At 51.2% G+C, this 57,671-nt stretch carries 51 protein-coding genes (1 of these 51 running past the window's edge); 9 read left to right on the top strand and 42 right to left on the bottom strand.

Annotation, left to right across the window (positions count from 1 at the left end; genetic code table 11):
- From A8990_RS14040 to A8990_RS14015, 6 genes are all read right to left on the bottom strand, one after another.
- Window positions 1–98, bottom strand: partial view of a L,D-transpeptidase gene (locus A8990_RS14040; RefSeq protein WP_116189666.1) — the 5' portion only. It extends 1,387 nt beyond the left edge of the window; 98 of the gene's 1,485 nt are visible here — the first part of the coding sequence; the start codon lies at window positions 96–98; the stop codon falls past the left edge of the window.
- Between the two features lie 96 nt (window positions 99–194).
- Window positions 195–1,796 carry an NHL domain-containing protein gene (locus tag A8990_RS14035; protein WP_116189665.1) on the bottom strand — a complete coding sequence of 534 codons (1,602 nt, stop codon included), beginning with the start codon at window positions 1,794–1,796 and terminating at the stop codon, window positions 195–197.
- Between the two features lie 17 nt (window positions 1,797–1,813).
- The gene (locus tag A8990_RS14030; RefSeq protein ID WP_181909578.1) at window positions 1,814–3,616 is read right to left on the bottom strand and encodes a FecR family protein; all 1,803 of its coding nucleotides are present in this window, start codon (window positions 3,614–3,616) and stop codon (window positions 1,814–1,816) included.
- A 35-nt stretch (window positions 3,617–3,651) separates the two neighbouring features.
- Entirely contained in the window at window positions 3,652–5,565 is a 1,914-nt protein-coding gene (locus A8990_RS14025; RefSeq protein WP_116189663.1) for an adenylate/guanylate cyclase domain-containing protein, read from the bottom strand.
- A 169-nt stretch (window positions 5,566–5,734) separates the two neighbouring features.
- A complete protein-coding gene (locus A8990_RS14020; protein ID WP_116189662.1) occupies window positions 5,735–5,971 on the bottom strand; it encodes a ferredoxin in 237 nt (78 codons plus the stop codon).
- Window positions 5,972–6,037: 66 nt separating this feature from the next.
- Entirely contained in the window at window positions 6,038–7,327 is a 1,290-nt protein-coding gene (locus A8990_RS14015) for a DNA polymerase IV (RefSeq protein ID WP_281272505.1), read from the bottom strand.
- A gap of 196 nt (window positions 7,328–7,523) precedes the next feature.
- Here A8990_RS14015 and cimA point away from each other — a divergent pair, with 196 nt between their 5' ends.
- Complete coding sequence (cimA, locus tag A8990_RS14010; RefSeq protein WP_116189661.1) at window positions 7,524–9,137, top strand: citramalate synthase; 1,614 nt, start codon at window positions 7,524–7,526, stop codon at window positions 9,135–9,137.
- 80 nt (window positions 9,138–9,217) lie between these two features.
- Here the strand turns inward: cimA and A8990_RS14005 are convergent, their stop codons facing one another.
- Window positions 9,218–9,784, bottom strand: a complete 567-nt coding sequence (locus tag A8990_RS14005) for a TlpA family protein disulfide reductase (protein WP_116189660.1) — start codon at window positions 9,782–9,784, stop codon at window positions 9,218–9,220.
- Window positions 9,785–9,922: 138 nt separating this feature from the next.
- Between A8990_RS14005 and A8990_RS14000 the strand changes: the two genes are divergently transcribed.
- Together A8990_RS14000 and A8990_RS13995 are read left to right on the top strand one after the other, a co-directional pair.
- Window positions 9,923–11,245 carry an MFS transporter gene (locus tag A8990_RS14000; RefSeq protein ID WP_116189659.1) on the top strand — a complete coding sequence of 441 codons (1,323 nt, stop codon included), beginning with the start codon at window positions 9,923–9,925 and terminating at the stop codon, window positions 11,243–11,245.
- 12 nt (window positions 11,246–11,257) lie between these two features.
- Entirely contained in the window at window positions 11,258–11,929 is a 672-nt protein-coding gene (locus tag A8990_RS13995) for a M67 family metallopeptidase (protein WP_116189658.1), read from the top strand.
- Here the strand turns inward: A8990_RS13995 and A8990_RS13990 are convergent.
- From A8990_RS13990 to A8990_RS13980, 3 genes are read right to left on the bottom strand one after another with little or no spacing between them, the layout of a single operon-like run.
- On the bottom strand, window positions 11,903–12,637 hold the full coding sequence (locus tag A8990_RS13990; RefSeq protein ID WP_116189657.1) for a 3'-5' exonuclease: 735 nt from the start codon (window positions 12,635–12,637) through the stop codon (window positions 11,903–11,905). The two genes, A8990_RS13995 and A8990_RS13990, sit on opposite strands and share 27 nt — an antisense overlap.
- Before the next feature lie 47 nt (window positions 12,638–12,684).
- Window positions 12,685–13,755 (bottom strand): DUF294 nucleotidyltransferase-like domain-containing protein, encoded by a 1,071-nt coding sequence (locus A8990_RS13985; RefSeq protein WP_116189656.1) that lies wholly within the window; start codon window positions 13,753–13,755, stop codon window positions 12,685–12,687.
- Between the two features lie 47 nt (window positions 13,756–13,802).
- Complete coding sequence (locus A8990_RS13980; protein WP_116189655.1) at window positions 13,803–15,173, bottom strand: ammonium transporter; 1,371 nt, start codon at window positions 15,171–15,173, stop codon at window positions 13,803–13,805.
- A gap of 382 nt (window positions 15,174–15,555) precedes the next feature.
- On the opposite strand from A8990_RS13980, the gene A8990_RS13975 reads away from it, so the two are divergent.
- Both A8990_RS13975 and A8990_RS13970 read left to right on the top strand, forming a co-directional pair.
- Window positions 15,556–16,002: a MerR family transcriptional regulator gene (locus tag A8990_RS13975; RefSeq protein ID WP_245996014.1), complete on the top strand. Its 447-nt coding sequence runs from the start codon at window positions 15,556–15,558 to the stop codon at window positions 16,000–16,002.
- A gap of 26 nt (window positions 16,003–16,028) precedes the next feature.
- Window positions 16,029–16,715, top strand: a complete 687-nt coding sequence (locus tag A8990_RS13970) for a zinc metallopeptidase (protein WP_116189654.1) — start codon at window positions 16,029–16,031, stop codon at window positions 16,713–16,715.
- 121 nt (window positions 16,716–16,836) lie between these two features.
- Here A8990_RS13970 and A8990_RS13965 read toward each other — a convergent pair whose 3' ends face one another.
- The 14 genes from A8990_RS13965 to cymR form a co-directional block, all read right to left on the bottom strand.
- Window positions 16,837–19,014, bottom strand: a complete 2,178-nt coding sequence (locus A8990_RS13965; RefSeq protein ID WP_245996013.1) for a methyl-accepting chemotaxis protein — start codon at window positions 19,012–19,014, stop codon at window positions 16,837–16,839.
- A 186-nt stretch (window positions 19,015–19,200) separates the two neighbouring features.
- On the bottom strand, window positions 19,201–20,457 hold the full coding sequence (locus tag A8990_RS13960; protein ID WP_116189653.1) for a peptidase U32 family protein: 1,257 nt from the start codon (window positions 20,455–20,457) through the stop codon (window positions 19,201–19,203).
- 39 nt (window positions 20,458–20,496) lie between these two features.
- Window positions 20,497–21,444: a peptidase U32 family protein gene (locus tag A8990_RS13955; RefSeq protein WP_116189652.1), complete on the bottom strand. Its 948-nt coding sequence runs from the start codon at window positions 21,442–21,444 to the stop codon at window positions 20,497–20,499.
- Window positions 21,445–21,455: 11 nt separating this feature from the next.
- Window positions 21,456–22,559, bottom strand: coding sequence for an endolytic transglycosylase MltG (mltG, locus tag A8990_RS13950; protein ID WP_281272504.1), 1,104 nt, complete (start codon window positions 22,557–22,559; stop codon window positions 21,456–21,458).
- Between the two features lie 133 nt (window positions 22,560–22,692).
- Window positions 22,693–22,992 carry a DUF1292 domain-containing protein gene (locus A8990_RS13945; protein WP_245996012.1) on the bottom strand — a complete coding sequence of 100 codons (300 nt, stop codon included), beginning with the start codon at window positions 22,990–22,992 and terminating at the stop codon, window positions 22,693–22,695.
- A 34-nt stretch (window positions 22,993–23,026) separates the two neighbouring features.
- The gene (locus A8990_RS13940) at window positions 23,027–23,338 is read right to left on the bottom strand and encodes a DUF1292 domain-containing protein (RefSeq protein ID WP_116189651.1); all 312 of its coding nucleotides are present in this window, start codon (window positions 23,336–23,338) and stop codon (window positions 23,027–23,029) included.
- 8 nt (window positions 23,339–23,346) lie between these two features.
- On the bottom strand, window positions 23,347–23,763 hold the full coding sequence (gene ruvX / locus A8990_RS13935) for a Holliday junction resolvase RuvX (RefSeq protein WP_116189650.1): 417 nt from the start codon (window positions 23,761–23,763) through the stop codon (window positions 23,347–23,349).
- 31 nt (window positions 23,764–23,794) lie between these two features.
- On the bottom strand, window positions 23,795–24,058 hold the full coding sequence (locus A8990_RS13930) for an IreB family regulatory phosphoprotein (RefSeq protein ID WP_116189743.1): 264 nt from the start codon (window positions 24,056–24,058) through the stop codon (window positions 23,795–23,797).
- Between the two features lie 49 nt (window positions 24,059–24,107).
- Entirely contained in the window at window positions 24,108–26,744 is a 2,637-nt protein-coding gene (gene alaS / locus A8990_RS13925; protein WP_116189649.1) for an alanine--tRNA ligase, read from the bottom strand.
- Between the two features lie 357 nt (window positions 26,745–27,101).
- Complete coding sequence (locus tag A8990_RS13920; protein WP_116189648.1) at window positions 27,102–28,172, bottom strand: AI-2E family transporter; 1,071 nt, start codon at window positions 28,170–28,172, stop codon at window positions 27,102–27,104.
- 130 nt (window positions 28,173–28,302) lie between these two features.
- The gene (locus tag A8990_RS13915) at window positions 28,303–28,497 is read right to left on the bottom strand and encodes a hypothetical protein (RefSeq protein WP_090572911.1); all 195 of its coding nucleotides are present in this window, start codon (window positions 28,495–28,497) and stop codon (window positions 28,303–28,305) included.
- Window positions 28,494–29,045, bottom strand: coding sequence for a PRC-barrel domain-containing protein (locus A8990_RS13910; RefSeq protein WP_116189647.1), 552 nt, complete (start codon window positions 29,043–29,045; stop codon window positions 28,494–28,496). The genes A8990_RS13915 and A8990_RS13910 overlap by 4 nt, the downstream gene beginning before the upstream one ends.
- Window positions 29,046–29,061: 16 nt before the next feature.
- Window positions 29,062–30,219, bottom strand: coding sequence for a cysteine desulfurase family protein (locus A8990_RS13905; protein WP_116189646.1), 1,158 nt, complete (start codon window positions 30,217–30,219; stop codon window positions 29,062–29,064).
- A 13-nt stretch (window positions 30,220–30,232) separates the two neighbouring features.
- Complete coding sequence (gene cymR, locus A8990_RS13900; protein ID WP_116189645.1) at window positions 30,233–30,652, bottom strand: cysteine metabolism transcriptional regulator CymR; 420 nt, start codon at window positions 30,650–30,652, stop codon at window positions 30,233–30,235.
- Window positions 30,653–30,893: 241 nt separating this feature from the next.
- Between cymR and mnmA the strand changes: the two genes are divergently transcribed.
- A complete protein-coding gene (mnmA, locus tag A8990_RS13895) occupies window positions 30,894–31,991 on the top strand; it encodes a tRNA 2-thiouridine(34) synthase MnmA (protein ID WP_116189644.1) in 1,098 nt (365 codons plus the stop codon).
- Window positions 31,992–32,085: 94 nt separating this feature from the next.
- Here the strand turns inward: mnmA and A8990_RS13890 are convergent, their stop codons facing one another.
- The 16 genes from A8990_RS13890 to A8990_RS13820 form a co-directional block, all read right to left on the bottom strand.
- Window positions 32,086–33,435 (bottom strand): hemolysin family protein, encoded by a 1,350-nt coding sequence (locus tag A8990_RS13890; RefSeq protein ID WP_116189643.1) that lies wholly within the window; start codon window positions 33,433–33,435, stop codon window positions 32,086–32,088.
- A 255-nt stretch (window positions 33,436–33,690) separates the two neighbouring features.
- Window positions 33,691–34,995 (bottom strand): replication-associated recombination protein A, encoded by a 1,305-nt coding sequence (locus tag A8990_RS13885; RefSeq protein WP_116189742.1) that lies wholly within the window; start codon window positions 34,993–34,995, stop codon window positions 33,691–33,693.
- A 148-nt stretch (window positions 34,996–35,143) separates the two neighbouring features.
- Window positions 35,144–36,493, bottom strand: a complete 1,350-nt coding sequence (locus A8990_RS13880) for an Nramp family divalent metal transporter (RefSeq protein ID WP_116189642.1) — start codon at window positions 36,491–36,493, stop codon at window positions 35,144–35,146.
- Window positions 36,494–36,760: 267 nt separating this feature from the next.
- Window positions 36,761–37,426 carry a YdeI/OmpD-associated family protein gene (locus A8990_RS13875; RefSeq protein WP_116189641.1) on the bottom strand — a complete coding sequence of 222 codons (666 nt, stop codon included), beginning with the start codon at window positions 37,424–37,426 and terminating at the stop codon, window positions 36,761–36,763.
- On the bottom strand, window positions 37,423–38,178 hold the full coding sequence (locus tag A8990_RS13870; protein WP_116189640.1) for a tRNA threonylcarbamoyladenosine dehydratase: 756 nt from the start codon (window positions 38,176–38,178) through the stop codon (window positions 37,423–37,425). Before A8990_RS13870 ends, A8990_RS13875 begins: the two co-directional genes overlap by 4 nt.
- Before the next feature lie 88 nt (window positions 38,179–38,266).
- On the bottom strand, window positions 38,267–40,087 hold the full coding sequence (gene aspS / locus A8990_RS13865; RefSeq protein WP_116189639.1) for an aspartate--tRNA ligase: 1,821 nt from the start codon (window positions 40,085–40,087) through the stop codon (window positions 38,267–38,269).
- Window positions 40,088–40,146: 59 nt separating this feature from the next.
- Window positions 40,147–41,394: a histidine--tRNA ligase gene (gene hisS / locus A8990_RS13860; protein WP_116189638.1), complete on the bottom strand. Its 1,248-nt coding sequence runs from the start codon at window positions 41,392–41,394 to the stop codon at window positions 40,147–40,149.
- Window positions 41,395–42,621: 1,227 nt separating this feature from the next.
- Complete coding sequence (locus A8990_RS31545; RefSeq protein WP_181909577.1) at window positions 42,622–42,786, bottom strand: hypothetical protein; 165 nt, start codon at window positions 42,784–42,786, stop codon at window positions 42,622–42,624.
- 91 nt (window positions 42,787–42,877) lie between these two features.
- Window positions 42,878–43,321 carry a D-aminoacyl-tRNA deacylase gene (gene dtd / locus A8990_RS13855; RefSeq protein ID WP_116189637.1) on the bottom strand — a complete coding sequence of 148 codons (444 nt, stop codon included), beginning with the start codon at window positions 43,319–43,321 and terminating at the stop codon, window positions 42,878–42,880.
- Between the two features lie 63 nt (window positions 43,322–43,384).
- Window positions 43,385–45,571 carry a RelA/SpoT family protein gene (locus A8990_RS13850; RefSeq protein ID WP_116189636.1) on the bottom strand — a complete coding sequence of 729 codons (2,187 nt, stop codon included), beginning with the start codon at window positions 45,569–45,571 and terminating at the stop codon, window positions 43,385–43,387.
- Between the two features lie 315 nt (window positions 45,572–45,886).
- The gene (locus tag A8990_RS13845) at window positions 45,887–46,399 is read right to left on the bottom strand and encodes an adenine phosphoribosyltransferase (RefSeq protein WP_116189635.1); all 513 of its coding nucleotides are present in this window, start codon (window positions 46,397–46,399) and stop codon (window positions 45,887–45,889) included.
- On the bottom strand, window positions 46,396–48,831 hold the full coding sequence (gene recJ, locus A8990_RS13840; protein ID WP_116189634.1) for a single-stranded-DNA-specific exonuclease RecJ: 2,436 nt from the start codon (window positions 48,829–48,831) through the stop codon (window positions 46,396–46,398). Before recJ ends, A8990_RS13845 begins: the two co-directional genes overlap by 4 nt.
- Window positions 48,832–48,877: 46 nt before the next feature.
- Window positions 48,878–49,789: a cation diffusion facilitator family transporter gene (locus A8990_RS13835; protein ID WP_116189633.1), complete on the bottom strand. Its 912-nt coding sequence runs from the start codon at window positions 49,787–49,789 to the stop codon at window positions 48,878–48,880.
- A gap of 69 nt (window positions 49,790–49,858) precedes the next feature.
- Window positions 49,859–50,788 carry a protein translocase subunit SecF gene (gene secF / locus A8990_RS13830; protein ID WP_116189632.1) on the bottom strand — a complete coding sequence of 310 codons (930 nt, stop codon included), beginning with the start codon at window positions 50,786–50,788 and terminating at the stop codon, window positions 49,859–49,861.
- Window positions 50,778–52,040 (bottom strand): protein translocase subunit SecD, encoded by a 1,263-nt coding sequence (secD, locus tag A8990_RS13825; RefSeq protein WP_116189631.1) that lies wholly within the window; start codon window positions 52,038–52,040, stop codon window positions 50,778–50,780. The genes secF and secD overlap by 11 nt, the downstream gene beginning before the upstream one ends.
- 90 nt (window positions 52,041–52,130) lie before the next feature.
- Window positions 52,131–52,391, bottom strand: a complete 261-nt coding sequence (locus A8990_RS13820) for a post-transcriptional regulator (protein WP_116189630.1) — start codon at window positions 52,389–52,391, stop codon at window positions 52,131–52,133.
- Window positions 52,392–52,590: 199 nt separating this feature from the next.
- Here A8990_RS13820 and spoVB point away from each other — a divergent pair, with 199 nt between their 5' ends.
- The gene (spoVB, locus tag A8990_RS13815; protein ID WP_245996011.1) at window positions 52,591–54,204 is read left to right on the top strand and encodes a stage V sporulation protein B; all 1,614 of its coding nucleotides are present in this window, start codon (window positions 52,591–52,593) and stop codon (window positions 54,202–54,204) included.
- Between the two features lie 45 nt (window positions 54,205–54,249).
- Here the strand turns inward: spoVB and A8990_RS13810 are convergent, their stop codons facing one another.
- A complete protein-coding gene (locus tag A8990_RS13810; RefSeq protein WP_116189629.1) occupies window positions 54,250–55,002 on the bottom strand; it encodes a YetF domain-containing protein in 753 nt (250 codons plus the stop codon).
- A 163-nt stretch (window positions 55,003–55,165) separates the two neighbouring features.
- Here A8990_RS13810 and A8990_RS13805 point away from each other — a divergent pair, with 163 nt between their 5' ends.
- Complete coding sequence (locus A8990_RS13805; RefSeq protein ID WP_245996010.1) at window positions 55,166–55,567, top strand: TIGR04086 family membrane protein; 402 nt, start codon at window positions 55,166–55,168, stop codon at window positions 55,565–55,567.
- A 110-nt stretch (window positions 55,568–55,677) separates the two neighbouring features.
- A complete protein-coding gene (locus tag A8990_RS13800; RefSeq protein ID WP_116189628.1) occupies window positions 55,678–56,550 on the top strand; it encodes a phosphatase PAP2 family protein in 873 nt (290 codons plus the stop codon).
- 97 nt (window positions 56,551–56,647) lie between these two features.
- On the opposite strand, the gene A8990_RS13795 is transcribed toward A8990_RS13800, so the two are convergent.
- Window positions 56,648–57,508 (bottom strand): DUF421 domain-containing protein, encoded by an 861-nt coding sequence (locus tag A8990_RS13795; RefSeq protein WP_116189627.1) that lies wholly within the window; start codon window positions 57,506–57,508, stop codon window positions 56,648–56,650.
- Window positions 57,509–57,671: the final 163 nt, after the last annotated feature.

Raw genomic sequence — 57,671 nt, 5'->3', positions numbered from 1 at the left:
AAATATTGCTTGCCGAGCAAGTACCACGCCATTCGGTTCTTCGGGTGGTTCTGCACGTAGCGCTTTAAATAGCTCATATGATCTTCTTCCAGCTGCACGAGTAGGACCTCCTTGGTCTCAGGCTAAACTCTGTACGTACTATATCGGCAAAAAAGCCGTCAGGTTTGCACCGGACGGCTTATATTTTCATTTTATTACGAGAATTGCTTATCACGGATGAGAACTGCGTGCACATCATTGAGCCATTGCACGTCCAGTCCCATCTCTTCTGCGAAGAAACGGACAGGCAGGAACTGCCGGTTCTTGGAGACGAATGGCGCTTTCGGCAGCGCCACTGTCGTGCTCGCTCCGCCGTCGATTTGCTTCGTCACCTGCGCAGAGCCATTCTTCACCGTATAGCTTGTCTTACCAAGCTTAAGCACGGTTTGGCCGGTCGCATATTGCACTTTAAAGCCGAGCTTCTCTGTGAGCACACGGACAGGTACGAACGTGACACCGTTTTGAATGACTGGAGCAGCATCGCTCACCAGCTCCGTATGATTATACAGCAAGTGGGTGCTGCCATTATCCTTCAAGCCTGCCGGAGCTTCGTATGGCGCAACGATTCGTACCGTATTGCTGCCCGAATCCGCAACCGCGAATGCGCCATTGCCGACCCATTCCACATCTGTTGGACGGTTAAAAGCTGCATTGCGAGCAATACCGCCGGCAATCCCTTCTTCCTCCGGCATACCGGCAACCGTAATCACTTTGCCATTCGTCAGGTAGCGGATAGCATGATTCAAGGAATCCGCGATGAGCAGTCCGCCATCCGGCGTTACGGCAAGTCCGCGCGGGGAATGCAGCTTCGCTGCAGTTGCTGCTCCGTCTGCGAAGCCTCCCTCTGCATAAGGCGAGCCATCTGCATAAGCAAGCTTCTCGTCCGACACGCCGCCTGCTACCGTTGTGACGTTACCTGTCTTGAAATCAATATACCGAATCCGATTATTGCCGGTATCGCTAACGTACAGATTACCTTTCGCGTCGAGCGCCAAGCCGCTTGGTTCATTGAATTTCGACTGGCTGAGCGGACCATCCGCATAATCGCCAACCGATTCAATCGCCCCTGGATAATATTCAATAATACGCGTGGACGGCGCATTCAATGTTGTCACTTGGCCGTCTTTAATTTGACGGATGACATTGTTGAGCGTATCTGCAACATAGATCACGCCTTCTTTGCTCACCGCAATATCAAGCGGATGATAGAAGCTCGAGCCTGCTGCCGCTCCGTCTGTACTCCCCATGACACCGGTGCCTGCAAGCGTCGTAACGACGCCATTCGTTGAGAGCTTGCGAATACTGTTGTTGCCCGCATCAGCGATGTAAATCGCACCACTCGAATCAGCTGCGAGGCCAGACGGCGCGTTGAACGATGCCTTTGCCGAGTCGCCGTCAAGCAAGCTGCCGAGCGGCGCGTTGTATTCATCGGCTCCGATAAACATCCCTGCCGCAGTTGTTGTGGTTGCAGCCGTAACGCCGCGAAGCATCTGATTGCGTGCATCTGCAACAACGTAGCTCCCCGTCTTCGCGGAGTAAAGCAGTGATGTCGGCTCACGGAAAGCAGCCGAAACCGAGCTGCCGTCAACCCGGTCAAATACGCCAGAGCCTGCTAACGTATGTACTTCATATAATGCCAAGTTACCTATTGAAGGCTGTACGACATTGCCTGCTGCTGCGGAGCTGCTTCCGCTAAACGTGCCAACCGTCACTGCTGCAGCCAGCAGCAGTGCGGCACTTTTTGAACGATTCATCATGAAGGCCCTGTCCTTCCTTATACGATTCTCGGTATCACTTGGAGCGTTATATCCGAGCCTTTGACCACTTCGACCGGATTGCCATTCTCATCGACTGCGGTAATAGATTTAATCTTGAATGTGATTGATCCAGCAATGTATGACTGTGCTGAGACAAGGAAAGGAAGCCGAACAAGCGTCGTTTCGCCATTGATCTCTACCGAGCTGCCGTTAAACTTGACAACGCTATAGAACAACGTCGAAGTGTTCCCCGTTCCTTGAACTACACGGTAATCATCTACGCTGTTCGCACCCGGCACGGTTCCGGCCGATTCCGGTTCAACGATAAAGCCCGCTGCGCCTGCACGGTAATAGAGCGGGTCCATGTCGAAGTCTGAATTTCCAAACTGAGCTTTCGTGTTGTCGTATTCTACTTCAAGCTGATAACCCATAATTTTGTTCGAGCCTGTGAAGCCTTTAAATGCAAGGCCTAAATCGATATAGCCTTCTAGCACTCCATTCGCGGAGCGTCCATTATTCAGCAAGCTTACTGTCGGCTTCGACACTACGCTGCCAGATCCGCTGCTCGTATTGTCTTTGGTTGGAATGCTAGGCAAGCCGGCAGAAACGCGATTCTCATCGATACGCTTCTTCTCTTCTGCGGTTAGCTGATTATAATAGGTTTGGTTAGCCTGATCCTGCTGTTTCTTCAGTGCTTCCTTGTTTGCTTGTTCCTGCTGATCGCGCAGCTCCTGCGCTTTCTTAATGGCATCCTGTATTGCTTGCTGCAATTGCTGCTGCTCTTGCGCCTTCTTGTCGGCCGCTTTCTTCTGCGCCTCTTCGAACTTCGCTGCAAGTTCCTGCTGCTTCTTCTCTTTCTCGCTCAGGATGAGCTCGCTCTTCGTCGATGAGTCAATCAGTTTCTTGCCAGACTCTTTATTAATTTGGTCGATCACGTCTTGTGCGACTTTCTTCTGATCGATCGCTTCTTTTGCAATAATCGATACCAAGTTATTTAAGTTATTGACCATGCGCTCAAGATCTTCAGGCGATTGGATTTGACCGCCAAAGTTATCCTTGTTCGGCTCCGAACCGATGCTCTCTTTGGCCTTATCCAGCATTTGCTTCTGTTCAGCTGCGATGGATGCAGCATCTTTCAGAATGGCTTTCACCAAATCCGGTGAAGCTTGGCTTACGAATGTGCTGAGATCCACCACGGAAACGGATGTTTCAAGCCCTTCGTCTCCATCCGCTTCCCCCAGCTGCTGCGACGGATAGATCGTGACCGAGTTCGGCATGTCCGAATTATCGCCTGTCGCATGACGATCTTTTGTCGTAGTCGATTCAACGACGCCTGCTGCCAGGAACACTTCCGTCTTACCTGTGATTGGATTCACCTTCACGAAGAAATGAGTCCCCCGCACACCCATGATCGAAGTTGGCGTTTCCACTTCGAACTGGTCGCTTGCGTTGGAGACGGATTTGACCTTCACCCATAGCGAGCCTGCCCAGACACTCATCTTCGTCTTCGCGCCGCCGCTGTCCTTCATCTTCGAGAACGTGACCTGCGAGCCCGTGCTTATGCTGATCTCGTCTTGATCCGCTGCGCTGCTTGACAATGAAAGCGTAACTTCGCCGTCTTTGCCTGTAGCAATTTGGTCGCCCTCGTTCAAGCTCATATTGCGAAATGCTTTAAACGACTTTGCTCCGCCTGACTTGAGCACGTTCACCGTACCGCTGATCTCCTTAACGACCGCAACGCGCATAACTTGAGCGGAAGCGTGACCCTCGCCGGCTAGCAACGAACATGGCCCAATAATGAGCAGCAGGCAGAGCAACATTAGGAGCGAACGACTCTTTCTATATATGCGAAACCTCATGCCCCTTCTCTCCCAACATGTAATTGATTTTCACCTAATTGAACGTCTTCTTGCCCTTCTTCGGCTTCACCCAGCACTTCCGTGACAAGAACCGGCTTCTCCTTGCCCTTTACTTTGATCTCGCCGATCGTCTCTGTGATGAACTTTCCTTTCACGCGGGCAAGCGTTTCTTCGCTGATTAGAATTTGACCCGGCTTCGCATTCGACTCGAGCCGTGCCGATAAGTTCACCGTATCGCCGATTGCTGTATAGTCGAGGCGCAGCATCTGCGAGCCGATGTTGCCGACGACCGCCGGTCCGCTGTTAATCCCGACACCGAATCTTACCGGTACGCCGATTTCACGCAGGCAGCGCTCTTCAAGTTCAGCCGATTGGCGTTTCATCTCAAGTGCCGCCCGCACAGCCAGCTCCGGATGGTTTGGCTGCGAAATCGGAGCGCCGAAGATCGCCATAACACCGTCGCCGATGAACTTATCGAGTGTGCCGTTCCATTTGAAGACTGCTTTCGTACAGATATCGAGGTATTCATTCAACACTTGAATGACCTGCTCTGGCTGAAGCTTCTCGGACATCGGCGTAAAGCCCCGGATATCGACGAAGATTACGCTAATATCGCGTCGTTGTCCCCCTACCGTCACTTCTTCGCCGGATGCGAGCATCTCATCCACGACTGTACGAGGTACGAAACGACCAAATATATTCGTAACGCGGCTTCTTTCCCGTCGCTCGGTCACGTAATGACTGACGACCGACCAGATGAACGCCGAGGTCATCGCCAGGAACGGATATGTAAACGTAATAAATAGAGATTTAAATTGATAGATTACGATCCACGCCAAAATGTAGCCAGCAGCCAGCCCGCCGTACACAAGGAATGCTTTGGCTCCAGTCACACGCTCCAATATGAGAATGGTGAGCAAGGTAAGCAGTACGATCAATACGTAATTTACAGCTGGGTCTGCCTTGGTAGAGAACTTACCGGCTACAAGCGACTGCACCATGTTCGCGTGAATTTCGACTCCGTACATCTTAAGCGTCGAGCTGAGCGGCGTTAAGTATTCGTCCTGAAGACCAGGTGCGTATGGTCCGATCAACACAACATCACCTTGATAATAATCCGCAGGCACATTGCCAGATAGGACATCAAAGAACGATTGCGAATCATAGCCGGTCTCCGCGCTCATCTCTTCTCTAGGCTTCGTATAGAACTCCGTTGCGATTTGGTTGCGATTGTTGACCGGAATGCGTTCATTGCCGCGATACCAGCCCGATTTCGATTCATTCCAATTAATCTGATGATCCTGATCGAGCAGATAGTTTGCCAGCTTAACGCTGAAAGCCGGAATCATCTGCTGTTCATTATCTTTAAGACCAACCGTCAACATACGGACCGTGCTGTCCTGGTCCTGCATGACATTGATATGGCCGAGCTGGCTCTGGCTCGCTCCAATCGTGTCTGCCGGGTAGGAGATCGACTCTGTCTCCAGCTCCCCGGCGTCATCCTGTCTTGCTTTGAAGTTGAAGACAACCGGCAGGATCACATTCGAGTATTTCTTCATCGTTTCCGCCATAATCGCGTCGCTCTCCGGATCTTTCCCCGGTTCCGCCAGCACGACATCGAGTGCAATCGCTTTCGCCCCTGCATCTGCGAGCATCGATATCAGCTGCGCATAGAGACTTCGGTCCCACGGAAATTGACCTAAATTATCGAGCGACGGCTGGTCGATCTTGATCAGTTTAATGTTGACGTTAGGCGCCCTCTCCGCGTCAGACTGCTGCGTCACTTTGTCCTGCAAGTAGGACTCCGTCCGGGTCAACGTACCGCCTGTCCCTAGACTGCTAAGGAAGGACCAGAACAAGCAAATGACCAATGCCGCCGCGGTTGTCAACAACCATTTACGCTTACGCATAATTACCTCCTATTCTAGTAGGGAAAGGATAAAATTGCCTCGTATTCTTTTCTTCTATTCTATTGTAGGGCTGCAGTCATTGGCAATAATAATTGTCGAAAAAACAAGAAAAGTCCCATCCCTTGTCGTAACAAGGAATGGGACTTTAGTGGGATCCTATGAAGCGCGCTTAGTTATTGAAAGCAGCGTCTGCAATTTTAATGGAATCTGTCGGGCAGCCGTCTGCTGCATCTTGCAAGTCGTCATATAGATCAGATGGAATTTCAGTGTTTCCGTGGTTGCCGTCGCCGCCAAAGATAACCTCTGCTAGACCTTCATCGTCGTAGTCATAAATATCCGGTGCCGTTGCGCCGCATGCACCGCAAGCAATGCAAGTATCTTTCTCAACCCATGTAAACTTCGACATCGTTTTCCCTCCTATTAGTTGTAAGCATAAATCGCTTACATGTAATAACCATTTAGCGAACAACCTTCACTCATCACTATATAACATATGCTCGTCTGTTTGCAAGGATGTCCCTCTAATTCGTTTGTTGCGAATGAGCGCAGAAGGGTCGTCGCCAAGCATCCCCGCTGTGAGCACCGCGTCTTCCCCGAACTTGTCTCTAAGCATATCCATCGTCTTGGTCAAGGCATCCTTGCGAGGCTGCTCTTTATAGTCGAAGAGATCCAGCTGTACCGCTGCCTCTGATTGAAGCGATAGATTCTGAAGCGTGATGCCAAGCAGCCGTATAGGCTCCCCTTCCTTCCAATGCTTATCGAATAGCTTGCAAGCTTCTCTGTGAATATCATATGCCGAATCCGTGGGCGATGTTAGCGTTACGGAGCGATTAAACGTTGACATATCCGGCCGCCGCATGACGAGCTGGATCGTAGAAGCCATCATCTTCTGCCTTCGCATTCTACGGCCTGTCTGATCCGCTAGATTAAGCAGCACCCGGTGCGCATCCTCGCGCTCTTTCAAGTCCTTCGGAAGCGTCGTCGTGTGCCCGATAGACTTGTTTCGCTCCCTGTCCGCACTGACTGGTGCGTGATCATGTCCATGCGCCGCCGCTTTCATCCAAGAGCCAATGACGCCAAAATGCTTGTTCAGCATCGCTTCGTCTGCCGCCGCTAGCTGCCCGATCGTCCGGATGTTCAGCCGAATCAGTTTCTCTGCTGTCTTGCGACCGATACCGAATAGCGAGTCACATGGCTTGTCCCATAAAACCCTGGGAACATCGCGAATACGCAATACGGTGAAGCCGTTCGGCTTCTGCATATCCGAGGCCATCTTCGCGAGCAGCTTATTCGGCGCGATTCCGATCGAACAAGGCAGGTTCCACTCGGATTGGATTCGATCCTGGATCTGATGCGCAATCTCCAGCGGCTCCCCAAAAGAAGACGAACCCGTAATGTCCAAGTAGCACTCGTCAATCGACGTCGCTTCTACTAGCGGCGTATACTGTCTCGCAATCGTCATAAACCCTTGCGAGTATTTGCGGTACAGCTGAAAATCCGGCTTGATCAGGATCATATCCGGACAACGCTTCAGTCCCTCACGAACGGTCATCCCTGTCTTCACCCCGAGCTTGCGGGCGGCATAAGAAGATGTCACGATAATGCCTCTGCGCTGCTCGACACTGCCAGCGACAGCATTTGGTTTTCCTTTATAGAGATGAGGCTCCTCCGCTTCGTGTACCGAGCAATAGAAGGCGTTCATATCGATATGAAGAATAATCCGGTTCTTGCTTGTTTTCTCTGACGTCGTATCCTTCTCCACCGCTGCACGCACCTCCTCATCTCATTTCATCCTTCAACTAACTCCAGCATACCGAAGGCAAAAATCACCGTCAACTTGCCTCCCAACAGACAGCCCGCACACTCACAATGTCGCATTTACGCACTGGTTAAGTAATGATATAATAATACAATTATCACAATGCATCGTTTCACATAGGAAGGGGCTTTAAGCATTCATGGCAAACACAATCTCCATTTTTGACACGACGCTGCGGGACGGTACGCAAGGTGAAGGAATCAGCCTCTCCGCAGATGACAAAATAAAGATCGCCCAGAAGCTTGATCTGCTCGGCGTCCATTATATTGAAGGCGGAAATCCAGGCAGCAACAGCAAGGACATCGAGTTTTTCCAGCGCGCCAAAAGTCTTAAGCTGAATGCGAAGGTGACGGCCTTCGGCAGCACAAGACGGAAGAACAGCCTTGCAGAGCAAGACAGCAGCCTGCTGCGCATCGTCGAGTCCGGCGTTCCGGCGGCTACGCTCGTTGGCAAGTCTTGGGATTTCCATGTACATACCGCTCTTCAGACGACACTTGAAGAGAATCTTTCCATGATCTATGATTCGTTTGCATTTCTGAAAAGGAACGATGTTGAAGCGATCTTCGATGCGGAGCATTTCTTCGACGGCTACAAGCACAACCCTGAGTATGCACTATCCGTGCTGCGCAAAGCGCAAGACGCGGGCGCAGACTGGATCGTACTTTGTGACACTAACGGCGGTACGCTGCCAACTGAAGTATATGAGATCGTCTCTCGCATTCGTGCGGAGCTGAGTGCGCCGCTTGGTATTCATACGCATAATGATTGCGAGCTTGCGGTTGCGAACACACTTGCAGCCGTTCAAGCCGGCGCACGTCAAGTGCAAGGCACGATTAACGGCTATGGCGAGCGCTGCGGCAATGCGAATCTATGCTCGATTATCCCGAACCTGCAAATCAAAATGAACTATCGCTGCGTAAGCGACGATCAGCTGCAATCACTTACGAAGACAGCGCGCTACATTAGCGAGATCGCTAACGTACACATGCCTGTTGCGCAGCCGTATGTCGGCAACGCTGCATTCGCACACAAAGGCGGTATCCACGTCTCCGCAATCATGAAAGACTCGAAGACGTACGAGCATATCCAGCCCGAGCTGGTTGGCAACAAGCAGCGCGTACTCGTCTCTGAGCTTGCTGGTCAGTCCAATATCATCTCCAAAGCGCAAGAGCTTGGCCTCGACGTCAACTCAGGCAACGATAAGACGAAACAAATTATGGAGCGCATCAAAGATCTGGAGCATCAAGGCTACCAGTTCGAAGGTGCGGATGCATCGCTTGAGCTGCTGCTTCGCGACGCATTCGGCGAGATGAAAGAGATTTTCAAGCTGGAATCGCTCAAGATGCTCGTGGAGAAAACGAACGGCTGCATGAACGCGGAAGCGATCGTTAAAGTGAACGTGGACGGCCAGACCATTTACACGGCAGCTGAAGGCAACGGTCCTGTTAACGCGCTCAACAACGCGCTGCGCAAGGCGCTGGAGCCTTACTATCCGAGCATCAACGATTTCCACCTATCCGACTACAAGGTTCGTGTCATCGACGAGAAAGGCGCGACAGCAGGCAAAGTTCGCGTTCTCATCGAATCGACCGACTTCAAGACGACTTGGAACACGGTCGGCGTCTCGAACAACGTTATCGAAGCGAGCTGGGAAGCGCTCGTTGACAGTATCCGCTACGCGCTGCTTAGCATGAACAAGATTAACAGTGCCCATGAAGAGCCGCGTGAGCAGCTTGGTTTAATCAATCACTAAGCACTCTATACGACGCAAATACGAAACGCCAGATCAGCTGATGAAGCTGACCTGGCGTTTTTTTGTTGTTGTATCTATTGTTATGCGCTCGGCTTCTGCTCGGCATCCTCTTGCACTGCGACCCATTTATCGATGAGCGCTTCCCATTTGCTCTTCGAGATGACTCCGGTCACCCGCTCCCGAACAATTCCATTGCTGTCGATAAGCAAGCTAGTTGGGAATTGATTCACCTTATACAGATCTGTCGCTTTGCCATCCCGGTCCATTAGAATCGGGAATGTGAACTTCTGTTGATCGACAAACTCCCTCGCCTGCCGCTCCTTATCCATGCTCGTCGCATTGACGCCGTAAAGCTCCAGCTTATCATTGTATTTCTCCGAAAGTGCCTGTAAGTCAGGCGCTTCCAATTCACAAGGACCGCACCAGGACGCCCAGAAATTGAGCAGCAGCAGCTTGTCCCGCTTGCCGCCAATATTCTGCGGCTTCTCGTCTAAATTCGGGAGCTGCAGCGTCGGGGCTGTGTAGCCCGGCTTAGGCAGCATATCGCTAGAAGCAGCAAGCGCTTCATTGTGCTTTCCTTTATTTTGATAGATCGCTGCACCTGCAAGTGCGAGCACGATGACGATTAAGACGATCGAACGTTTCATATTGCGCCTTCTTTCTACATTTTACGTTAGCGTGGTTTTGCCTCCCTACATGTTACCATGTCTGAGAATGGTTGCTCAAGCTCATGGGCACATTACGGGTGGAAAGCAAACAATGAATCATGGGGGCATCCGTGCAAAATGAGTCAAACGACCAAATCGAACTGGGCATCAGATAAGCCCGGTAAGCTGCGTACAACCGACCACAGCAATAGCAGCGGCGAAGGCAAGACGGATTCACAGAAGCAGAAGCAAGGCGGACATGGAAAATGGCTGGAGTATGTCGCGCTTGCAACAGTGCCGCTCGTCCTCGTTCTTGGCAACTCCATGCTCGTCCCGATTTTGCCGGATATGGAGAAGAAGCTGCATATCTCCAGTTTTCAATCGAGCCTTGTCATTACATTATTTTCCGTCGCAGCAGGTCTTATTATTCCGATCTCCGGTTATTTATCCGACCGTTATACGCGTAAAGCCGTTATATTACCATCTCTGGCCTTGTACGGCATTGCCGGCATTGTCGCTGGCGTTGGTGCTGTAATCCACTCCTACTGGCTACTCATCGCTGCTCGCGCACTGCAAGGAATTGGAGCTGCCGGCACCTCCCCGATCGCGATGGCGCTGGTCGGCGATATGTACAAGGACGGCAACGAAAGCGAGGCACTAGGGCTTATCGAAGCGTCTAACGGCGCTGGCAAGGTCGTCAGTCCGATCATCGGCTCACTATTGGCGTTAATCGCTTGGTATGTACCGCTATTCGCTTTTCCGCTATTCTGCGCAGGCTCCTTCTTCGCCATGATGTTTCTAATTAAGGAACCTGCCAAAGAAAACAAGGAAGTCGTACCCGTCAAGCAGTATGTCGGCGACATCAAGAAGGTGTTCCGCGAAAAAGGGCGTTGGCTCGTATCGTGTTTCATATCCGGTTCGCTCGGCCTATTCATTCTATTCGGCGTCCTCTTCCGACTGTCAGACTTACTCGAGAAGAAGCCATACAATATCGATGGCGTTGCCAAAGGCGGCGTGCTCGCCATTCCGCTCCTCTTCCTGGTCGTCACCGCCTTTATCACGGGGCATCACATTAAGAACAACGGCGTTCTTATGCGCCGCCTTATGATTACCGGGATCGCCGTCATGTGCTGCTCGCTCACTGCAGCTGCGTTCATGCACAAAAACATTTACGCGCTAATTGGCTTCGTGTCTCTTAGCAGCCTCGGGACAGGATTACTCCTGCCCTGCCTGAACACGCTCATTACCGGCGCCGTAGATCGGCCGCACCGCGGCATGGTGACCTCGCTCTACAGCAGCCTCCGCTTCCTCGGAGTCGCCTTCGGTCCGCCGCTATTCGGCTGGATGGCATCCCGCTCGGATAAGCTACTTTACGGCGTCGTAGCCGGCCTGTCCGTATGTGCGCTGCTCATCATCATCTTCCTCGTTCATCCGCCTAAGAAAGCGGGAGACACGGGTTGACGAGCGGACTATATGGACTCGTATAATGGAGCTATTCGTTTCGTTTCGATTCACTTCACTTGCTTCGAACCGAACCGATCCAATCCGATCGGTTCGGTTCGATTCGATTCGACGATCGTGAACGATTCGAACGAACTCCTTGCAGGAATGAGGCACACCAAGCTTATGATGGTCAATGAACATGGTCACTCACCAACGCTTCCAACCGCCGCTGCACTCGCTCCGCAGGCGCAGGAGCAGCTGCTCAGCATCTGCGCAGCTGCGCTGCCAAGCGAAGCATGCGGCGTCCTAGCCGGTACGATAGAGCGCCAGAGCAGCGGCGGTCCGCTTCTGCTTATCACTCACGTATATCCGGTCCAGAATGCAGCAGCCACAACTGCTACCAGCAGCGCCAACGACCGATTCGAGTTCGATCCCGCTTCATGGATTCAAACTCTTTATGACATGCAAAAAAACCGACAATCACTTGTCGGTTATTTTCATTCCCATCCACAGACGCCGCCCATTCCAAGCGCCGCTGATCTGTTCGGCATTCACTCGGCTGCTGCGTGCGACACGTCTTACTGGATTATCTCACTAGCCGATTCTATCCTTCAGCCGATAATCCAGCCCTACTGGATCCACGCCGACCGTAGCGGTCTACTGAACTGCAGTCCTCTAATGCTTACTGAGGTAAGCATATAAGTCCCCGAGCGTGATGACATTCCGGCTGAGAATCTGCCGTAAGTAATGCTGCCACAGCTGTGCGGTCATCATGGAATCCTCCAGCGCGTGATGCCGCTGGGTGATTTCAATGCCGCTATAATCAAGCAGATCATCTAAGCCGTAGCTCTCGCGGTTCGGCTCCAGCCATTTGGCGACAAGCATCGTATCGAGCACCCGATGCGTCAAATTCACCTTCGACGTGCGCCACAGCGCTGCGTTCAGAAACTGCTTATCATGACCGCTCGCATGCGCGATCAGCATCCTTTTGCCGACGAATTCCATGAAATCATGCAGCACCTGCATCAGATCAGGAGCATCCTCGGTCATCGCATTCGTAATGCCGGTCAGCTCCGTAATATGCTTCGGCACCCTCCGTTTCGGGTTGACCAAGCTGTAGAAGCTCCCCTCGGGCAGGAGCTGCTCACCCTTCAGCTTGACGGCGCCGAACGAAATAATCTCATCGCCGTTCGTCGGATAGAAGCCCGTCGTCTCCAGGTCGAAGACAACCACCTCCATGTCGCCCAGCGGCTGATCCATAATCGAGTCTTTGCGCTGCTCCTTCGACATTGAGCGAATGAAGGCCATCTGCTGCGCATTTTGAGCGCCGACCGCGCCGGCAATCGCTGACGTGAGTCCGCCCATTTTGTACAAATGCCACATTCTGCCCATGCTGCTCTGTTCCTTCATGCTTCTCCCCTCCGTCAAGCTTAAGCCTTACAATTCGTACATTCGGATTAGTTCCTATCCTTCGATTGCTTCTGCACCCGCCTTTGCAGCTTCTTCACGACACGAAGCGCAGCCTTCAGCTCATCGACTAATTCTCTGGTCAGCTTTGCGTGAGGCAGCTTGCCGCTGTTGGTGTACACGCCATCCTCGGTGCGCGTCATCGTCATCAGACGAAGCCGCATAAACAGCTTGAACGCGGCGGTGAACGCAAGGCCATCCTGCTCAGAGAAGAAACCACGCTCACTAAGCTTGGCTATCCGCGATAAAGTCGAAGTCTCGCGAACCCCTGCTTTGATACTCGTTAGCCGAATCGCATTGACCATCGGGATGTAGGCTCCATATTTTAAATCCAGGCTTCCTGCCTCTTCACCATATTGCTCCTTGAGCAATTGGCCAAACACGCCGATGAGCACCTTGTGGCGCATCGTATTGTTAATCATGTGCTGGACAATCGTCTGATTGTTCAACGTATCGGTATAATAATGGCTCTTTAACGCATGGAGCAGCATATCTTGACCATATACGCACCGGCAGTCCGCGACGATGAGAAGATACCTGACACATTCCCAGTCCGGCTCCTGAAACCAGCCATCGAGCTTCGCTCGCCAGCCCGACAACGATTGGCACCATAGCGGATTGGAACTGATCACATTCCCTTCACACGGCGGGTATCCAATGGCTTGCAATGTCCCGACAATCGTCACGCTTAGCAGGCGAAAATATTCCTCTATCTCTTCCCGCTCCGCCTCTTCGGCCGCATCCTCATAGATCAAGCCGCTGTCCTGGTCACTGGATAATGTTTGTTCTTGTCTGCCCCCGCTGCCGAACAATAAATACGCGTAAGGCACGGGCGGGGAACCATACCCGAGCCGTGCCAGCTTCGCTTCTGAGAGTGAGATCGCCCGGCGAATTAACGCGTCATGCACCTCATTCAGATCCGTATAAAATTGTTCGATCGGCTGCTCAGCCTGCAGAGTCACCATCTGTTCATGGAATTGATCCCGCAAGCCTCGCAGCGCAATCACATCATCTGTATTCCCGATGCGCGTGAACAGCTTTGCACGAACCGAATCGCTCATGCTGTGCTCACCCCTGCCCTCATAGTAGAAGCGACGAATAGTATGACTTACAGGCTGCTTTGTGCTTTCTTCATTTGCTCCGGATAACCGAATGCACCGTGCTCAGACAAATCAAGACCGATAATCTCTTGCTCTTCTGTTACACGAAGACCCATGACAAGCTTCATAGCGCCAAGAATGATGAACGATACGACAAGGACGTAACCGCCGCACACGAGTACGGATTCAAGTTGTACCCACATTTGGTGCCAGTTGCCTGTATCGATGATACCGCCTTGACCAACGTTCAACTTCTTCGCAAGTTCATCTGTCGCAAAGATACCATTCGCGAGCGTACCCCAAATACCTGCTGCACCGTGAACAGAAAGTGCATAGATGGGATCATCGACTTTAATTTTCTCGAAGAACTTCGCGCTGAAGAATACGAGCACGCCTGCAATCAAACCGATAACAACTGCTGCCCAAGGATCGACGAAAGCGCAAGTCGCTGTGATGGCAACGAGACCAGCCAGACCACCGTTCAACGTCGTCGTAATGTCAGCTTTGCCGTTTACGAGCCAGGAGATGAGCAGAGCTGCAACTGCGCCGCCTGCTGCGCCGAGCTGCGTATTGAAAGCAACATAACCGAAGAAACCATCGCCTACGCCGAGTGCGCTACCAGCGTTAAATCCGAACCAGCCAACCCACAGAAGAAGTACGGACAAAGCGCCGAATACTTGGTTGTGACCGAGAATTTCATTCGCAGAGCCGTCTTTATTGAAGCGGCCGATACGCGGTTTCAATAATACTGTCGCAGCAAAGGCTGCAAGAGCGCCAGTTAAGTGAACAACCGTAGAGCCTGCATAGTCTTGCGCGCCTTCAGCGAACAACCAGCCTGTTGGGCTCCAAATCCAGTGGGAGATAACCGGATAAACGACTGCCGTAAACAGAATAGTAAAGACGAGGTATGCGGACAGCTTAGCACGTTCAGCGAAACCGCCCCACGCGATCGAAAGCGATACAGCTGCGAAAGCAAGTTGGAAAACGAAGAAGATCGTCGATGGAAGCGCCTCGCCATCAGCAGCAGCTACCGCTGGAGCGAATAGGTAACTTCCCCAGCCGATGATCTTGCTTATCGAGTGCTCCGCGTTATCTGAGCCAAAAGCAATTGCGTAACCGACTGCCCAATAAACCAATGTACAAAGACCTAACGTGAACACCGTCTTGCCTGCGATATGGCCCGCGTTCTTCATTCGTGTCGAACCAGCTTCAAGCAGGATGAATCCGCCTTGCATCAGAATGACAAGAATGGCTGCAACGAGCACCCAGATGGAGTTGAGCCCCATATTAAGCGTTCCTGCAGACGGGTCGTCTGCAAAAGCCATAGCTGGGAATAACAGCGAAAGAGCTCCTAGAGACACGATTAACTTTTTGACCATGAACGACCACTCCCTAATGTAATGTTTCTTTACATGATAAGAAAGACTTAATGTCATTATAGGTTGGAGTATCCATTTTGACAATACATTTTTCCTGATTCTCTAAAATAAATCTAACATTCGTCTCTCCGGACGATTCGAATGTTAAGTTTTTTGACGGATTTGACCTCGAAAAGGAGTCGATGCCGAAAAATCCTTCGCGTTTCGCGATGCCCATACACCTGCTTCCCTGCTTATTTTCCGACAGCTTCGAATTCCATGTCAGCTTTTCTACATGGAAAATTCACCAAAGCATTACGTTTGACTGTATGGTTCATCTTTCTGTATCATAGGTACTAGGAGTTTTACCGTACATACCGTTTAAATGAAAGAGGTGATTCCAATGTCCGATATGTCACTACCGTTACACCGGATTGGTGAATTATCCAAATTAGCTGGTGTAAGTCCCCGCACGATCGATTTCTATACGTCACTCGGTCTGATTGAGCCGGAACGCCGTTCGGCCAAAAATTATCGTCTTTATAATGATGAAACTTTGCATCGGCTCAAACGTATAGAGCAATTGAAGAAAGAAAAATTATCGCTCGACGAGATTAAGGCGAGCATGGCTGTCTGGCGTAAAGTTTCATCAGAGGATCAAGTTTCTGATAAGCTGATGGACTTACAGCTGCATTTGGAACAGCTGCAGCGCGAAGTCATTGAGATTGAGCCAGTGCTCAATCAATTGAAGCCGCAGCAGGCCAAGCAGGTATTTAAACGTCTAGCCCCTCAAACGGCTGCATGCGTCGAGGCACTCATGATTCTGCTTAACAAGAGCGGTATTATGTAGCATTCACTTTATTGGAGGGAACCACGATGTTATTTTTCCACCCGCTGGACATTCTCATCATTCCTGCATTCTTATTATCGTTATGGGCCCAGTTCCGTGTTCGCGGCACATTTAACCGTTGGTCAGAGGTACAAACCTTACGCGGGCTCACAGGTTATCAGGCAGCACGCATGATGCTCGACCGCAATGGACTGCACGACGTGCCAATTGAACCGGTTCCAGGAACCCTCTCGGACCACTACGACCCGATTCACCGTGTCGTTAGACTGTCTGAGTCGGTTTACTACGAGAACTCCATCTCGGCCGTTTCTGTCGCTTGTCACGAGGTTGGCCATGCGATCCAGCACAGCGTTCATTATCCGATGCTTGTTCTGCGCCATAAGATTTTCCCGGTCGTAAATATTGCATCTGGTATAGCGCCTTTCCTGCTGCTTGCCGGTTTCTTATTCCAGGCATCTGGCCTAATCGGTCTTGGCATTATCTTCTTCTCTTGCGCAGTTGCATTCCAGCTCGTGACTTTGCCCGTCGAATTCAATGCCAGCAACCGGGCACGTGAAATCATGGTCGCTGAAGGCTTTATTTCGAACGAGGAAGAACGGGGCGTAGCCAAGGTACTGAACGCTGCAGCACTAACATATGTGGCAGCAGCGCTAATCTCACTGCTTGAATTGCTTAAGTACATTCTCATCTTTACGCAATCCGATCGCGATTAATTAACGCGATACGAACAAAGGCGAGGAGCACAATGCTCCTCGCCTTTGTGTATGCATATATGGACATGAAGAAAAGACCGGCGCTCCGTATGGAGAACCGGTCTTTCATCTTGATATCATACTATTCCGTACGGAAACGGGAAAGCGTTTCTTTAAGCCCTGTCGATACCGTCTCAAGCTTGTCGGACAGTCGAACAAGTCCTTCGCTAATGCTGTTCTGCTCCGTGCTGAGAGATGCAACCTCTTCCGATGTAGCAGAAGACTCTTCGGCAACCGCACTCACGTTGCTCATCGCTTCAGACAGCACAACTTGCGAACGCTCCAGCTTGCTAATGGACTCCGTTACAGAGTCCAGGCGGCCAACGAAATCACCCATCTGACCTTGAACCGTCAAGAAGATTTGGTTCGCTTCTTTAACGGATTGTATCTGTTCTTGGAAGATTGGATACGCTGTCGACAATACATTAACCGTTTCGTCGATTTCCTTTTGAATCGTTTCCGTAATTTGACCGACTACATCGATCGATTGGCGGGATTGATCTGCCAGCTTACGGATTTCGTCTGCTACGACCATGAAGCCTTTGCCTGCTGCTCCAGCACGTGCCGCTTCAATCGTCGCATTCAAGGACAAGATGTTCGTTTGCTTCGTCATGTTATTAAGCACATCAAGAATTTTACGGATCGAGCGCGTGCTTTCTTTCAGACGGTCAACCTTCTCAACCATCGAGCGCGTCATCTCTTCTGTCATACCCGTCTTCTCGATCAAGCTGTTCATATACGTTGTACCTTGACGGCTTGCACTCTCCACATCAGATGCTGCAACGCCCATCTCTTGGTTCGCTGTCATAACCTGCTGCATTTGCTCGCCGATCTCAGCCGTCAGATCATTGCCCTTCTCGGCTTCTGTCGCCAAGCTAGATGCACCGTTAGCGATCTCTTCGGTTGCAACCGCGATTTCGCGCGCAGAGATAGCTGTTTTCTTGGAGGCATCAGACAATTCACCGGCAGTAGCCAGAACATCCTGTGCGGATTGGTTCGTTTGATTAACCAGCAATGTAATCTGCGTCATCATCTGGTTGAAGCTCTGAGCCAGCTGACCGATCTCGTCCTTCTTGTTGATCGTTGAACGAACAGACAGATTGCCGAGCGCGCCTTCATTCATCAGATTACGCAATCTCACGAGCGGAATCGCAACCATCCAAATTACAAGCATGCCAATACCGATCGCGAGCAACGCGGCAATTCCCGCAATAATCCATGTCGTGTTCAAAATCTGGCCGGCATCCTTCACGAGTTCTGCCACTGGCACCGAGCCAACTAGCTTCCAGTCCACATTATCAAACTTGTTGTAGACAGCGAGTACTTCGTTACCGTTCTCATCTGTCGTTGTCTTCGAACCGCTTTCCGCTGCTTTACCTTCTTTAGGAAACGCAATCGGAGATGGCTTGCCGATCTCTTCAGGCTTGCTCGATGGCTTGCTTGGAAGCACCAAGTTGCCTGCACTGTCCACAATTGTGATGCTGCTATCTTCGCCAAGTTTCACGTCTTGAAGCTCTTTGCTGAGCTCCTTCAAGTAAATCTCGATCACCATAACAAACTTGGCTTCGTTCGTAATTGTATTCTTCATGACACGGCCCATTGCAAATGTCGCTTCAGGCGCACTGCCGCTATAGCCTTTCAATTCCGAGGGAAGCCAAACCAATCGGCCGCCGCCATCTTCAACCTTCTTCATCCAATCCGATTTCTGAGCCACTTCTGTCGTAATGGAGGAAGATCCGGTTGTAACCGAGCTAGCACTTCCTTCGATCGGAATGATTGCTGCACCAACGATAGACGAGTTGCCAAGAACATAAGATTGCAGCGAATCACCTAGCTTCTTCATCGAGTCGAACTTCTCGTAATCATCTTTCGCTTTGTCCATCAGGTCCAAGTTATCTTGAACCGTCTTATCGAGCAAGATTTGCATCGATAGCGCTTCGTAGTTCTTGAACATCAAGTCCAGCTTGCCCGTTGACTGTTGAATGGCCACTGCTGTCGAATCAGCCACTTTGTTCTTAATGATGCTCTTCGATGTCGAATACGAGAATAATCCGACCACAAGAACGCACACTAGAATAGCGCTGAAAATAATTAAGAACAGCATGAGACCAACCGATTTGATCGGATTCGTCATCTTCACGTTCTTAATTCCGTTTAGGGATGAATTGTACAGCTCCTTTACATTGGGAGTCCGTTTCTCCCCTTCTGATTGCGTTTTCAAATTTTCCTTCTTCGAATTCAGCTTTAGTTTCAACTTCACTGCAAGACACCACCAATTCTGAGGATAATTCGCCGTTTTTGTCTCTCTATTAACTAAACAACAGTATCGTTAATATCGGCAATTAACCTCCGAGTTGTTAGCAATTCAGGAAAATTATTTACAAAAAAATAATCCTAATCGATCACTCGATTAGGATTAAATCAGGACATTAGTCACAGATGAACATTAACGCACTTTCTTGCGCATCATGTCCATAGGCTTAACTGGCCCGTCGGTTTTGATCACGATATATTGCAGTGGATGTCTAGCAGCATCGAGCACATTGCCGCCCTCGTCCTTAATCTCGCCGACGACTTGCTTAAAGAACGTACCGTTCGGCCCGAAGAATTCGACTTCTTGACCAGGCTTGAAGTGATTACGCTGCTGCACAACTGCCTCGCCCGTAGATTCATTATAAGAGATGACAACACCAGCGAAATCATAAGGAGCAGCCTTATCTTCCGGCGTGTAAATATGATCTTCCGAACCTGGCGTATCATAGAAGAAGCCTGTGTTCAGCGGACGGTTCGCCGCCTTCTGAATATCATCCAGCCATTCTTGCTTCAGCACGTAGTTCTCTGGATCAGCCATATACGAATCGATCGCTTGACGATACGCATTAACGACTGTCGCCACATAGTGAAGGCTCTTCATGCGGCCTTCGATCTTGAAGCTGTCGACGCCGACATCAATCAGATCCGGGATACTCTCCAGCATGCATAGGTCTTTGGAGCCCATCGTGAACTTATCTGCATCCATGCCGACCATCTGAATGTCATCTTCGTAAATATCGTATTTCCACCGGCAAGACTGGCAGCAGCCGCCACGGTTGGAATCACGGTCCGTGAAGTGGTTCGACAGTACGCAGCGTCCGGAATAGGACGAGCACATTGCGCCATGGATGAACGCTTCGATCTCAATATCGACATGTTCTTTAATCTCTTGAATCTCTCCCATGCTCACTTCACGCGCCAATACGACACGCGGCAGCCCTTCGTCCTTCCAGAACTTGACCGCTTGCCAGTTCATTGTCGATTGCTGCGTGCTTAAGTGCACCTCAAGCTTAGGCGCAACGCGCTGCGCCGTCTCGATGATAATCGGATCGGCAGCAATAATTGCCGCGATACCCGCATTCTCAAGCTCGCGCAAGTACTCCTCAAGTCCTGCGATATCCTCATTATGCGCATAGATGTTCGTTGCGACGAATACTTTCGCGCCGTACTTCTTCGCGAACTCTACGCCTTCCTTCATCTCTTCGAAGCTGAAGTTATCCGCATTGGAACGCAGACCATACTTCTGTCCGCCGATATATACCGCGTCCGCACCGTAATGAACGGCAAACTTTAATTTCTCTAAATTACCAGCCGGAGCCAGCAGCTCTGGCTTATCCAGTCGGTTTCTCTTTCCATTGTAGCGATGCGCTACTTTCGTTGTTGAAGTCACCAGCTTCACCTCCACTTCCTTCGGTGACCATTGCTAATCTTAATACACCTGTTCCTTATAGAAGAATCCGTACGACAGCTCACGCGACGGATCTTGCAGTTCTCTGATGGAATCGAGCCACTCTTCGTTGAACTCGTAGCCTTCCGGGTCAGCATAATAAGCGTCGATGGCAGCACGATACGCTCGAACGACAGCTTCGTTGTATGCTATTGATTTTAACAGCCCTTCGATCCGAAAGCTATCGATATTAACTTCCATTAGCTCGTGCAAATTCTCGATCATGCAGAGATCATCAGAACTCATAATATGCGTACCGTTCGCATCCTCATAGATCGGATAACGTTCGTCAGGACGCTCCGTTTCCACCAAATACAAGCCATCCTCGATTTTGCCATGGATCGGTATATCGCTTAGTTCTGGCTGATCCTTCGCTTGGTGGTCGAAGTAATTGTGCACGAGCGGACGCTTCGAATGATAAATATTCGTCAAGCCATGTACTTGAACCTGAACTTCCAGCTCCGTATTCGCCTTCGCATCGAGCACCTGATCCATGTTCAGCTCACGCGCGAGAATGAATCGAGTCGCACCGCGGCGGCCCCAGTAATTAGCGGTCGCATAGTTCGTCGAAGTCATCTCTGCGTTCCAGTGCAATTTCAGTCCTGGCGCTTCTATCCGCGCGACCATCAAGACAGCCGGATCTCCGAAAATAATGCCGTCGACTCCAGCCTGTGCCAAGCCGCGAATATAACTCGGAAGCGTATCCACAGTCGCGTTGTCCATCACATTGTTCACTGCTGCATAAACCTTGACGTCATGCAGATGCGCGAGCTTCACCGCTTCCGCAATCATTGGGAGATCGAATTCACCCGGGAGCCGCATGCCATAGCGCGACTCTCCAACAACGAACGCATTTGCGCCTGCTGCGATTAATCGCTCCATGTCGGCAAGGGATGCTGCATCAATGAGCAGCTCCGGTTTTGTTGCCATTGTTAGTCCTCCTATTGCTTTGCCGTTTCATTGCTTTTCTCAATATTGCGATTATGCTCTTTGAGCGTTTCGGCAAAAAGATGTTCGTGACTGCCATCTTTCTTCGTCACGTAGTAGTAATAATCGGTCTGTTTCGGGAACAGCGCCGCCTCGATCGACTTCATGCTCGGCGAAGCGATCGGACCTGGCGGCAACCCTTTTACCTTGTAGGTATTGTATGGGCTATCCACTTCCAAGTCCTTCAGCAGCAGACGTTCCTTCTGTTTATCGAGCAGATATTGTACCGTAGCGTCAATTTGCAGCGGCATGCCTTTCTTCAACCGGTTGTAGATAATACCCGCAACAATCGGACGCTCTTCATCGATAACGACTTCCCGCTCCACCAATGAAGCGACCGTCAATATCTGATGCAGCGACATGTCGCGCTCTGTGAGCGCATCTTCCCAATTGTCAGGCAGCCCATCCAGCTTATGATCGAGCTGCTGCAGCATGCGCGTAATGATCTCTTCCGGCGTGCTGCCTTTCAGCATCTCATACGTTTCCGGGAACAAATACCCTTCAAGACGGTGACGCAGCTTCGTGTCCTTCGGAATGTTCTTGGCTGCATCCGTATCGGTCCACACCTGATCCTTATCCGCCGCAGCGATGAATGCCGCTTTATCGACATAACCCGCTTCACTTAACGTAGCTGCAATTTGCTCTACAGTGAATCCTTCCGGAATCGTAAAGCGGATTGTTTCTTCCTTCTTTGTCTCGCCAGCATTCAGCTTGGCGATAAGTTCATCCTTCGTCATGCCAGGCTTAAGCTCGTAGACCCCAGCTTGAAACTTCGGGCCTTCATGCTTATAGCGTAAGTAATATTTAAAAATAAATGCATTACGAATAATGCCTTGATCTTCAAGCGTTTCAGCGAACGTAAACGGAGAAGAGCCCTTCTTCAGCTCCACTTCAACGGTATCTCCGGCTGAAGCAGGACGAAGTCCATTCCATATGTACAGATAAACACTGCCTACGGAAATGATCATTATGCCGAGAATCGTGGTGATGACCCAGAAAGTAATGCGGCCCCGTCTAGGTCCAGCGGGACGATAGGACTGATCTTCTGTGGATTGCAAACAACGTATCCTCCGTTTCCATATCAGCGCGGAAAAAGGGCGGTTTATGCCGCCCCTTCCGTACTTCTATAAATAAAACCAAGGCTTCTCTACAAAAGATCCGCCTCGCGTTTAATGCAAGAGAATCGCTAACTTAAGGCTGTTCGTCGCCTTCGAACATCAAATCATCGTATGCTTCAGCGACGGCTTCCCATTCTTCGTCATCCTCGATCGATTCCAGCTCCGGATCGGAGCCTTCCTGAACGGTGATGCGGAAGAACGCGACTTCATCCTCTTTCTGCATATCTTGCGGCTGCAATCCGGCATAGGAGTGGTTACCCAGCTGGAATTCAGCGATGATTTGGAACGGCTCTGTTTCGCCTTGTTCGCCAATCAAATCTACTTCTGTGCCATAAATCGGCTTCAGCACGGAAATACGTTTTACTTCTGACAATGTGGAAAGCTCCCTTCAACCACGTGTGCGGCTGTTAGTCGTTATCGTCAATCTCAGCGAGAAGCGTGTTGAACGTTTCTTCAACCATGTTCCACTCTTCTTCATCCTCGATGGTGTAGAGCTTCAGATCGTCGCCGTCTTCTTCGTAACGGAAGGCGTAAACCTCATCGGAATCTTCATCATCTTCTTCGCTGGATTCAACATTAAGCGGCACAACCATCATATATTTCTGATCGGAGCCGTCTACCTCGAACTTCATGACTACCTCGAATTCTTCTTCGTTGCCATCTTCATCCGGAATGTAGATGATTTCCGGCTCTTCAAACTGCATGTTGTCCTTTGTCATCGTTACCCTCACCTTTTCGTTTTAGAATCGAGATAATTTTGCAAAATAAGCGTTGCCGCCATTTTGTCCACCACTAACTTTCGCTTCTTACGACTAACGTCAGCCTCAAGCAAAGTGCGCTCGGCGGCTACGGTCGTTAGCCGTTCGTCCCAAAGGTGTACGGGTAAATTTAGCTTCTGCTGTAAATCCCCTGCGAATGCGATGCAAATTTCGCCACGCGGCCCGATGGTGCCATTCATATTCTTGGGTAGACCGACTACAATCTCAGATACTTCGTGTTCCTTACAGAGCTGGGCAATTGCCCCAATCTCTCCGTTGTCGCGTCTCTTCTCGACGACGCCGACGCCTTGCGCGGTCCAGCCGAATGCATCACTGACGGCAACGCCAATTCGGCGGTCGCCGTAATCCAATCCCATCAGACGCATACGACCTGGTGCCTCTTTTCCATGAGCTTAATTATTTGCTGTGCTGACTTAAGTAGGAACGTACCAGCTCTTCAATGAGCTCGTCTCGTTCTTTCCTGCGAATTAAACTTCTTGCATTGTTATGTCGCGGAATGTACGCGGGATCTCCAGACAATAGATAACCGACAATCTGGTTAATCGGATTGTAATCCTTCTCGAGCAGTGCATCATACACCGAAAGCATAATTTCTTTCGATGAAGCTTCGAGCCCTTCCGCCTTCACGTCGAATTTCATTGTCTTGTCCATTGAATTCATCGCCAGCACCTCGCTTTCTAAGCCGCTTAACAGCTGTTTAATACTCCTACTATATCACACTTGCCTGCGATAGAACCAGTTCTTCGGCAATTTGGAGTGCTGCGCCCAATTTTGACGGATCTTTCCCGCCTGCTTGCGCCATATCCGGGCGTCCGCCGCCGCCGCCGCCGCATGCTGCGGCCGCTTCTTTGACGATTTTGCCAGCGTTGTAGCCTTGCTTCACAAGCTCCGGCGATACTGCTGCGACGAGGTTAACCTTGTCATCCGCAACTGCGCCGAGCACGATAACTGCGCTTGGCAGCTTCACTTTCAGCTCATCCACGATGCCGCGAAGCGCATCCATGGACGGAGCGCTCACTTCAGCAGCAAGCAACGTTACGCCGTTGACAACCTTCGCTCGCGACTCCAGCGAGCCCGCTTCAATACGGCTCAGCTTGCTCTGCAGCGACTCGTTCTCGCGAGCGAGCTCTTTCACTTGTGCATGCAGCGCTTCGATACGCTTCGGCACATCATTCAAGTTCGTCTTCAGCAGCGCAGCCGCTTGCTTCAGCTGATCCAGTTGGCCTTCCATGTACAAGTATGCATTGCGGCCAGTGACAGCTTCGATCCGGCGAACGCCGGAGCCGATGCCGCTCTCGCTCACGAGCTTGAACAGACCGATCTGCGCAGTGTTCGTAACGTGGCAGCCACCGCACAGCTCAAGGCTGTAGTCGCCGACGCGAACGACACGAACGACGTCGCCGTACTTCTCGCCGAACAACGCCATAGCGCCCATTTCCTTCGCTTCTGCAAGCGACTTGTAGTTGATATCAAGCGTTGTACCGAGCCAAATTTGCTGATTAACGCGGCGCTCGATCTCCGTGAGCTCTTCCGGCGTGATGCTGCCGAAATGCGAGAAGTCGAAGCGGAGACGGTCCGGCTCAACGAGCGAGCCCGCTTGGTTAACATGTTCGCCGAGCACGTCTTTCAGCGCACGGTGAAGCAAGTGAGTTGCCGTATGGTTCTTGATTGTATCTTCACGGGATTGCGTGGATACTGCCGTTTGCACTTGATCGCCAACGGAAACCGTACCGCTTGTCACAACAGCGTGATGTACCGGCTGACCATGAGGCGCTTTCGTCACATCTTCAACCGTCAATGTGAAGCCTTGGCCTGTAATCGTACCGCTGTCGCCGATTTGACCGCCGCTCTCCGCATAGAACGTCGTGCGATCAAGAATGACAAGCACATCACTGCCTTCAGAAGCAGAATCCACGAGCGAGTCACCATTCACGATTGCGAGCACTTTCGCGCCTTCAATCGTCAGATCCTGATAGCCAACGAATTCGGATTTTCCCGTAAAGTCAGCGAGCGGTCCGCCTTGGACATTCATGCCGCCTGTGTCTTGGCGAGCTGCGCGAGCACGCGTACGCTGCTCTTCCATCGCTGCGTCGAAGCCTTCGCGGTCGACAGCCATGCCTTGCTCTGCTGCGTAGTCTTCCGTAAGGTCGAACGGAAAGCCGTACGTGTCATAGAGCTTGAATGCATCCGGGCCGCTAATTTGCGTTACGCCGTTTGCTTTGGCTGTCTTAACCAGATCGCCAAGAAGAGCCAGACCGTCAGAAAGCGTCTCATGGAAACGTTCTTCTTCGGTACGGATGACTTTCTCGATGAACTCACGCTTCTCGACAACCTCCGGATAGTGGCTGCCCATAATTTCGCCTACTACGCTTACGAGCTCGAACAAGAACGGACGGTCAACGCCCAGCGTCTTGCCGTAACGAACTGCGCGGCGCAGCAAACGGCGGATTACGTAACCGCGGCCTTCGTTGGAAGGCATAACGCCGTCGCCAACCGAGAAAGCGACTGTACGGATATGGTCAGCAATAACCTTCAGCGCGATGTCGTTCTCAGTGTCCGTGTGATACGTGACGTTTGCAATTTGGCAAGTGCGGTCGATGATCGGACGGAACAGGTCCGTGTCGAAGTTCGAGTCCGCATTTTGCAAAATCGAAGTGAAGCGCTCAAGTCCTGCGCCTGTATCGATGTTTTTATTCGGCAGCGGCGTGTAGCTGCCGTCCTTATTATGATTATATTGCGAAAATACGAGGTTCCATACTTCGAGGAACCGTTCGTTTTCTCCGCCTGGCCAGCATTCTGGATCATTCAGGTCGCCGAAAGCATCGCCGCGGTCGTAGAAAATCTCTGTACAAGGTCCGCAAGGGCCTTCGCCGATGTCCCAGAAGTTGTCTTGCAGGCGGAAGATACGCTCTGCCGGCAAGCCGATTTTCTCATTCCAGTAGCGGAATGCTTCTTCGTCTTCCGGATATACCGTAACCGACAGACGCTCCGGATCGAAGCCGATCCATTGCGGGCTCGTCAAGAACTCCCATGCCCAAGTGATCGCTTCTTCTTTGAAGTAATCGCCGATCGAGAAGTTGCCGAGCATTTCGAACATCGTCTGGTGACGGCGTGTTTTGCCAACATTCTCGATATCGTTCGTGCGGATACATTTCTGCGAGTTCGTAATGCGCGGATTTTCAGGGATGACACGGCCGTCAAAATAAGGCTTGAGCGGCGCCATACCAGCGTTAATCCAAAGCAATGAAGGGTCATTATGCGGAACTAGGGAAGCACTCGGCTCAATTTTATGGCCTTTGCTCTCGAAGAAGGAGAGCCACTTCGAACGGATTTCACTTGCTTTCATACTGTTCAACCCCCAAATGTAATAGAAAATAAAAAAACGCCCCTAAAAAACAGGGACGAATCATTCGCGGTACCACCCTGGTTATTGCATGCACGGCTCGCATCTATCGCGGGTCAGCATTGCAATCTCCTTAGTCAGACGTTAACGGGTCCACCCGGTGAAGTTCATTCACACTCCGAAACCAGCTTTCAGCCATCCTTCGCCGTTAGAATTTTCACAGCCGACGCGGGCGTTTGCGAGCTCGCGAAGAAATTCTTTCTCTGGGCAGCGGTCTATGGCTTACTTAATGTTTCATCTACGATTTAGATATACGGTTGACGTAGTTGTCATTAGTATATCTACATCAGGTATACATTGTCAAATCGTCTTTCGCCTAACGTAATACGCGAAGAAATGCTGTATGATGACTTTCAGCGCGGCGAAGATCGGAACCGCGAGAATCATGCCGACAATCCCGGCCAGCTCCCCGCCGACCAGCAGGACGAAAATAATCGACAATGGATGCATATGCAGCGTTCGTCCCACCACTTGCGGCGAAATAATGTTCCCTTCGAGAACTTGGCATGCAGTGTTGACGACGACGACGAGCAGCATCATTTTGACCGAAACAGTTGATGCCATTACGAGTGCAGGCGCTGCGCCGAAGAACGGTCCGAGGTACGGAATGATATTCGTGACGGCCACCACGCTCGCGAGCAACAGCGCATAAGGCATCCCAATGATGAGATATCCAACATAAGCTAGCGTTCCTACGATGATGCAGACAAGAAACTGTCCCCGAATATAGCTGCCAAGCGCATTATCGATGTCCTTCAGCAGCCGTACAGCGTGCTTGCGATGCGATTTGGGCACATAGGTAAGCAGCGTCCGCTCGAACACCTCGAAGTCCTTCAATATATAGAACGCTAGAAACGGAATAATAAACGCGATAAACACGATATTGATCATCGCCCCGATGTTATTGATGAAGGCGAAAATCGCATCCGAGCTCTGCTTCTCCAGCTTGTAGATTGACTTATTGATGCCGCCTCGTATACTCTCCGGCAGAAACGACGAATTGTTCAAGTCATTTACGATACCTTGCGCCTTCATCGTCAAATCCGGCATATGTTCATTCAGCTCCTGCAGCTGCTCCAGAAACATCGGAATCGCGTTCATCAGAATAACGGTCAGCGCTCCGCAGAACACGGCATAAATGAGCAGTACCGCAATGGTCCTCGGCACTTTGCGTTCATTCAGGAGGCTGACGATCGGATTAAGCACGTAAGAAATAATCATAGCGATCAAGAACGGTGCGAATACAGAGCGCAAAAACACATAAATATGTAAAATAATCGGCTTCAACAGCAGCAGCAAATAGAGAGCGATGAGCCCCAGAATGAGATAAACGAGCCAGACAAACAGGCGGCTCTTCGTAAAGCGTTCCACGGCCTAACCCCTCCCTTGGATCCGCAAAAATTACAAACGTACTAACAGTATATGTACAAGCACCCTGTTTCATCCCGTAAATGAAAAAAGACGACCTCTAATGAGGTCGCCTATCGTTCCTGATGCAAGGTTAATTCGCATGCACTTGCGGCATATCGTCTTCAAAGAACAGATCGTCCAGCGAGCTGAGCGTACCGTCTTCTTCGACCTGGTACACCGACATTTTCTCGCCGTTCACCGTCAATTCAATGAAGCAGCCCCAGCAATAATACTGGTGCGATCCGATTTTACCGATATCCTTGGAACTACAATTTGGGCATTTCATCGTTCATTTCTCCCTATATCCGACTCAGAAACTGCGACCGGGGTAAGGTATGCCTCGCTGCCGGCCGGTACAATAATGACATCTTCTCCGAGCATGACTTCATCTGCAAGATGCGGCGCCGGAAGCCACTTGCGGCCTTCCATAATGTCCGCTATAAAACCATCAGTCAACTCATAGCCTACTATTTGTGTACCCTGTAATTGATCAAAATAAACATCGGATACGCGGCCGAGTTGTTCTCCATCCGTAGTCACGACGGGTAAATCCTTCAAACGGATCATTCCTGTCTGGAACGAACGCTGAATTTCGGCTTGCTTCGTCTTCCGTACAGAGTCCGTATTCATAATAATGACGGTATCCGCTCCGCAGACGAGCACTTCACTCCAGAGTACAGCTTTCATAGCGGTCAAGAATCGTCGGCCGGCGTCCAAAATAATGCCGCCGAGCTGCCAATGCTCATCAAACCATGCATCCTTCACATGGCCCACCTGCTTGCCGCTGCTCATCTCAACAACCGGAAGCCCAATCACATGCTGTAGTCTTAGCACCGTTTAGGAAAGCCCCCTAGGCATTAGTACGAACACGGCCGATAAAGGTTGCAACTTTTTTCGCGGCCTGCTCGAGTTCCTCCATAGTATTTCCCAATCCGAAGCTAAATCGTACAGCAGATGCTTGTCTTTCGATAGAAACGCCCATCGCCCGCAGCACATAGGAAGGTTCAATCGCGCCCGATGTGCATGCTGACCCGCCCGAAGCTGCAACGCCTGCCAAATCCAAATTCATGAGCATCGATTCCGCACTGATGCCGATGAAGCTCATGTTCAGAATGTGTGGAACATGCATCGTCTCATGACCGTTAATAGCGATTCGGTCCGCTCCTACCGTTTCATTCATCCGCTCTATCCATGTATGACGAAGCTCACCCAGCAAAAGTTTCCGTTCCTCCATTGTTTTCACAGAAAGTTCAACGGCTTTCGCAAAACCAACAATTCCGGCCACGTTCTCGGTTCCTGCACGTCTGCCCCGCTCTTGCGAGCCGCCGTGCGAAAACTCTTCGAGTGATACGCCTTTACGCACAAATAACGCACCTACGCCCTGCGGCCCGTTAATCTTGTGAGCGGAGAAGCTCATCAAATCAACAGGCAGCTGCTTCAAATCGATCGAAATCGCACCGAGCGCTTGAACGGCGTCAACGTGAAACAGCACGCCACGAGACCGGGCCAGCTCGCCAATCTCTTCGATCGGCTGAATGGTTCCGGTCTCATTGTTTACATACATGATACTTATAACCGCGGTATCCGCTTCAATGGCATCGGCCAGTTCTTCCATCGATATGAGCCCCTGCTCGTCCACCGGCAATACCGTCACGCGGAAGCCTTCTTCCTCTAGCGCATCACTCGCATGAAGGATCGCATGATGCTCCGTCGCAGACGTGATGATATGGGACTTGCCGTGCTGCTTGCGCGCTGCTCTGGCCGCTCCGATAAGCGCCATATTATCGCCTTCGGTTCCGCCTCCGGTGAACACAATCTCCGCCGCTGCAGCGCCAATGCCGGATGCAACGATATCGCGCGCGCGATTCAGCAGCTGGCGCACACCGCGACCATAGGCATGCGTGCTGGAAGGATTGCCGAAGCTGCTTGTGTAGACGGACATCATTTCGCTCACTACTTCAGGGTGAACCGGCGTAGAAGCCGCATGATCATAATAAATCCGTTCCATTATGGCATCATCCTTAAATATAGAACATGTAGGAGTCCTGCGGACCCTCTTCTCTAAACGAAACAAGATCTGCAAGTGTCGTCGAATCTAGCACTTCCGCGATGCTGTCGCGAATGCGAAGCCATAGATCGCGTTTAGCCGGATCATCCTCTTCCGTGAAGTCAACCGGTGAGATCGGCCCTTCCAGAATGCGAATGACGTCGCCGGACGTAATTTCAGCCGGATCTCTGGACAGAATATAGCCGCCGTATGCACCGCGAATACTCTTTACAAGACCTGCGTTGCGCAAAGGAGCGATCAGCTGCTCCAGGTAATGCTCTGACAAAGAATTGCGTTCCGCTATACTCTTAAGCGATGTAGGCCCTTCACCAAACTTGCCTGCAAGCTCCATCATAATCGTTAGACCGTAGCGGCCTTTCGTTGAAATTTTCAACTTCTGCACCTCTTCCCAAGCAAAACTGAATCTTATTTAAAGGCTGATGCAATCAAGAGATTACAATCCATGGTATTCCCATATCATATCTATGTTAACATAATAGACGAGCTTTATGTTGAAAAAACATGACGTTTTCATGAAAAACATTTGCAAAATGTGCTACAATATAAAAACTTAAGTGTCTTTCCTTTGTTTCGTTTGAGGAAGGGCTTTATATATAAGGTGGTGTCTATTAATAATGAGCAATGCTTCAACGCGTGTCGTTGTCGGCATGTCCGGCGGCGTAGATTCTTCTGTTACCGCTTTGCTGCTCAAACAGCAGGGCTACGATGTAATCGGTATTTTCATGAAAAACTGGGATGACACTGATGAGTTCGGCCACTGCACGGCTGAAGAAGACGCAGAGGACGTTCGCCGTGTCTGCGACCAGATCGGCATTCCTTACTATACGGTAAACTTCGAGAAACAATATTTCGATAAAGTGTTCGCTTACTTCCTCGATGAGTACCGAAACGGCCGCACGCCGAATCCGGATGTCATGTGCAACCGCGAAATCAAGTTCGGCGAATTCTTGCAGAAAGCGATCGAGCTTGGCGCAGATTACTTGGCTACTGGTCATTATGCCCGTCTTGAGCGTACGGCAGACGGTGAATCGAAGCTGCTGCGCGGCGTTGATTCGAATAAGGATCAAACGTACTTCCTGCACGCACTTCGTCAAGATCAGCTGGCAAAAGCGATGTTCCCGATCGGGCACCTGCCAAAGCCGGAGGTTAGACGGATTGCCGAGGAGTTCGGACTGCATACCGCGAAGAAAAAGGACAGCACAGGCGTCTGCTTCATCGGCGAGCGTAACTTCAAGGAATTCTTGAGCGGTTACCTGCCGGCACAACCCGGCGCAATGATCGATATTGAGACCGGCGAGACGAAAGGTCGTCACGACGGACTCATGTACTACACGCTCGGTCAGCGTCAAGGCCTTGGCATCGGCGGCTCTGGTAATGGCGAGCCTTGGTTTGTAGCTTCGAAGGACCTCAAGGAGAATATCCTCTATGTCGTTCAAGGCGATAAGCATGCGAGCTTGTATTCGCACAGCCTCGTTGCGACAGGCATTAACTGGATTTCACCTGCGAAGCCTGAAGGCTCGTTGAAATGTACGGCGAAGTTCCGCTATCGCCAGCCCGATCAAGGCGTGACGATTACATTCCGCGCAGATGGCACGACAGCGGATGTGGTCTTCGACAACCTGCAGAAAGCAATCACTCCGGGCCAAGCGGTCGTCTTCTATGACGGCGATGTATGCTTAGGCGGCGGCACGATCGATATTGTGAACCAGTAAGACGACTCAAGCACATGCAGCACATGGTACAACACATGAAAAAGCACCCGAACCAAGGTTCGGGTGCTTTTGCTTTTTCTCGTGCAATGTATGATTAGCCTGTTTCAGCTTGCAATTCTTCGTTCTCTAGCTCTTCGCTCTCCTCCTGCTTACGGATTACAATGCGCGAGATTCGGAGATTGTCGGTTTCATCTATGACGAACTCGAAGCCGTCCGGGTGTACGACCCGCTCGCCCTTCGTTGGCGGGTTCTCAATCTGTGCGTACATCCATCCACCGATTGTGTCGTAGTCGTCGCTCTCGATTTCGAGGCCGAAGTAGCTGTTCACTTCCTCGATCAGCATCATGCCGTTAATCGAGTGCGATTGATCTTCACGCGGCTCGATATCAGGGCGTTCTTCATCGAACTCATCCTGAATTTCGCCGACAATTTCTTCCATAATATCTTCCAGTGTAACAAGACCGGAAGTACCGCCATATTCATCAATCAGAATGGCGATCTGCGTCTTCTTCTTCTGCATCAGCTTGAGCAGTGCGCTAATATGCATCGAATCAGGCACAGTCGTCATCGGACGCGTAATGACGCGGATATCGGTTAGACCTAGCTGCGTTACCTTAAGCAGATCCTTGATATGCACAAAGCCGATAATGTTATCCTTATCGCCGTCACAAACCGGGTAGCGCGTATGCATTTCCTTAAGCGCAATCGCTTGGTTTTCCTCGAACGACAGGTTCGCGTATAGACAGGTCATCTCTGTCCGCGGAATCATGATCTCTCTGGCATGCGTCTCCGCAAAATCAAATATATTATCGACAAGCGTTAGCTCAGTATTATCAATAAGTCCGGATTTATGACTCTCTTGCATGAGAATTCGAATCTCTTCCTCGGTATGCGCCGATTCATGCTCGGCTGCCGGTTCGATACCGACGCGCTTCAGCATCCAGTTTGCCGTTCCATTCAGCAAGAAGATGAACGGGTACATCAGCTTATGGAACGCGATAAGCGGCATCGCTGTCCAGAGCGTTACTGGCTCAGCTTTGCGAATTGCAAATGTCTTAGGCGCAAGTTCACCAAGAACGATGTGCAGAATCGTAATAATCGAGAACGCAAGTACAAAAGATACTGTAGAGATTGCAACCTCGCCGAGGTGTAAGCTTCTCAGCAAAGGTTCAATAATGTGTCCGATAGCCGGTTCACCAACCCAACCAAGACCAAGGGAAGCAAGCGTAATGCCAAGCTGACAGGCCGACAGATAAGCGTCCAAATTGCTGGTTAGTCTCGAAGCAAAACGTGCACGACGATTACCGTCCAAGACAAGCGTATCGATCCGGCTGCTTCTTACCTTAACCATCGCAAACTCAGCTGCAACGAAAAATCCGTTTAGAAAGACGAGCACTACGATTAATAAAAGACTTAAAAATAAGGGTAACGGGTCACTACTCAACGATTCCCTGTTTGCCGCCCTCAGCTAGCGAAAGCCGTGTCACGACGAACAGGTGCACCTCCTTTGGGAACTGAAAATTATAAAGAAATGTTATAATACTAGATTAGACGATGGATTAACTCTACGTCAAACGTCGTCATCCCACCTTCTGGCTCATATTCGGGTTTATGTTATGTTTATTCCGTAAAGGTCGGCCTTTATGCGCCATTTTCGAGCTCAAGCTATCTCTTATGCAGTTAAGTGGCCGAAATATCACTACTTTCGGCGTTCTTGATTCTGCCTGATTTTGTCCTCCATGCCCTGATTCGTCGCCTGATAGAACTTCTTCCGTGCGATTCGATCGGGCAAATACTGCTGCTCTACATAGTGACTTGGATAATCATGAGGATATTTATAGCCCACATGGCCAAGCCTCTGTGCCCCGCTGTAGTGCGCATCTCGCAGATGCAGTGGTACCTCGGCAGATCCAATCTGCTCGATGGTGTTCATGACATTGCCAATCGCGATTGCGGCAGCATTCGACTTCGGACTTTCGACAGCGAACAGAATCGCTTGCGTAATGTTATACTTCGCTTCCGGCCAGCCAATCTTGTGATAGGCATCCATCGCTGTGACTGCTTGCACCATTGCCTGCGGATTCGCTAAGCCGATATCCTCGCTGCATGCAACAATCAGCCGTCTCACGAATGTCATCGGGTCCATGCCAAGCTTCTCGACGGCGTACAGAAACCAGAACAATGCCGCATCGCTGGAGCCGCGTACACTCTTATGGAACGCCGACAGAATATCGTACTGCGTCGACTCGTCCGCTCGAATGGTTGGCTTGCGGATGGACTCCTCCGCCACCTCCAGCGTCACAATAACCGATCCATCAGGCTGCGACGGCGTCGTTAACGCAGCAATTTCAAGTGCATTCAGCGCGCGGCGGATATCACCGCCAGCCATGCTCGCAATATGCTGCAGCGCCTCCTCCTCCACTTGCAGATCCATGAAGCCAAGGCCACGCTCCTTATCCATGAGCGCACGCCTCATTGCCGTCAACGCATCCTCACGCGTCAGCGACTGAAGCTGAAACAATGTAGAGCGCGACAGCAGAGCGCCGTTCACATAGTGGAACGGATTCTCCGTCGTTGCTCCGATGAAAATAATAATCCCCTGCTCAACTGCAGGCAGCAGCGCATCCTGCCGCGACGAGTTGAAGCGATGCACCTCATCGAGGAACAGAATCGTTTTGCGGCCATACATCGACTTCGTCATTTTCGCCCGATCAATGACTTCGCGGACATCTTTTACCGATGCCTCAACGGCATTCAGTTTCACAAACTCCCCTTGCGTCCGCTTCGAGATAATATGCGCAAGCGTCGTTTTGCCGCAGCCTGGAGGTCCATACAGCAGGATCGAAGACACCTGATCCGCTTCAATTGCACGCCTTAGCAGCTTCCCCGGACCAACAATGTCTGCCTGTCCAATATATTCATCTATCGTCTGAGGCCGCATACGGTCGGCAAGCAGCTTTGCCCGCGGCGCCTCTTCTTCGTTCTGATACGTAAACAGATCCATCTTGCGATTCACACATCCTTTATACCCTCCATCATAGCACACAAGCACAAACGTTCGCCATGAAGCAAGTGTAAAGGACTATAATGAATGCAAAGAAGGGCACTTCTCCGTCAAGAGAAATGCCCTTCCTAATCTTCCTATCAAGCGATTAGCCTGTAAAAGTTTGATACAGCAAGTAAATGTTCAGCCCAGCGATCACAATCGCGACTACCCATGACAGCCATTTCATCCAAGGCTTATTGACGAACTCGCCCATCTTCTTCTTATCGCTCGTAAACTTCACAAGCGGGATAACTGCAAAAGACAGCTGGAGCGACAAGATAACCTGGCTCAAGATGAGCAGCTGCGTGGTTCCACTTGCACCGTACAGATAAGTGACGATGACTGCTGGAATGATGGCGATCAGCCGCGTAATGAGCCTTCTGAGCCATGCTGCGATTCGCAGATTCAGGAACCCTTCCATGACGATCTGACCTGCAAGCGTGCCAGTCAGTGTTGAGTTCTGACCTGATGCCAGAAGCGCGACACCGAACAATACACTTGCTGCTGCTGTTCCAAGCATTGGCGACAACAGGTGGTAAGCATCACCGATCTCAGCTACATCAGTATGGCCTGTCGTATGGAAAGATGCTGCAGAGATGATAAGAATAGCAGCGTTTATGAAGAGTGCAAAAAACAACGCAATTGTCGAATCCCATGTTGCATATTTAATCGCTTGGCGTTTGCCAAGAGCTGTTTGCTCATATTGCCGGGTCTGTACGATCGATGAGTGCAGATACAAGTTATGCGGCATTACGGTTGCGCCGAGAATACCGATCGCAATGTAAAGCATCTCAGGATTCGTAATAATCTGACTACTTGGAATAAACCCTTGCATCACTGCGCCAATCTCTGGCTTTGACCAGAAAATTTCAATCAGGAAGCAGCCGCCAATCGTCACAATAAGCACGATGACGAGTGATTCAATATACCGAAAGCCCTTGTTCTGCAGCAATAGCACGAGCAGTACGTCGAGTACCGTTATCACTACACCGGCTATGAGCGGTATGCCGAACAGTAAGTTTAGGGCAATCGCTGACCCGATAACCTCCGCGAGATCACAAGCTGCAATGGCAAGCTCGCAAAGCACCCATAGTCCCATCGCAACCGGCTTGCTGTAATGATCCCGGCATGCTTGCGCCAAATCCCGTCCTGTGACGATACCGAGCTTTCCTGCGAGCGCCTGCAGCAGAATCGCCATCAGGTTCGAGAGCAGAATCACTGCGAGCAGGGTATAGCCAAACTTGGAGCCGCCGGCTAGGTCTGTTGCCCAGTTGCCCGGGTCCATATAGCCTACTGCAACCAAATAGCCAGGTCCGGCAAAAGCAAGAAATTTACGGAACCAATGCGCTTTCGCCGGAATTTTCATCGAGCGATATACTTCAGGGAGTGTATTTTGCTTCCGCGGATAGCGCCAGCCGTTATTCTCATGTGCGAGCGGAGTTGATTGTTCACTCATGTTCTTTCACCTCTTATGAACGTCCTACCGTCCTATTATGTGCTTCAGCTACATCTACATCCTACAAATATGCAGGCGGGAAACCATTGTTTCCTATTTTCATTGTACACCACCAAAAAAGTTTGTCAAAGGCAACTTTTTAAGAATGGGACAAAACTTTATCGTCAGGCAAACAACATTGCACCGATGAAAGCACAAAAAACCGCTATTGGCACGGGATGCAGTTGTCTGCTTGTCCGCGCCTAAGCGGTTTATTTTGCAAAAAAATTATTTCGTTCCCGGCTTGTCCGATGGCCGTTTCAGCTTCATGGACAGCTTATCCGTCATTTCCATGATCCGTTTCACGCGTGTCACTTCTTGCTTCGCCTCGTTAATCCAGCGCACATATTCTTTGCGGTGCGATGGTGCGAGTGCAGCGAAGAACTCCTCTGCTTCCGGGTAAGAAGCAAGAGCGGCCTTCACATCGTCCGGCACGATAATATCTTTCGAGACTGGCTCTGTTCTGCGGCTAAGCTCTGCGGCACGAGTCGCTCTTGCACTAGTCTGTGCAGTGCCAACGGGACGGAAGCGCATTGCGGACCACGTCTCGTCGATCGAAACGAGCGAGACGCCTTCCCAGCCCTCTTCCTTGACTACTTTCCAGCCGCGGTCACGGTTGATGTCCGTCTTGATCTTGGATGTGCCCTTCGGATAGCAGATCCAGAGCAAGCCGTCCTTCTTAACGGCTTTCAGCGCTTTCGGCGCATGCTCATTGAGGCTTGCGATATCCTTGGCGAACAGCATGACAAAATCATAGGTACCGCGGTCCATCTCATCTACCTTGCCGTTACTTTCAAGTCCCAGCTCTTCCAGATATTCTGGCGCTGGCACTTCGATGACGACTGCGCGCATATCAAGCGACAGCCGCAGTTTGTTTACGAGCTCTGCATTCATACTGGATGCCCTCCTTGCTCGAGCAGATCTTTTACTACAACGCTGACCATGATAAGTCCAGCTACAGGCGGAACATAAGCATTGCTTGCCGGCGGCTGCTGCGCCTTACGAATTTCCGGTGCGTTCTCAGGAACGATGCGCTGAGTCACATCACCGCGAGGCTTCATCGGCTCCTCCGTGGAGAAAACCACCTTCACGCCCTTCTTAATGCCGTCCTTGCGCAGCTTCTGCCGCACAATGCGAGCAACCGGGTCCATGGACGTCTTAGAGATGTCCGCTACCTGGAATTTGGAAGGATCCATCTTATTTGCGGCACCCATGCTCGAGATTACTGGGATTTTCCGCTCCAAGCACTGCTTGATCAGATGAACCTTGTAAATAATTGTATCCGACGCGTCGACCACATAGTCGAGCTCGTACTCAAACAGCTTCTCGTACGTTTCCTCTGTGTAGAACATGCGCAGCGCAATCGCGTCGCATTCCGGGTTAATCAGCTTGATACGGTCGCGCATCAAGTCAGCCTTCGGCTGTCCCACCGTCGTGGTGAGCGCATGAATTTGGCGGTTAATGTTCGTGATGTCGACAACGTCCTTGTCGATCAGAATAATGCGTCCTACGCCTGTGCGCGCAAGAGCTTCCGCTGCGATGGCGCCTACGCCGCCGATGCCGAGCACGGCAACGGTTGCGCCTTTCATAATATCAAGCCCCTCCGGGCCGATCGCAAGCTCCGTGCGTGAAAACTGGTGCAGCATGAAATACACCTCTACCTTACGTTATAGTCTCTTGTCAAAAGAATCCGGCTTCCGCCGCTGGAAATGCGAGCGAAAGCCGGGGATTGGATTAGTTTTCCTGAGCGGCTGCTGTAGCCGCTGCAGCTGCAGCGTCAGGCTGCTTCGCAGGCTTCTGAATCGTGCGGATATGAAGCTGTTGCAGCTGAGCAATATCCACTTCCGACGGAGCGTCTGTCAGCAGGTCTGTTGCGCTTGCAGTCTTAGGGAATGCAATAGTCTCACGCAGGTTCGTGCGGCCAGCCAGCAGCATAACCAGACGGTCGAAACCGAATGCGAAGCCGCCGTGCGGAGGCGTACCGTAGTCGAATGCATCCAGCAAGAAGCCGAATTTCTCATGCGCCTCTTCCATAGAGAACCCAAGCGCTTTGAACATCAATTCTTGTACGTCACGCTTGTAGATACGCATCGAACCGCCGCCCACTTCGTAGCCGTTCAGAACAAGGTCATACGCTTGTGCGCGGATTGCGCCTGGATCTGTTTCGAACAGGGCGATGTCGTCGTCATTAGGACGCGTGAACGGATGGTGCTCTGCTACGTAACGTTTTGCCTCTTCGTCGTAACCAAGCAGCGGGAAGTCTACGACCCACTCCAGCTTGAACTTGGAATCGTCGATAAGACCCAGCTGTTTGCCGATCTTCAGACGCAGGTTGCCGAGAACGTCTGCTACGACTTTCTTCTTGTCTGCGGAGAACAAGAGCAAGTCGCCCTCTTCAACGCCAAGACGAGCTGTCATTGCTTCGATCTCTTCCGGCTTGAAGAACTTCACGATCGGACCGCGCCATTCGCCTTCTTTTATCGTTACCCATGCAAGGCCTTTACCGCCGTAGCGTGCTGCGAACGGCTGCAGGTCATCAAGCTCTTTACGGCTCCAGCTCGCACAGCCTTTAGCGTTCAACACTTTAACAACGCCGCCGCTAGCGGATACCGAAGCGAAAACTTTCACGTCGCTGTTCGCAACGATGTCTGTGATATCTTCCATTTCCATGCCGAAACGAAGGTCCGGCTTGTCGGAGCCGTAATTGTTCATGGCATCCGCATATGTGATCCGTTGGAACGGACGTGCGATTTCTACGCCGACTGTTTCGCGGAACAGCTTCGCAACGAGCTCTTCCAGCATGTCAAGCAACTGGTCCTGCGACAAGAACGACGTCTCGATGTCGACTTGCGTGAACTCCGGTTGACGGTCAGCGCGAAGGTCCTCGTCACGGAAGCAGCGAGCGATCTGGTAGTAACGCTCAAGACCGCTAACCATGAGCAATTGCTTGAAGATTTGCGGCGATTGCGGCAGTGCGAAGAATTCGCCTGGGTGCACACGGCTTGGTACGAGATAGTCGCGCGCGCCTTCCGGCGTGCTCTTCGTCAGGATTGGTGTTTCTACATCGACGAAGCCTTGACCATCTAGATAGTCACGGAACACTTTTGCAGCCTTCGAACGAAGCAGAAGCGTCTTCTGCATCTCTGGACGACGCAGGTCGAGGTAGCGGTACTTCAGACGAAGCGACTCGTCAACTTCAACGCCGTCTTCGATTGGGAACGGAGGCGTCTTCGCTGCATTCATGATTTCGATTTCCGTTACGCGAACTTCAATCTCGCCTGTAGCGATGTTGTTGTTCACCGTTTCAGCGTCACGCTCAACGACTGTACCGCGAACTGCCAGCACGTACTCATTGCGGGCACGGTCGCCGACAGCAAGCGCGTCGCCGGAGAAGTCCGGGTTGAATACGATTTGCACAATACCTGTACGGTCGCGCAGATCGATGAAGAGAACGCCGCCAAGGTCGCGACGACGCTGCACCCAGCCGTTCAGTGTAACGGTTTGGCCTACTTCCGCTTTCGTAAGTGTTCCACAAGCGTGTGTTTTTAACATCATGATTGTTACTCGCTCCTTTTATAATAGGGTTCAATCAAGCTTCTATGAATGGTCTTGCTTTAGCTCAAAATTTCATCGGCAAGCTGGTCCAGCTTCACAAACTTCTGCTCTCCAGTTGTCATGTTCTTCAGGGCAATTTCACCGCGTTCCAGCTCGTCATCACCGAGAATCGCCGTGAAGCGAACCTGCAGACGGTCAGCCGATTTCATCTGTGCTTTCATCTTGCGGCCTTGGTAATCCCGCTCCGCGGAAATACCACGCAGACGCAAGCCGTGCAGCAGACGTGTTACTTCGCGCTCAGCCGCTTCGCCGAGTGCAACCATGTACAGATCGACTTGGTGCAGGTTATCGAGTTGTACGCCTTGTGCCTCTAGCAGCATTACGGTGCGCTCCAAGCCGATTCCAAGTCCAACGCCTGGCTGATCCGGACCGCCGATATCGGCAACAAGACCATTGTACCTGCCGCCTCCGCCAATCGTATCGATCGCGCCGATGCCTTGCGCTTTGTATTCAAACGCGGTATGCGTGTAGTAATCAAGTCCGCGAACGAGGCGAGGATTGATGTCGTACGGGATGTTCATGCCGCTCAGGTGCTGCTGCAGCGCCTCAAAGTGCATGCGGCACTCTTCATCCAAGCTATCTAGAATCGAAGGCGCCTCGACAAAATGATGCTGGTCATTCTTGCAGTCAAGCACACGCAGCGGATTGCGCTCCATGCGGGATTGACAGTCTTTGCAGAGAATTTCGCGCATCGGGTTAAGGAACTCAAGCAGCCGCTCGCGGAATGCGGCGCGAACAGCAGGCGTACCGACAGAGTTGATCTCTACGCGGACATCCTTCAGGCCTACTTCTGTATAAAATGTGTAGCCAAGCGCGATCACTTCAGCATCGAGTGCCGGATCAACAGCTCCGAGCGCTTCAACGCCGAATTGATGGAACTGTCTGTAACGGCCCGCTTGCTGGCGCTCATACCGGAACATCGGTCCGATATAGTACAGCTTCGTCAGGTCAGGCTCGCCATACAGCTTGTTCTCGACATAAGCGCGAACTGCGCCTGCCGTTCCTTCCGGACGGAGCGTCAGGCTGCGATCTCCGCGGTCTGTGAAGGTGTACATTTCTTTCTCTACGATATCGGTTGTTTCGCCGACACCGCGCTTGTACAGCTCGGTCATCTCAAACATCGGCGTCCGAATTTCGCGGAAGTTAAAGCGGCGGCAAATATCACGCGCTTTGCTTTCGACAAATTGCCATTTCTCTACCGAACCCGGCAGGAAATCCTGCGTGCCCGGTGGCTTCTGAAAGCCCATGTTCATACCCCCTTAACAAAATGCAAATACATAAAAAGCTCCCGCCCTCCGCCTTAAATAAGGCAAAAGGGACGAGAGCTTGTAAAATACGAAGCTTCCGTGGTACCACCCACATTCCGAAACGGGACATATGGCCGCTGTTTCGCTTAACTCGGTTAACGCCCGACTACGCAGTACAGCTAGTGAGCAAGCTGCGCAGCAGCGTGCAGGTTCACCGTATGTCCTCCAGGAAGTCTGTTCGCTCAAGCACGCCAAGGATCCTTGCAGCCATGGAATCCCTCTCTGAGTAGGTGCGGGTAGAACGAAGCGGTCCTTTCAACGGATCGACACAATATAAGTTCTATTGTAATGATCGACAATAGTGAAGTCAAGCAAAAGCGCGGATAAGCTCGTAAAATCTTCCAAAGGGCAGTCGCTCTTTGTCTTTGTCGCACAGCGACGGGTGTTGGTCGCGCAGCGACCAAGGTCTTCAAACCAACTTCGGCCGCGGGTACGCGCGGTCCCCAAGTTACCGTGGAGCAAAGCGACACCTGGTAACCCCCTCCGCTCTAGCTTAGAGCGGGTCCCGTAAGGCAAGTAAAGCGGGCCAAGCCCGCACTTTCTGTATGCACCTCTGTGGCGGATCACGTTACGCTGGACCCGTCAGGGGCGACAGGTGGCTAAACCCAGCTAAACGTTAAGCGGTGTCCCGGGAGGGACATAAGCGAGGCCCAGCACATAGATAGATCGCGCGCGCTTCTCTGTGGCATCAACGTTACACTTTTCCGGGAATCCAGAGGGTTGGTAAACCCTGTGGTGTCCCCCTGGCGAGGGGGATTTAGGGGGGCGTCAAAAAAGAAAAAGGACCTACAAACAAGTTGTAGGTCCAACAAAGTAATATATTCAAAAAAGGGGGTCGACTATCATTATAGGCCGACCGTGTTAGAGAAATGTTTAAATCAAATTACAGTTATATTACAAAATATAAAGCGATTTCTTGTCCATTCCCACTCTTTCGACAACATAGAGCGGGTCCCGCAGGGACACCAGGTCACTAAACCCCACCACATGTTGAGCGGGTCCCGCAAGGGACGTAAAGCGAGTCCCAACACTACAGCTTGATCGCGAGCGCTTCTCTGTCGAACAAACGTCACACCTTCCGGGTTTTCAAAGGGTTGGTAAACCCTTGGAGTCCCCCTGATGAGGGGGATTTAGGGGGTGTTAAGTTTAGGATTGTCGTTAATATTTTTATTTAACGGGGTTCAGGGGGATTCTCCCCCGGCTCCCGCCAAATTCGGCGGAAGCCTCTATGTCCGCTTCCATCTCCGAAAAAATAAGCGCTTCGCGGCGGTCTGCGTGAAGCAGTCTGCGCGAAACGCGTTCATACCCTTGTTCTTTACGCGATTGATGCATTGCGAGTATCCCTCCACCGTTTTCACGCACGTCACGTGCATGTTCTCGGTTCTAGTCTTTCCCGCATTGCCTGTTTCTAACACCTCGCGTCTTAACCGTTGCTGTCCACGACCAACGTAACCGGTCCCCAATTCGTCAGCGACACATCCATATCCGCGCCGAACTTACCTGTTGCAACGGTCAACCCTAGCCCGCGAAGCGCATCGTTGAACGCTTCATAGAGCGGCGCAGCCTGCTCCGGGCGAGCAGCTGCCATAAAGTTGGGCCTTCTCCCCTTACGACAGTCACCGTACAGCGTAAATTGCGACACCGACAAGATTGCACCGCCGATCTCTTGAACAGACAGATTCATTTTACCCGCTTCATCTTCGAAGATCCGAAGTCCGACAACTTTGTCCGCCATCCACTTGATGTCCGTTTCAGTGTCCTCGTGCGTGATCCCAACAAGCAGGACAAGCCCTTTATCGATGGAGCCCACCGTCTCGCCACCAATGACGACGGAAGCCCCTTTACTGCGCTGCACAACAACTCTCATACCGGCTGAATCTCCCTCACCACATAACGCCCAGTCTCGCTTACGCGGTAACGAGGCAACTCGTTACTGCATAATCCGCTGAACGGAATAAATATCTTTCACACGTTTAATGCGCTCTACGACAGAGCCGAGATGTTCGATATTCTTAATGAGCACCGTCATATGAATCATCGCCAGCTTATTCTTGTCCGAACGGCCCGATACCGCGGAAATATTCGTCTTGCTCTCGGAAACAGCTTGCAGCACCTCATTGAGCAAGCCCGGGCGGTCATGACCAGTAATCTCAATATCCACGCTGTAATTCGCTTCAACCGACTCTTCCCACTCGACTTCGATCATACGAGCCGCTTCTTCGCCCTCTGCGCTCGAAGTGAGGTTGAGACAGTCCGCACGGTGAACGGAAACGCCGCGTCCGCGCGTAATGTAACCGACAATGATATCCCCCGGCACGGGGTTGCAGCAGCGGGCAAACCGAACAAGCAGATTATCGACGCCTTTAACGACAACTCCATGAGTTGGACGTGATTTACGCTGATGCGCAGGCGACGACTTAACTTCCTTCATCTCGTTCGTCAACTCGATCTGACTCGCTTCCTCAGCTTCACGGCGCATTCGCTCCGTTAGCTTCGTGCAGATCTGAGCCGCCGTAATGCCGCCGAAGCCGACTGCGGACAGCATATCGTCGATGTCATTGAACGTGAACTTCAGAGCAGCCTCTTGCAGCTGGGGATCGGACATGAAGCTGGAAGGCTCAAGACCGAGCCGCTTCAGCTCGCGCTCAATCGAATCGCGGCCCTTAATGACGTTCTCTTCGCGCTTCTCTTTCTTGAACCACTGCTTGATTTTGCTTCGAGCATGCGAGGATTGGGCGATCTTGATCCAGTCCTGGCTAGGACCGTACGAATGCTTCGACGTCAAAATCTCAACGATATCGCCGGTTTTTAGCTTGTAATCGAGAGGAACGATACGGCCATTGACCTTCGAGCCAATCGTCCGGTTGCCGACTTCCGTATGGACACGGTATGCAAAATCAAGCGGAACCGCTCCAGCAGGCAGCTCGAACACCTCGCCCTTCGGCGTAAAGACGAATACGAGATCGGAGAAGAAGTCCATCTTCAGCGACTCGACAAACTCCGATGCATCGCTCGCTTCATGCTGAAGCTCGATAATTTCACGGAACAGCGTCATTTTGTCCTCGAAGGAACCGGCTGGCACAACTCCGCCTTCTTTGTACGCCCAGTGCGCTGCGATACCGAACTCCGAAGTCCGATGCATATCCCAAGTACGAATTTGTACCTCTGTCGGCTCACCAGTTGGTCCGATGACCGTCGTGTGAAGCGACTGATACATATTCGCTTTAGGCATCGCGATATAGTCTTTGAACCGGCCAGGCATTGGCTTCCACAGCGTATGGATAATGCCTAGCGTTGCGTAGCAGTCTTTAATATTGTCAACGATGATCCGAATCGCCAGCAAATCATAAATTTCATTGAACTGTTTGCTGCGTGCGGTCATCTTCTTATAGATGCTGTAAATGTGCTTCGGACGGCCTGAAATGTCGCCTTCGATGCCCATATCTTCAAGCTTCTCGCGGATTCGACTGATAACATCAGTAATATATTGCTCCCGCTCCGCACGCTTCTTCTTCATGAGATTCGCGATACGATAATATTGCTGCGGGTTCAAATAACGCAGGGCGATGTCTTCCATCTCCCACTTGATTGCGGACATACCGAGCCGGTGAGCGATTGGACAGAAGATTTCAAGCGTCTCATATGCAACGCGGCGCTGGGCTTCTTCGGATTGATATTTTAGCGTCCGCATATTATGAAGACGGTCTGCAAGCTTAATAAGAATAACCCGCATGTCCTGTGCCATCGCGACGAACATTTTGCGGTAGTTCTCATTCTGTTGCTCTTCCTTGGAGCGGAACTTAATTTTCTCCAGTTTGGTCAGGCCATCGACGACAGCAGCGCAAGCATCTCCGAAACGGGACCGAACCTCTTCGAGCGGAACAGTTGTATCTTCCACGACATCATGAAGAAGTGCGGCAATAATCGACAACACATCCATCTGCATGTTGACGAGAATTTCTGCGACCGCAACAGGATGCAAAATATAAGGCTCACCCGATTTGCGCACTTGCCCGTGATGGGCCTGGTCGGCAAATTCGTAAGCTTCTTTGATCCGTGTCAAATCTTGTTCCTTCAAATAGGTCGATGCTTTGTCGAGTAATTGCTCTATGCCCATGAATGTCCTTTCCGGAAAAGCGCGCTGGAAGCGCGGTCTATTTTCCAATCCTTAAAGTCATATATGTCATCTGGATATGATAGGGTAAGCCCGAGTTTTCCTATTATTATGCCTGTTATGACGCCTTTACGTCAACCTCCGAAGCCTGCAATCCATTGAATAAGAGTCGGTTTAATAGCGAATTTAGTCGAAATTGATCGAAAATTGCGCACGCTAGAAAAAATTACCTCCTGCTAACAACAACGCCAAATAGGGAAAGCCGGACTGCAGCAGGCATCTGCCCTGAAGTCCGGCGTCTCGTAAGTGGCTATTTGATTAGTATGTCATCAAGGAGAATACGTCGATGCCATCGATCTTCGAGCGTCCGTCCAGGTAGCCGAGCTCGATCAGGAACGCAGAACCTACCACTTCGCCGCCAAGCTGGCGAATGAGGTTAATCGTTGTCGCAATTGTACCGCCAGTTGCAAGCAGGTCATCTGCAATAAGCACGCGTTGACCAGGCTTGATCGCATCTTTGTGGATCGCGAGCTTGTCTTTGCCATACTCCAGGTCGTAAGAAGCTTCTACGACTTCACCTGGAAGCTTGCCGCTCTTGCGGATTGGCACGAAGCCAGCGCCAAGCGAGATCGCAAGAGGTGCACCAATGATAAAGCCGCGCGCTTCCGGACCTGCAACGAGGTCGATCTGCTTGTCGGAAACCGCTTGTCTGATCGCTTCGATCGCGGACGCGTATACCGGACCGTTGTTTGTCAGCGTTGTAATGTCTTTGAATTTAATGCCCGGCTGCGGGAAATCCGGAATGATGCGAATGTAATCTTTATAATTCATGAAATACCTACTCCTTCGTTTCGTTGAGATGGGGATGCTTGCTCTTGTCCTTGCAAAACGGTACTTGCCTGTATCCATTCTGTCAGCTGCTTCGCTGATGCGTATAATATCTCATTCGATTCGGCCTCACGCTGCGCCTCGCGATATGCCTGGGCGTGCGACAGCTCCCGCTTCACCGTGACAGGCAGCAATTGAAGCAGCCCTTCCTCTGCCCGGATAAACTCAAGCTCCGTAAATACACGCAGCATAAGTGCAATCGAGGACACCGGCCATTGCAGTTTCGCTGCCAGCTGGGTCAATGCGCTCTCTTCTGCAATTGGACAATCACGGCGGAGCAGCTGGTACAGCTGACCGAATTGCTCACGAGTCGGGAAGGTGAACTTATCATCGCTGTTATCATATAGCAAATGGACGGTTTCGAGGTCCTGACAAGCTGCCAGCGACATCGCCAGCTTCTCTGCCGAAGCCGGTTTGCCAAGTACAAACAAATGGGGACATCGTACACTTTGACTTATAAAGGACTCATATGTCAAGAGTTTAAATTGTTTAGAAACTGTGACGTCTTCCTCCGCGGACTGGACAGCTTCCTTCCATGTCTCGTTCGGTACGACGATTACGCCTTCAGCGAAAGAAGCAGATTCGAGCACTCTACGCAGCACGCGAATCGAATTGCTGCCGACTTCAGCCCGTCTGTCAAACAGCTGGATATGCGGGATACGCATATCTCCGACCATAAACTGCGCTTTGCGCTGACCGTTCCATTCGTTCACCGACAGCTCGCCTACAAGCTCGATCGCCGAGCCATGCGATAATAAGTCGGTTAAATGGCCGTTTCCGAAACTCACAGCGTCGAGCAGCTTACCTTGACCGCTGACTGACAGCTTCAAGTGCTTGCTCTCTTTGCCCATAGCCTTGCGGTCGGCGAGAGTGACGCCTTGCAGCAGCAGCTTTGGCGCTGAATTGCCAATGCCGAAAGGCTCGAGCTGCGCCAGCTGCTCACGGACCTTGATCGTAGCATCCTCCATCTTGCATGCGAGGTCGATCGTCGTCTTCGGAATCCAATCCTCTTCCGTCAGCCATTCATCCGCAAGCTGGCTAAGCCTCTCTTCGAAAGGCTGCAAATTGTCGCGGTATAGTGTCATGCCCGCGGCTGCCTGGTGGCCGCCGTAATGGTCTAACAGCTCATCACATGCGGTCAGTGCAGCATGAAGGTCGTAGCCTTCAATCGAACGGGCCGAGCCTTTGCATTTGCCTGTCTCTTCATCGAGACCTAGAATGAGCGTCGGCTTATAGTACTTCTCGATGAATTTGGAAGCTACGATGCCGACTACGCCCGCGTTCCAGCCCGCTCCGGCTAGTACGATGACTGAGGGCTCCGGTGTGCCGGCATCTGCAGCGGCGCTGCATTTCGCCGCCCACATCTCTTGTGCTTCCTGCACGATATCATCGACGATCTGCTGACGTTCACGGTTCAGATTGTCGAGTGTTAACGCGCCCGCTGCTGCCGATTCATCACTCGTTGCTGTAAGCAGCTCTACGGAGAGATTCGCATGATCGAGTCTACCTGCAGCATTGATGCGCGGTGCCATGCCGAAGGCGACATTCGTCGCTGTCAATGTTGTAAGTTCAATGCCGCCAATCTCTGCCAGCGCGCGGAAGCCCGGCTTCTCGGTCTGCCGAAGCTGCTCGAGACCGAACTTGACGAGCACCCGATTCTCATCCGTGAGCGGCATCAAGTCGGCGATCGTTCCGAGCGCGACGACATCCGTCCACTCGAGCGGCGGCTCGCCTAGAACAGCCGTCGCCAGCTTGAAAGCGACGCCTACGCCGGCCAGGCCTTTGAACGGGTACTCGCAATCCTCCTGCTTCGGGTTCACAATCGCATACGCGTTTGGCAGCACATGCGGCGGTTCATGATGGTCCGTGACGACAACATCAATGCCAAGCTCATTCGCATAGGCAATCTCGTCTACAGCACTAATTCCAGTATCCACCGTTACGATCAGAGTTACACCTGATGCGGCAGAAGCTTCAAGCGCAGCTTTGTTAAGACCGTAGCCTTCACGCGTCCGGTGCGGGATATAATGATCGAAATTCAGCTCCAGCCGCTTGAATAGATAGGTCATGAGCGTCGTGGAAGAAACGCCGTCCGCATCATAGTCGCCATAGATCCGCACCCGTTCCCCACGCTCTATCGCTTGGTGAATACGCGCCGCAGCCGCTTCCATCCCCTTCAGCAGGAACGGATCATGGAGACACTCGATGCCCCCGCTCAGAAACTGTCTTGCGCTCTCCACGCGGTCATAACCGCGCTGGACGAGCAGCCTGGCGACAAGCGGTGTGAGCGACAACGTTCTCGCAAGAGCTGCTGCCCGCGCTTCCCCTTCAATATCCAGAGACGTGATATGCCATCTTGTTCTCGATTGTATCAATTTCGCCGATCCCTCCTTCCCATGCAAAAAAAAACGAACGCTGCTGCTATTGCAGTAGCGTCGGTATTTGTTCCTGGCTGACTTCATGATTTGTTTTGTATGGATAACCCGGATCGTATGGTTCAACGTGAACCGTCACTTCGGTCATATGGCTGAACCGTTTCATCAAGAAATATTTGACCCGCTTCGCAATTTCATTGCCTTCGAGTACGGAGATGCGAGGGTTCACGCTGATGACCACTTCCGCAACGGCATAATGACCATGCTCTCGTGCGCGAAGGACTTCGACGTTAATGACGCCTTCCATCCGCTGCACAACCGCTTTTACCTCGGACATGTCCGCAGGCTCGACCTCAATGTAACGGCTCCGGCTTACAGAAGCAGAAGCGACACGATAGCCGCTCGTGAACACAATAACGACGATGATGAGTGAAGCCGCCGGATCAAAATAATATAAGACCGGTAGATGAAGCGGCTTTCCAAGCATCGCGCCTATAGTCCCGACTAGCGCTGCCACCGAAGCGTACAGATCAGCTCCGCGTTCCTTGACTGGGAACCAAATTTCCTTAATGAGAAAAGCTAACATAACGATGACGGCTGCAGGCCAGCTCGGTCCATCATCAACACCGTCGGCAATCGATTTGATTGCCGAGATGCCGATTTGGAGTCCGACGATCATGAGCAGCAAGGATGCGATCATGCCCGAGCCCGCTTCCAAGCGTCCCTTGGAAGCCGGAACCGGCGCATGAGGCGAGCCTAGCTGCCTGCATCGACGGACGCCTGTTAAGGAGACGAACGATGCGGCTGCGTCTGACGCAGATCGGCAAGCGTCTGCAAGCAGCGATTTGCTGCCTGACCATAAGCCGATCCCGCCTTTAACTGCTGCGATACAGACATTGCCAATGAGCCCTGTCCATGCGGCAGACTCGGCATTGGCATAACGTTGGTTCGCTGACATGGACGCCTCCTAATGGTGACTTGATTGGTAAGCAATTCGAGTATTGCGATTGTCCTCTATCCTACTATACTACGAAGCAGCTGGAGACTTGACTGCAGCCTTCGGTTTTTGTTTGTTCTTGAGCAGCAGCCAGAGTGGGCTCGCGATGAAGATCGACGAGTACGCGCCGCTGATAAGACCGAAGAGGATCGCCAAGGAGAACAGCTTGATCGACACGCTGCCGAATATGAGCAAACATAAAGCAGCTACAACGACGGTCATAACCGTGTTGATGGAACGAGTAAGTGTCTGCCAAATACTTTCGTTAACGACGTTCGCCACGTCCGCGGAAGTTTTAAGCTTCGCAAAGCGTAGATTCTCACGGATCCGGTCGAAGATAACGATTGTATCGTTGATCGAGTAACCGATAATGGTCAGTACCGCAACGATGAACGGCAGGTTAACTTCCAGGCGGAAGATCGAGAACAAGCTGATTACGATAAACGCGTCATGCAGAAGCGCTACAATCGCCGCAACTGCAAAGCGCCATTCGAAACGGATACTTACGTAGATGACGATACCGATACTTGCGACTAGGACCGCTTTGAGAGCATTGGTTTGCAGCTCTTTTGCGATTTCAGTGTCAACGGTGTTGACTTCAAACGATGCTCCCTTATCGAATTTCTCCGCGAAGCCAGCCTTGAGTTCCTTCTCTTTCGCATCTGTAAGCACATCATTGAAGCGAAGTGTTACACGATTGGAACCGACCGTGAGTCCTGGTTTGCCGAAGCCGCTATCGCCGAGATACTTCTCAATCGCATCCTTCTGGCCAGACAGGTCTTTCTTAAGCGCGATATCGACGCTCGAGCCTGCACGGAAGTCAACGCCGTAGTTCAAGCCGAAGATGGCAAGCGTGCCGATGCCGAGAATCGTAATAATAATCGAGAAAATAAAGAAGTAGCGAGCTTTGGCAACAAAGCTGAACTTTCGCTCATTCACTTGTCCGAAATTATAGCGCACTTACTTCACTCTCCTTCACACCGAATAGAGATTTCTTCTTAATCAAACCGCTGCGAATGATAAGAGTCAGAAGCAGACGCGAGAAGAAAACGTTAGTTAGGATACTGATAACGATACTGAGAAGCAGGATAACCGCGAAGCCTTTAACGGACCCTACCCCGATAAAGAACAGTACGAGCGCCGCGATCGACGTTGTGACGTGCGCATCGATAATCGTACGGAAGGAATGCTTCGAGCCTGCTTTTTGAGAGGACAATATGCTCTTGCCGCTGCGCATTTCTTCTTTGATCCGCTCCGCCATAATGATGTTGGCGTCAACCGCCATGCCGATACCGAGGATGAATGCCGCGATACCCGGCAGCGTCAACGTCGCTCCAATCAAGTTGAAGCCGAGCAGCAGCAGCCAAATGTAGACGAGGATCGAGAAGCTTGCAATGATACCTGGCAGACGGTAGAAAATCATCATGAAGAGCAGAATGAGCACGGTACCGATAGCGCCGGCAAACAATGTTTCTTTCAAGCTAAGTTTACCGAGCGTTGCACCCACGCTCTGCGTGTACTTCTCCGTCAAGTTCAGCGGCAGTGCGCCGAGATTGATTGTGTTCTTCAGGTTAGTCGCTTCTTCACGAGTGAAGTTACCTGTGATCGATGCATCCGTGCTGTCGATTACACCGTTAACGTTCGGTGCAGACAGCAGCGTGTCATCGAGGTAAATCGCCAATTGGTTATTTGGAGCGAGCTTCGCGATTTTGCCGGTTACATCCGCGAATTGCTTCGCACTCTTAAGTTTGATCGTAATTTCATATTGGCCGAGATTCGTTTGTTGAACGTTTGCACCGTTTTGCTTGAAGTCGCTGCCACGGAGCTCGACTTTACAATAGCCCTTGTCAGCCGCACAGCCGTCTGAGCTTCGGAAAGTCAGTTCAGCAGGTTTCTTGAGGATGTCACGAACTTTAGCCTCATCGGAAACGCCGGCAATCTTAACACGGATACGGTTCGCACCTTCCGTTGTCACTTCCGGTTCCGCTACACCTGTTGCATTCGCACGAGCCTCAAGGCTTTTAGCCGTTTCGACCAAGGAATCCTTCGTTACTTTTCCGCCAGGCTCGATAGGCTGCGCTTCATACAGAATTTCAAAGCCACCCTTCAAATCAAGCCCTAGCTTCACATCATTGAAAAGCCAATTGCTTGTCCCAGCCACAACGCCGACAGATACGACGACGATGATTATGAATGCTAACAGACGATTCATAATACCCTCATTTCCCCCTTAAGTTCTCTTGATTCAACATTCCTATTATAACGATGCCTCAAAAACGAGTCAAAAAAAAGAGCCCATCCGTCAAAAATGGGTCCCTTTATACGCGCTAATCGTCATAAAGTTCATAAATTTTGTCACTTTCAACGATAAGATGTCATTAACGACCTGATGCATCGCGGGCTGCCCCGTCTTCGCATACTTGTCATTCACGCACTCCCAAATATCGTTTCCTGTAACATACTCATACCCAATCATTTGGAACTCTTCAGCTTTGCTATTACATAGATGTTCGATGGTCGCGACCCATTCTTCGCTTGAAAGCGGCTGCTCTTCGCTCGTCATTAACCGGGCCTCCCTTACGCCAAAATTCCTTGTGACCTCTGTACTAATTCGCTGCCAAGTCCCACTTTCCTGCTTCTGAAGACATTTCCCAGAAAAATGACTGCATGTTCGCGGACATGCCGCGCATAAACATGAGAAGAAGGACATGTTGTTCGTGCCATTTCAGGATCCAGGGATGGTCCATTTAAGGGAGAGGGAAATGACCGTGACAAAGCAAACGTTTATCAAAGGTGCACTTATTCTGCTTGTTGCAGGGATCGTCAACCGGATCCTCGCATTCGTGCCGAGAATTGCACTCCCTAGAATTATCGGCGCGGAGGGCGTTGGACTTTACCAGCTCGGCTATCCTTTTCTTATCGTGCTGCTTACGCTCATAACAGGCGGCATCCCGCTGGCAGTAGCCAAATGGATTGCTGAAGCGGAATCAACCGGGGACTCCAAGCGGGTAAAGCAGGTTTTCCGCGCGGCGATGACGCTGACAATAGGACTATCGGTGGGACTTACCGTATTGTTCATTATTCTCACGCCCTGGATCTCCACGACACTCATGACCGACCACCGCGTCTACCAAACATTGCGCATGATGTCACCGTTGCTCATCATTATCGGAATCTCCTCGGTGTATCGAGGCTACTTCCAAGGTAAAGCGAATATGATTCCGACGGCTCTTTCGCAGATTATCGAGACGGTCATACGAATTATCTGTGCACTGATGTTTGCTAAACTGCTGCTCCCGTACGGACTTGAATGGGGTGCTGCCGGTGCCATGCTCGGTGTCGTAGCAGGCGAGATCGGCGGTTTTATCATACTGCTGTGGCAATACGCGAACGATCGCAAGCGTGTGAAGCTGGCCATAGTGCGCGAGGAAGATGGGAACGCACAGCAGCCAGACGACACTTCCACTCCCGCTAACAAGCTAAGGCCAACGAAGCTTGAACCCGTCATGCGCAAATTAATCAACCTATCCGTTCCAGTTACCGCCAGCCGGATGATTGGCTCCTTCTCTTACTTGCTCGAATCCATCTTCACCGCTCGCGCCTTGTTCGCTGCTGGAATCGCCACAAGTGCCGCAACCGCACAGTACGGGGCATTGCAAGGGATGATTATCCCGATTTTGCTTCTCCCGACTGCCCTTACCTACTCGCTCGCTGTCTCCCTTGTTCCAACGCTGTCAGAGGCTGCTGCCAAAGGAGACAAGTCTACCATCCACAAGCGGCTTTCGCAATCGATGCGTCTCTCGCTCGTCACGGGGGCACCGTTCATCGTCGTCATGATCTTATTTGCAGAACCGATCTGCCGCGTGTTGTACAACCATGTCGAGATCGCCCCGATGCTCAAATTGATTGCACCTGTCGGACTGTTCATCTACATGCAGGCACCGCTTCAAGCAGCGCTTCAAGCGCTTGACAAGCCAGCCACCGCACTCATGAACACTTTCATCGGAGCTGTAGTGAAGCTCGTGCTTATCATGGAGCTTGCCTCGCAGCCGAAGCTTGGCATCTACGGCGCACTGATTGCCATCAACATCAACATCGTGCTCGTCACCGTACTCCACTGGATTAGCGTTGTCCGTGCCACTGGATTCAGTATGCATCTGCTTGACTTCCTAAAGGTCGGGTCAGCCATGTGCATCATGGGCGCTGCTTCGCTATGGGTGATGAACCTGCAAGTATTGCCTGCACTCTGGCAAAATCTCATCACGGCTTGTTTCGCCGGTTCCGTCATCTACATGATCCTCATGGTCATGCTGCGAATCATCGACCGTTCCGATGCGGCACGAATTCCATTCCTAGGCCGCTGGTTCCGATCTTAAACGCGAAAGAAGCATCGGTCTAAGGGCGACCGATACTTGCAGCGGTTACTTCTTATGCGGACCTCGCGTCCTTCTCGCATCAAGGAAAAGTTTGCCCCGGTGATCAATCGTTAAGAGAAACACCTGCTTCGCATCGACAATGCCCCGCTGCCGAAGCTGATTGTTCAGCCAGAAACGGTCTTTGCCGAGCTGCTCCAGATTGGTCTTCTGAATCTCGCCATCCATAATAAGCGGAACTGGCAGTGACTCGAATCTGTAATTTCGTGGAAATGGCTTTGGAAACTGAGTGTCATGACTCTGGCTCGAGCTCGAATGTGATTCTTGGTCACCTGCGGCTCCGTGGCGCGCTTTGTTATCCTTTGGGATAATCGAGAGCTTCCCAGTCGTCTCCAATATGGCGAATTCTACATCGGCGATATTCGTCTTGTTCTCGCGGAACTGCAGCAGCAAATCATCCAGATTATACCGCTGCTTGCGCATCGCTTCCCGGTTTAATTTCCCCCTTTCCACCAGTACGGTCGGTTTCCCGTCCAAAAACATGCGCATTTTTCGGTTCTTCAGGGAAATGAGCGCGATGCCGATTTGCACCATAAGCAGAACGACCATCGGGAGTATGCCGTCAAGTACCGGCCGATCCGTATCTTCGATTACAAAGACCGCGATTTCGGCGATCATGACGGAGATGACAAGGTCAAACACCGACAACTTGCCAATCTCCCGCTTTCCCATCATACGCATGATGAGAAAAACGACGAGGTAGATGAGTAGCGTACGGAACGTTAATTCCATGTATTCCATAGTGATCGCCCTCCTGCTTCCGTCAAAGTACAACTATTGTCACCTGATGCACATCCCATCATACGAAGGGGGATATTCGAATTTATGGTAATAAAACATGAGAGCTTGACCATATGTTGTAATAATCAAGAACAGGTTCGTAAATAATTGGAGGGATAAGTTTATGAAACCCATTAACGCCATGAAAAATGTTCCGAAGGTTCACATGGCTTCGCCAATGCTTTCCGGCATTCTCTATTCGTCTATCTGGCTTGCGCTCGGCGCATTGCTTCTGTCGGCGATGCTGCGCTTCGGGAGCATGCAGGAAACGCAGCTTCCAATGTACAGCTTAATCGTCCACGGCTGTTCATCGCTTGCTGGCGGCTTCGTATCCGGCAAACGTTCCGGTGCGCGCGGATGGTATTATGGAGGCCTTCTAGGGATCGCATATGGCATTCTAATTCTCATTGTCAGTTTCCTCGCGTCGAACACCGGCATTAGCGGACGCACCTTGACGATGCTGCTGGAAACGCTGCTATGCGGCGCACTTGGCGGCATGATCGGCGTAAATGCGAAACGATCTTAGGCAGCATATCCCGATTGTATAACACTTTTGGAATATCATCTGGCATGCTTTATGTGCTATACTAGGTCGAATCGTAACAACGGGAGTTCTTTAGGAGGCAAGGAAGCAACATGACTTTGTTTGACAACATGACGACGGTCTCAGTGTATACGGCCATTACCGTGACGCTGATGATTTGGTTTGGGGCAGGTCGTAATCCGTTCACCGTCGCAGGATTATTTCTTAGAGAATTAATCTTTAACCGCAAATATATGCTCCACTTCGTCGCTCTCATCTTAATCTTGTTTTGCAACAAATTTGAGCTTCAAATTGAGAGCCACATGAAACAAGCCCATGACTTTGCAACATTGTTCCAATCGATTGAAGGCAATTTCGTTAGCACCCTTCAACACACGTTCGAGAACAAATATCTGACACCCATTCTAGCTTTCATGTATGTCGTCGTATTCCAGGCGATGCTGATTGCTTCAATCGCGATTTACACGAACCGCAGCAAGGACAGAATGATGTTCTATGCCATCTGCTACGCGATCATGATTAACTATCTCGTGGCGATTCCGTTCTATCTGTTCTTCCCGGTCAGTGAAGTATGGTACCATGACCCGCAGCATGTGAGATTCCTGATGCTCGATGCGTTCCCTGACTTCGAGAATCAATATCGTGCATTATCAGGCCTGAACAACTGCTTCCCGAGCTTGCATACCTCGATATCGGTAACACTCGCGATTCTTGCAGTACGGTCCGGCATTAAACGTTGGGCGTGGTTCTGCTCGATCAGTGCGGCAATCATCATCTTCACGATATTCTATATGGGCATTCACTGGTTGATCGATATGTGCGGTGGTCTTGTACTCGCGACGATCGCAGCTACTGTAGGCATGAAGCTGAGCAGACTGACTCTTGCACAGCGCAGCCGCCGAGGCAGATCGCTTACGCCTTCGGCTACGTCACAAGTACAGTTTCTTAGTGAAGATGCGAAATAAGGTTTTGCTTGCGAGGCAGAATTGAACTGCAAATCTGCAAACAGAAAGACCGTTCTCTCTCATCAATGCATGAGAAAGGACGGTCTTTTTTTGATTGTCACTGATAAATGAGCGGCCGCACTTCATCGATAAGATGTTTCAGCTGATTCGAGCATGCCACGTATTTGAGCCGCTCGTTCTCGTCCGGTGTCAGCAAACTGTACATCTCCATATCCGCTTCGCATTTCTTCAACTGTGCCAGCAGTGCTGCCTGGTTCTGCGTCTTAGGCGTCTTCACCTTATCGTCATACAGATCGATGAACAGCGAACCGTAATCGTCCATCTGCGCCAGGAAGACGTCCTCGACCTGAAGATCAGACTTCTTCAGTTCCTTCACCAGCCAATTGAAGTTATATCCCCGCTGCTCCAACGTATCGTGCAGCACTTTTCCGTCCATAATGACCGGCTTCGGCTCATGTTCCGCGGGCACACGCATACCGAGCGTCTTCGGCGTAAGCGGCTGATACTCCGACTTCAGCAGCACGTTGATCGCGCCGCTCGACTCCATTACGGCAAATTCCACTTGATCGACGTTGAACGCATCCTTCGTCCGCAGCTGCTGCAAGAGCTCATCGGTTGTCAGCCGTTCCCGCTTCAAGTTCTTCTCTAAAATTTTGCCTTTCTGAATGAGGACCGTCGGTGTTCCGTCAATCCAGTTCCGTACCCGCTTGCTCTTGAGCTGCAGCATCTCAATCCCGAGCGATACCGCAACCCATACGCCAAGCGCCAGAAATCCCAAGTACCACTGGGCATCGGTATCAAGCGATATATAGGCGGCGATGTTCCCGATCGAAATACCCGTAATGTATTCGAACACGGACAGCTCGGTCACTTGTCGCTTCCCCAGCAATTTCGTCATCAGGAGCAAAAATATTACAGCCGACAGCGTACGGAGCCCAATTTCCATCCATGAATACATCGTTATTGCTACACCCCATTCTCCAGTTGTACGTCTTATTATTTGCGTTCATGCTGGAAATTATGAGCAAATCGAGTAGGAGGAGGCGGCTAGCCTCCGTCCTCTCACACCACCGTACATGCGGGTCCGCATACGGCGGTTCCAAAAGGTTAACAAAGCTCCA

Origin of the sequence: Paenibacillus taihuensis, assembly GCF_003386535.1 — a bacterium.
GTDB classification, from domain to species: Bacteria; Bacillota; Bacilli; order Paenibacillales; family Paenibacillaceae; genus Paenibacillus_Z; species Paenibacillus_Z taihuensis.
The sequence above is the reverse complement of the archived record's forward strand: the minus strand, read 5'-3'. Positions and strand labels throughout refer to the sequence as shown.

What these genes read in the sequence shown, in the direction of transcription:
- A8990_RS14035 (WP_116189665.1), bottom strand. Translation starts at nt 1,796, where the DNA reads ATGATGAATCGTTCAAAAAGTGCCGCACTGCTGCTGGCTGCAGCAGTG.
- A8990_RS14030 (WP_181909578.1), bottom strand. Translation starts at nt 3,616, where the DNA reads ATGTTGCTCTGCCTGCTGCTCATTATTGGGCCATGTTCGTTGCTAGCC.
- A8990_RS14025 (WP_116189663.1), bottom strand. Translation starts at nt 5,565, where the DNA reads ATGCGTAAGCGTAAATGGTTGTTGACAACCGCGGCGGCATTGGTCATT.
- A8990_RS14020 (WP_116189662.1), bottom strand. Translation starts at nt 5,971, where the DNA reads ATGTCGAAGTTTACATGGGTTGAGAAAGATACTTGCATTGCTTGCGGT.
- cimA (WP_116189661.1), top strand. Translation starts at nt 7,524, where the DNA reads ATGGCAAACACAATCTCCATTTTTGACACGACGCTGCGGGACGGTACG.
- A8990_RS14005 (WP_116189660.1), bottom strand. Translation starts at nt 9,784, where the DNA reads ATGAAACGTTCGATCGTCTTAATCGTCATCGTGCTCGCACTTGCAGGT.
- A8990_RS14000 (WP_116189659.1), top strand. Translation starts at nt 9,923, where the DNA reads ATGAGTCAAACGACCAAATCGAACTGGGCATCAGATAAGCCCGGTAAG.
- A8990_RS13995 (WP_116189658.1), top strand. Translation starts at nt 11,258, where the DNA reads ATGGACTCGTATAATGGAGCTATTCGTTTCGTTTCGATTCACTTCACT.
- A8990_RS13990 (WP_116189657.1), bottom strand. Translation starts at nt 12,637, where the DNA reads ATGAAGGAACAGAGCAGCATGGGCAGAATGTGGCATTTGTACAAAATG.
- A8990_RS13985 (WP_116189656.1), bottom strand. Translation starts at nt 13,755, where the DNA reads ATGAGCGATTCGGTTCGTGCAAAGCTGTTCACGCGCATCGGGAATACA.
- A8990_RS13980 (WP_116189655.1), bottom strand. Translation starts at nt 15,173, where the DNA reads ATGGTCAAAAAGTTAATCGTGTCTCTAGGAGCTCTTTCGCTGTTATTC.
- A8990_RS13975 (WP_245996014.1), top strand. Translation starts at nt 15,556, where the DNA reads ATGTCCGATATGTCACTACCGTTACACCGGATTGGTGAATTATCCAAA.
- A8990_RS13970 (WP_116189654.1), top strand. Translation starts at nt 16,029, where the DNA reads ATGTTATTTTTCCACCCGCTGGACATTCTCATCATTCCTGCATTCTTA.
- A8990_RS13955 (WP_116189652.1), bottom strand. Translation starts at nt 21,444, where the DNA reads ATGGCAACAAAACCGGAGCTGCTCATTGATGCAGCATCCCTTGCCGAC.
- A8990_RS13940 (WP_116189651.1), bottom strand. Translation starts at nt 23,338, where the DNA reads ATGACAAAGGACAACATGCAGTTTGAAGAGCCGGAAATCATCTACATT.
- ruvX (WP_116189650.1), bottom strand. Translation starts at nt 23,763, where the DNA reads ATGCGTCTGATGGGATTGGATTACGGCGACCGCCGAATTGGCGTTGCC.
- A8990_RS13930 (WP_116189743.1), bottom strand. Translation starts at nt 24,058, where the DNA reads ATGAATTCAATGGACAAGACAATGAAATTCGACGTGAAGGCGGAAGGG.
- alaS (WP_116189649.1), bottom strand. Translation starts at nt 26,744, where the DNA reads ATGAAAGCAAGTGAAATCCGTTCGAAGTGGCTCTCCTTCTTCGAGAGC.
- A8990_RS13915 (WP_090572911.1), bottom strand. Translation starts at nt 28,497, where the DNA reads ATGAAATGCCCAAATTGTAGTTCCAAGGATATCGGTAAAATCGGATCG.
- A8990_RS13905 (WP_116189646.1), bottom strand. Translation starts at nt 30,219, where the DNA reads ATGGAACGGATTTATTATGATCATGCGGCTTCTACGCCGGTTCACCCT.
- mnmA (WP_116189644.1), top strand. Translation starts at nt 30,894, where the DNA reads ATGAGCAATGCTTCAACGCGTGTCGTTGTCGGCATGTCCGGCGGCGTA.
- A8990_RS13885 (WP_116189742.1), bottom strand. Translation starts at nt 34,995, where the DNA reads ATGGATCTGTTTACGTATCAGAACGAAGAAGAGGCGCCGCGGGCAAAG.
- A8990_RS13880 (WP_116189642.1), bottom strand. Translation starts at nt 36,493, where the DNA reads ATGAGTGAACAATCAACTCCGCTCGCACATGAGAATAACGGCTGGCGC.
- A8990_RS13875 (WP_116189641.1), bottom strand. Translation starts at nt 37,426, where the DNA reads ATGAATGCAGAGCTCGTAAACAAACTGCGGCTGTCGCTTGATATGCGC.
- A8990_RS13870 (WP_116189640.1), bottom strand. Translation starts at nt 38,178, where the DNA reads ATGCTGCACCAGTTTTCACGCACGGAGCTTGCGATCGGCCCGGAGGGG.
- aspS (WP_116189639.1), bottom strand. Translation starts at nt 40,087, where the DNA reads ATGATGTTAAAAACACACGCTTGTGGAACACTTACGAAAGCGGAAGTA.
- hisS (WP_116189638.1), bottom strand. Translation starts at nt 41,394, where the DNA reads ATGGGCTTTCAGAAGCCACCGGGCACGCAGGATTTCCTGCCGGGTTCG.
- A8990_RS31545 (WP_181909577.1), bottom strand. Translation starts at nt 42,786, where the DNA reads ATGCATCAATCGCGTAAAGAACAAGGGTATGAACGCGTTTCGCGCAGA.
- dtd (WP_116189637.1), bottom strand. Translation starts at nt 43,321, where the DNA reads ATGAGAGTTGTTGTGCAGCGCAGTAAAGGGGCTTCCGTCGTCATTGGT.
- A8990_RS13850 (WP_116189636.1), bottom strand. Translation starts at nt 45,571, where the DNA reads ATGGGCATAGAGCAATTACTCGACAAAGCATCGACCTATTTGAAGGAA.
- A8990_RS13845 (WP_116189635.1), bottom strand. Translation starts at nt 46,399, where the DNA reads ATGAATTATAAAGATTACATTCGCATCATTCCGGATTTCCCGCAGCCG.
- A8990_RS13835 (WP_116189633.1), bottom strand. Translation starts at nt 49,789, where the DNA reads ATGTCAGCGAACCAACGTTATGCCAATGCCGAGTCTGCCGCATGGACA.
- secD (WP_116189631.1), bottom strand. Translation starts at nt 52,040, where the DNA reads ATGAATCGTCTGTTAGCATTCATAATCATCGTCGTCGTATCTGTCGGC.
- A8990_RS13820 (WP_116189630.1), bottom strand. Translation starts at nt 52,391, where the DNA reads ATGACGAGCGAAGAGCAGCCGCTTTCAAGCGAAGAATGGGTCGCGACC.
- spoVB (WP_245996011.1), top strand. Translation starts at nt 52,591, where the DNA reads ATGACCGTGACAAAGCAAACGTTTATCAAAGGTGCACTTATTCTGCTT.
- A8990_RS13810 (WP_116189629.1), bottom strand. Translation starts at nt 55,002, where the DNA reads ATGGAATACATGGAATTAACGTTCCGTACGCTACTCATCTACCTCGTC.
- A8990_RS13805 (WP_245996010.1), top strand. Translation starts at nt 55,166, where the DNA reads ATGAAACCCATTAACGCCATGAAAAATGTTCCGAAGGTTCACATGGCT.
- A8990_RS13800 (WP_116189628.1), top strand. Translation starts at nt 55,678, where the DNA reads ATGACTTTGTTTGACAACATGACGACGGTCTCAGTGTATACGGCCATT.
- A8990_RS13795 (WP_116189627.1), bottom strand. Translation starts at nt 57,508, where the DNA reads ATGTATTCATGGATGGAAATTGGGCTCCGTACGCTGTCGGCTGTAATA.